General features: G+C 75.3%; 50 protein-coding genes, 1 pseudogene and 1 riboswitch (1 of these 52 only partly in view). Of the genes and pseudogenes, 27 read left to right on the top strand and 24 right to left on the bottom strand.

Going from position 1 to position 56,628, the window contains the following annotated elements; all coding sequences use genetic code 11:
• The 5 genes in view from amaP to ACFVU3_RS24290 are tightly spaced (at most 48 nt apart) and all read right to left on the bottom strand, a layout consistent with a single transcriptional unit that may run on beyond the window.
• A protein-coding gene (gene amaP, locus ACFVU3_RS24310) for an alkaline shock response membrane anchor protein AmaP (RefSeq protein WP_390069222.1) crosses the window boundary here: on the bottom strand, positions 1-67 show its start. Its footprint begins 533 nt before the window's first position; 67 of the gene's 600 nt are visible here — the first part of the coding sequence; it begins with the start codon at positions 65-67; the stop codon falls past the left edge of the window.
• 7 nt (positions 68-74) lie between these two features.
• Positions 75-764 (bottom strand): DUF6286 domain-containing protein, encoded by a 690-nt coding sequence (locus ACFVU3_RS24305; RefSeq protein ID WP_390069220.1) that lies wholly within the window; start codon positions 762-764, stop codon positions 75-77.
• Entirely contained in the window at positions 761-1,108 is a 348-nt protein-coding gene (locus tag ACFVU3_RS24300) for an Asp23/Gls24 family envelope stress response protein (RefSeq protein ID WP_390069219.1), read from the bottom strand. Before ACFVU3_RS24300 ends, ACFVU3_RS24305 begins: the two co-directional genes overlap by 4 nt.
• An 18-nt stretch (positions 1,109-1,126) precedes the next feature.
• The gene (locus ACFVU3_RS24295) at positions 1,127-1,318 is read right to left on the bottom strand and encodes a hypothetical protein (RefSeq protein WP_383455779.1); all 192 of its coding nucleotides are present in this window, start codon (positions 1,316-1,318) and stop codon (positions 1,127-1,129) included.
• 48 nt (positions 1,319-1,366) lie between these two features.
• Positions 1,367-1,822: an Asp23/Gls24 family envelope stress response protein gene (locus ACFVU3_RS24290; RefSeq protein ID WP_390069217.1), complete on the bottom strand. Its 456-nt coding sequence runs from the start codon at positions 1,820-1,822 to the stop codon at positions 1,367-1,369.
• Between the two features lie 93 nt (positions 1,823-1,915).
• Between ACFVU3_RS24290 and ACFVU3_RS24285 the strand changes: the two genes are divergently transcribed.
• Complete coding sequence (locus ACFVU3_RS24285; protein ID WP_390069215.1) at positions 1,916-2,587, top strand: hypothetical protein; 672 nt, start codon at positions 1,916-1,918, stop codon at positions 2,585-2,587.
• A gap of 26 nt (positions 2,588-2,613) precedes the next feature.
• Here the strand turns inward: ACFVU3_RS24285 and ACFVU3_RS24280 are convergent, their stop codons facing one another.
• The 3 genes from ACFVU3_RS24280 to abc-f form a co-directional block, all read right to left on the bottom strand.
• Positions 2,614-3,414 carry an enoyl-CoA hydratase/isomerase family protein gene (locus tag ACFVU3_RS24280; RefSeq protein ID WP_390069213.1) on the bottom strand — a complete coding sequence of 267 codons (801 nt, stop codon included), beginning with the start codon at positions 3,412-3,414 and terminating at the stop codon, positions 2,614-2,616.
• Between the two features lie 132 nt (positions 3,415-3,546).
• A complete protein-coding gene (locus tag ACFVU3_RS24275) occupies positions 3,547-3,768 on the bottom strand; it encodes a helix-turn-helix domain-containing protein (protein WP_006123601.1) in 222 nt (73 codons plus the stop codon).
• 320 nt (positions 3,769-4,088) lie between these two features.
• Positions 4,089-5,687 carry a ribosomal protection-like ABC-F family protein gene (abc-f, locus tag ACFVU3_RS24270; RefSeq protein WP_390069212.1) on the bottom strand — a complete coding sequence of 533 codons (1,599 nt, stop codon included), beginning with the start codon at positions 5,685-5,687 and terminating at the stop codon, positions 4,089-4,091.
• Positions 5,688-5,966: 279 nt separating this feature from the next.
• On the opposite strand from abc-f, the gene ACFVU3_RS24265 reads away from it, so the two are divergent.
• The gene (locus ACFVU3_RS24265) at positions 5,967-6,860 is read left to right on the top strand and encodes a neutral zinc metallopeptidase (RefSeq protein WP_390069211.1); all 894 of its coding nucleotides are present in this window, start codon (positions 5,967-5,969) and stop codon (positions 6,858-6,860) included.
• A gap of 67 nt (positions 6,861-6,927) precedes the next feature.
• Entirely contained in the window at positions 6,928-7,326 is a 399-nt protein-coding gene (locus ACFVU3_RS24260) for a VOC family protein (RefSeq protein ID WP_390069209.1), read from the top strand.
• 102 nt (positions 7,327-7,428) lie between these two features.
• Here ACFVU3_RS24260 and ACFVU3_RS24255 read toward each other — a convergent pair whose 3' ends face one another.
• Together ACFVU3_RS24255 and ACFVU3_RS24250 are read right to left on the bottom strand one after the other, a co-directional pair.
• A complete protein-coding gene (locus ACFVU3_RS24255; protein ID WP_390069208.1) occupies positions 7,429-8,871 on the bottom strand; it encodes a hypothetical protein in 1,443 nt (480 codons plus the stop codon).
• 221 nt (positions 8,872-9,092) lie between these two features.
• Positions 9,093-10,202, bottom strand: a complete 1,110-nt coding sequence (locus ACFVU3_RS24250; protein WP_390069206.1) for an alpha/beta hydrolase — start codon at positions 10,200-10,202, stop codon at positions 9,093-9,095.
• A gap of 530 nt (positions 10,203-10,732) precedes the next feature.
• Here ACFVU3_RS24250 and ACFVU3_RS24245 point away from each other — a divergent pair.
• From ACFVU3_RS24245 to ACFVU3_RS24215, 7 genes are all read left to right on the top strand, one after another.
• A complete protein-coding gene (locus tag ACFVU3_RS24245; RefSeq protein WP_390069205.1) occupies positions 10,733-12,013 on the top strand; it encodes an anion permease in 1,281 nt (426 codons plus the stop codon).
• Between the two features lie 28 nt (positions 12,014-12,041).
• Positions 12,042-12,263, top strand: a complete 222-nt coding sequence (locus tag ACFVU3_RS24240) for a hypothetical protein (RefSeq protein WP_390069203.1) — start codon at positions 12,042-12,044, stop codon at positions 12,261-12,263.
• Positions 12,264-12,421: 158 nt separating this feature from the next.
• Positions 12,422-12,505, top strand: a riboswitch (cobalamin riboswitch).
• Positions 12,506-12,559: 54 nt separating this feature from the next.
• On the top strand, positions 12,560-13,534 hold the full coding sequence (locus ACFVU3_RS24235) for a cobalamin biosynthesis protein (protein ID WP_390069201.1): 975 nt from the start codon (positions 12,560-12,562) through the stop codon (positions 13,532-13,534).
• Complete coding sequence (locus ACFVU3_RS24230; protein WP_390069199.1) at positions 13,531-15,039, top strand: cobyric acid synthase; 1,509 nt, start codon at positions 13,531-13,533, stop codon at positions 15,037-15,039. Before ACFVU3_RS24235 ends, ACFVU3_RS24230 begins: the two co-directional genes overlap by 4 nt.
• A 49-nt stretch (positions 15,040-15,088) precedes the next feature.
• Positions 15,089-17,128 carry a putative cobaltochelatase gene (locus ACFVU3_RS24225; RefSeq protein WP_390069197.1) on the top strand — a complete coding sequence of 680 codons (2,040 nt, stop codon included), beginning with the start codon at positions 15,089-15,091 and terminating at the stop codon, positions 17,126-17,128.
• Positions 17,128-17,736, top strand: a complete 609-nt coding sequence (gene cobO / locus ACFVU3_RS24220; RefSeq protein WP_043219477.1) for a cob(I)yrinic acid a,c-diamide adenosyltransferase — start codon at positions 17,128-17,130, stop codon at positions 17,734-17,736. Before ACFVU3_RS24225 ends, cobO begins: the two co-directional genes overlap by 1 nt.
• Positions 17,730-19,070, top strand: coding sequence for a cobyrinate a,c-diamide synthase (locus ACFVU3_RS24215; RefSeq protein WP_390069195.1), 1,341 nt, complete (start codon positions 17,730-17,732; stop codon positions 19,068-19,070). Before cobO ends, ACFVU3_RS24215 begins: the two co-directional genes overlap by 7 nt.
• Positions 19,071-19,072: 2 nt before the next feature.
• On the opposite strand, the gene ACFVU3_RS24210 is transcribed toward ACFVU3_RS24215, so the two are convergent.
• Positions 19,073-19,801, bottom strand: coding sequence for a ZIP family metal transporter (locus tag ACFVU3_RS24210; protein WP_390069193.1), 729 nt, complete (start codon positions 19,799-19,801; stop codon positions 19,073-19,075).
• A gap of 6 nt (positions 19,802-19,807) precedes the next feature.
• On the opposite strand from ACFVU3_RS24210, the gene cobC reads away from it, so the two are divergent.
• Positions 19,808-21,388: an Rv2231c family pyridoxal phosphate-dependent protein CobC gene (gene cobC / locus ACFVU3_RS24205; protein WP_390069191.1), complete on the top strand. Its 1,581-nt coding sequence runs from the start codon at positions 19,808-19,810 to the stop codon at positions 21,386-21,388.
• 221 nt (positions 21,389-21,609) lie between these two features.
• On the opposite strand, the gene ACFVU3_RS24200 is transcribed toward cobC, so the two are convergent.
• Entirely contained in the window at positions 21,610-22,650 is a 1,041-nt protein-coding gene (locus ACFVU3_RS24200) for an SCO1860 family LAETG-anchored protein (RefSeq protein ID WP_390069189.1), read from the bottom strand.
• 320 nt (positions 22,651-22,970) lie between these two features.
• Complete coding sequence (locus ACFVU3_RS24195) at positions 22,971-23,690, bottom strand: siderophore-interacting protein (protein ID WP_390069187.1); 720 nt, start codon at positions 23,688-23,690, stop codon at positions 22,971-22,973.
• A gap of 103 nt (positions 23,691-23,793) precedes the next feature.
• On the opposite strand from ACFVU3_RS24195, the gene ACFVU3_RS24190 reads away from it, so the two are divergent.
• A complete protein-coding gene (locus ACFVU3_RS24190) occupies positions 23,794-25,875 on the top strand; it encodes a penicillin acylase family protein (protein ID WP_390069186.1) in 2,082 nt (693 codons plus the stop codon).
• Positions 25,872-26,438, top strand: coding sequence for a GNAT family N-acetyltransferase (locus ACFVU3_RS24185; RefSeq protein WP_390069184.1), 567 nt, complete (start codon positions 25,872-25,874; stop codon positions 26,436-26,438). The genes ACFVU3_RS24190 and ACFVU3_RS24185 overlap by 4 nt, the downstream gene beginning before the upstream one ends.
• Positions 26,439-26,543: 105 nt before the next feature.
• On the opposite strand, the gene ACFVU3_RS24180 is transcribed toward ACFVU3_RS24185, so the two are convergent.
• The gene (locus ACFVU3_RS24180; protein WP_390069182.1) at positions 26,544-27,629 is read right to left on the bottom strand and encodes an amidohydrolase family protein; all 1,086 of its coding nucleotides are present in this window, start codon (positions 27,627-27,629) and stop codon (positions 26,544-26,546) included.
• 118 nt (positions 27,630-27,747) lie between these two features.
• Here ACFVU3_RS24180 and ACFVU3_RS24175 point away from each other — a divergent pair, with 118 nt between their 5' ends.
• Positions 27,748-28,848: a pyridoxal-phosphate-dependent aminotransferase family protein gene (locus tag ACFVU3_RS24175; protein WP_390069304.1), complete on the top strand. Its 1,101-nt coding sequence runs from the start codon at positions 27,748-27,750 to the stop codon at positions 28,846-28,848.
• Between the two features lie 148 nt (positions 28,849-28,996).
• Here ACFVU3_RS24175 and ACFVU3_RS24170 read toward each other — a convergent pair whose 3' ends face one another.
• On the bottom strand, positions 28,997-30,064 hold the full coding sequence (locus ACFVU3_RS24170; RefSeq protein WP_390069180.1) for an alkene reductase: 1,068 nt from the start codon (positions 30,062-30,064) through the stop codon (positions 28,997-28,999).
• Between the two features lie 134 nt (positions 30,065-30,198).
• On the opposite strand from ACFVU3_RS24170, the gene ACFVU3_RS24165 reads away from it, so the two are divergent.
• Positions 30,199-30,702 carry a MarR family winged helix-turn-helix transcriptional regulator gene (locus ACFVU3_RS24165; RefSeq protein WP_390069179.1) on the top strand — a complete coding sequence of 168 codons (504 nt, stop codon included), beginning with the start codon at positions 30,199-30,201 and terminating at the stop codon, positions 30,700-30,702.
• Positions 30,703-30,879: 177 nt separating this feature from the next.
• Here the strand turns inward: ACFVU3_RS24165 and ACFVU3_RS24160 are convergent, their stop codons facing one another.
• From ACFVU3_RS24160 to ACFVU3_RS24150, 3 genes are all read right to left on the bottom strand, one after another.
• Entirely contained in the window at positions 30,880-31,938 is a 1,059-nt protein-coding gene (locus tag ACFVU3_RS24160) for an aminotransferase class V-fold PLP-dependent enzyme (protein WP_390069177.1), read from the bottom strand.
• 113 nt (positions 31,939-32,051) lie between these two features.
• On the bottom strand, positions 32,052-32,768 hold the full coding sequence (locus ACFVU3_RS24155; RefSeq protein WP_390069175.1) for a DsbA family oxidoreductase: 717 nt from the start codon (positions 32,766-32,768) through the stop codon (positions 32,052-32,054).
• 111 nt (positions 32,769-32,879) lie between these two features.
• The gene (locus tag ACFVU3_RS24150; RefSeq protein ID WP_390069302.1) at positions 32,880-33,860 is read right to left on the bottom strand and encodes a GlxA family transcriptional regulator; all 981 of its coding nucleotides are present in this window, start codon (positions 33,858-33,860) and stop codon (positions 32,880-32,882) included.
• A 274-nt stretch (positions 33,861-34,134) separates the two neighbouring features.
• Here ACFVU3_RS24150 and ACFVU3_RS24145 point away from each other — a divergent pair, with 274 nt between their 5' ends.
• Complete coding sequence (locus ACFVU3_RS24145) at positions 34,135-35,517, top strand: MFS transporter (protein ID WP_390069173.1); 1,383 nt, start codon at positions 34,135-34,137, stop codon at positions 35,515-35,517.
• A gap of 54 nt (positions 35,518-35,571) precedes the next feature.
• Here ACFVU3_RS24145 and ACFVU3_RS24140 read toward each other — a convergent pair whose 3' ends face one another.
• Positions 35,572-37,065 carry an aldehyde dehydrogenase (NADP(+)) gene (locus tag ACFVU3_RS24140; protein WP_390069171.1) on the bottom strand — a complete coding sequence of 498 codons (1,494 nt, stop codon included), beginning with the start codon at positions 37,063-37,065 and terminating at the stop codon, positions 35,572-35,574.
• A gap of 135 nt (positions 37,066-37,200) precedes the next feature.
• Between ACFVU3_RS24140 and ACFVU3_RS24135 the strand changes: the two genes are divergently transcribed.
• The 8 genes and pseudogenes from ACFVU3_RS24135 to ACFVU3_RS24100 form a co-directional block, all read left to right on the top strand.
• On the top strand, positions 37,201-37,971 hold the full coding sequence (locus ACFVU3_RS24135; RefSeq protein WP_390069170.1) for an IclR family transcriptional regulator: 771 nt from the start codon (positions 37,201-37,203) through the stop codon (positions 37,969-37,971).
• A gap of 180 nt (positions 37,972-38,151) precedes the next feature.
• Entirely contained in the window at positions 38,152-39,600 is a 1,449-nt protein-coding gene (locus ACFVU3_RS24130) for a peptidoglycan D,D-transpeptidase FtsI family protein (RefSeq protein ID WP_390069168.1), read from the top strand.
• A gap of 172 nt (positions 39,601-39,772) precedes the next feature.
• A complete protein-coding gene (locus ACFVU3_RS24125; RefSeq protein WP_390069300.1) occupies positions 39,773-40,159 on the top strand; it encodes a hypothetical protein in 387 nt (128 codons plus the stop codon).
• 48 nt (positions 40,160-40,207) lie between these two features.
• Positions 40,208-41,395: an MFS transporter gene (locus ACFVU3_RS24120; protein WP_390069167.1), complete on the top strand. Its 1,188-nt coding sequence runs from the start codon at positions 40,208-40,210 to the stop codon at positions 41,393-41,395.
• Positions 41,396-41,539: 144 nt separating this feature from the next.
• Positions 41,540-43,687 carry a SpoIIE family protein phosphatase gene (locus tag ACFVU3_RS24115; RefSeq protein ID WP_390069165.1) on the top strand — a complete coding sequence of 716 codons (2,148 nt, stop codon included), beginning with the start codon at positions 41,540-41,542 and terminating at the stop codon, positions 43,685-43,687.
• Complete coding sequence (locus tag ACFVU3_RS24110) at positions 43,684-46,464, top strand: SpoIIE family protein phosphatase (RefSeq protein WP_390069163.1); 2,781 nt, start codon at positions 43,684-43,686, stop codon at positions 46,462-46,464. Before ACFVU3_RS24115 ends, ACFVU3_RS24110 begins: the two co-directional genes overlap by 4 nt.
• 77 nt (positions 46,465-46,541) lie before the next feature.
• A complete protein-coding gene (locus tag ACFVU3_RS24105) occupies positions 46,542-47,744 on the top strand; it encodes an amidohydrolase (RefSeq protein WP_390069161.1) in 1,203 nt (400 codons plus the stop codon).
• Positions 47,745-47,771: 27 nt separating this feature from the next.
• Positions 47,772-47,897, top strand: a pseudogene (locus tag ACFVU3_RS24100) (FCD domain-containing protein); the annotation flags it as partial.
• A 103-nt stretch (positions 47,898-48,000) separates the two neighbouring features.
• Here the strand turns inward: ACFVU3_RS24100 and ACFVU3_RS24095 are convergent.
• Positions 48,001-49,170 carry a hypothetical protein gene (locus ACFVU3_RS24095; RefSeq protein ID WP_390069159.1) on the bottom strand — a complete coding sequence of 390 codons (1,170 nt, stop codon included), beginning with the start codon at positions 49,168-49,170 and terminating at the stop codon, positions 48,001-48,003.
• A 211-nt stretch (positions 49,171-49,381) separates the two neighbouring features.
• Between ACFVU3_RS24095 and ACFVU3_RS24090 the strand changes: the two genes are divergently transcribed.
• Complete coding sequence (locus ACFVU3_RS24090) at positions 49,382-50,194, top strand: NAD-dependent epimerase/dehydratase family protein (RefSeq protein WP_390069157.1); 813 nt, start codon at positions 49,382-49,384, stop codon at positions 50,192-50,194.
• A 291-nt stretch (positions 50,195-50,485) separates the two neighbouring features.
• On the opposite strand, the gene ACFVU3_RS24085 is transcribed toward ACFVU3_RS24090, so the two are convergent.
• Positions 50,486-51,451: an AraC family transcriptional regulator gene (locus ACFVU3_RS24085; protein WP_390069155.1), complete on the bottom strand. Its 966-nt coding sequence runs from the start codon at positions 51,449-51,451 to the stop codon at positions 50,486-50,488.
• Positions 51,452-51,506: 55 nt separating this feature from the next.
• Here ACFVU3_RS24085 and ACFVU3_RS24080 point away from each other — a divergent pair, with 55 nt between their 5' ends.
• Both ACFVU3_RS24080 and ACFVU3_RS24075 read left to right on the top strand, forming a co-directional pair.
• On the top strand, positions 51,507-51,746 hold the full coding sequence (locus ACFVU3_RS24080) for a hypothetical protein (protein WP_390069153.1): 240 nt from the start codon (positions 51,507-51,509) through the stop codon (positions 51,744-51,746).
• A 45-nt stretch (positions 51,747-51,791) separates the two neighbouring features.
• A complete protein-coding gene (locus tag ACFVU3_RS24075) occupies positions 51,792-53,066 on the top strand; it encodes a TerD family protein (RefSeq protein ID WP_390069298.1) in 1,275 nt (424 codons plus the stop codon).
• 81 nt (positions 53,067-53,147) lie between these two features.
• On the opposite strand, the gene ACFVU3_RS24070 is transcribed toward ACFVU3_RS24075, so the two are convergent.
• The 3 genes from ACFVU3_RS24070 to ACFVU3_RS24060 form a co-directional block, all read right to left on the bottom strand.
• Positions 53,148-54,167, bottom strand: coding sequence for a 1-aminocyclopropane-1-carboxylate deaminase (locus ACFVU3_RS24070; RefSeq protein WP_390069152.1), 1,020 nt, complete (start codon positions 54,165-54,167; stop codon positions 53,148-53,150).
• Between the two features lie 113 nt (positions 54,168-54,280).
• Positions 54,281-54,976: a GntR family transcriptional regulator gene (locus ACFVU3_RS24065; RefSeq protein WP_390069150.1), complete on the bottom strand. Its 696-nt coding sequence runs from the start codon at positions 54,974-54,976 to the stop codon at positions 54,281-54,283.
• A 130-nt stretch (positions 54,977-55,106) separates the two neighbouring features.
• Positions 55,107-56,561 carry an alkaline phosphatase PhoX gene (locus tag ACFVU3_RS24060; RefSeq protein ID WP_390069148.1) on the bottom strand — a complete coding sequence of 485 codons (1,455 nt, stop codon included), beginning with the start codon at positions 56,559-56,561 and terminating at the stop codon, positions 55,107-55,109.
• Positions 56,562-56,628: the final 67 nt, after the last annotated feature.

The following is a 56,628-nucleotide window of genomic DNA, read 5'->3' as shown; positions in this document are numbered from 1 at the left end:
GCAGCCCGGCGAGGCCGAGGAGCCCGCGGTTGACGCGCCGCAGCACGGCGGTGACGGGTGCGTTCACGGGTGCGTCACCCCTTCTTGGACGGACGGTCCACCCGGACGGTCGGGGCGGGCGGACGGGCGAGCCCGAGTTCCTCGATGCCGTGGGCGAGGACGGACTCGACGTCCGCGCGGACGTCGTCGAGCGGACGGAAGTGGGAGACGGCCCGGACGGCGACCTTGGAGCGGCCGACCCGGACCTTCACGGACTGCACGCCGGAGACCTCCATCGCGCGGTCGCGCAGGACGAGCGCGGCGGCGTCCCGGTCGAGCCCGGCCCGCAGGTCGGGGTGTTCGCGGCGCATCGGCAGCACGGAGCGCAGGCCGGGGGTGGCCGCCAGGACCAGCAGCCAGACGCCCAGCAGCACCGCGACGGCGGCGGCCACGAGGACCGTGGTGCTGTCGAGGGGCCGGGTCGCGAGGCCGTCGGCGAGCTCGCGCCGCCAGCTCATGGCGCTCCGGTCGGCCCGGACGGCGGCCACGTCGTAGAGCAGCAGTCCGGCCCCGCCGAGGACGACGGCGGCGAGCAGCGCGGCGGGGATCCGCCGGACGGCCCAGAAACGCCGGACCCGCGGGGGCTCCGTACCGCTCCCGGCGAGCACGGGAACGCCCTCGTCCGCTCCTCCGCCGGGGCCGTCGTGGCCGCCGGATCCGCCCCGGCCGCCGTCGCCGTCGCCCGCGGTCTCCCGGGGCACGGAGGGCTGTTCGGGTGTCGTCATGCCAGACGGCCCTTCCTGGCGGAGGGAGCGGTGCGCGCGGAGTGGAGGCGCTCCACGTGGACGGTGACCTCGTGGACCTCCATGCCGACGAGGTGCTCGACCTGCCGGCGGACCCGGCCGCGGACGGCTCCGCAGCGGCGGCCGATGTCCGTGGGGTAGTCGAGTTCGAGGCTGATCGAGATGCGGGCGGCGTCCCGGTGGACGACGACCGAGGCGTGCGGCCGGTGGCCTCCCTCCGGCACGCCGCCCAGGGCTTCCCGGGCGGCCTGGGCGGAGATCTTGGCGACCACCCGGTCCGCGACCGTGGTCGCGCCCCGTTCGCGCACCGGGGGCCGTTCCGTCACGTCCGTGGGCACCCGCGGTCACCGCCGCCGGTCGCCGCGGTCGCGGCCCCGGAGCAGATCACCGGGTTCGAGGTCGCCGTCGAGGAAGCGGCCGACCACGAAGCCGACCGCGCCCAAGGCCGCGACCAGAAGAAACGCCCCGAAGCCGCCGAAGTATCCGGCGAAGCCGAGACCCATGCCGGCCAGCAGGCCGACCACCGCCATGCTCATGCTGAACCCCTTTCCGGGCCCTGCGGTCCGTTGTCCGTGCCCGGTCTCCTACTGGAGCCGCGACTCGGGCTCGTCTTCCTCCTCGTCGGGCAGCTTCACGTCGCTGACCGCGATGTTGACCTCGACCACCTCCAGGCCGGTCATCCGTTCCACCGCCGCGATCACGTTCTCGCGGACGGCTCCGGCGACATCGGCGATGGAGACGCCGTAGTCCACGACGATCTCCAGGTCGAGGGCGGTCTGCACCTCGCCGACCTCGGCCTTCACTCCGCGGGTGACGCCCGCCTTGGCGCCGCCCCCGCCGGGGACGCGGTCGCGGACGGCGCCGAGGGTGCGGGAGAGCCCGCTGCCCATGGCGTGGACGCCGACGACATCGCGCGCGGCCATGCCGGCGATCTTCTCGACCACTCCGTCGGCGATCGTGGTGCGGCCCCGGGAGGCCGCGGCGCCACCACCCTTCTTGGTGATCTGGGCGCTCTCGCCGGTGCGTTCGCTGTCCGTCATCACATTCAGCCCCTTCTGGGATATTTCGGGGTTCTTCGCCCACACTAAGGGCGGTTACCCGATGCCGCTCCGGGGATACGGCAGGCTGGGGCAATGACCACGAGTGACGGTTGGACGGCGGCGGTGCGCGACCGCCTGGCGCCGGGCAGGCTGCTGCCGCTCGGCACGGCGGCGGGAGCGTGGCTCGCGGAGCGCGCGGCCCGTGAGGTGCTGGTCCGCGCGGCGGCGCGGGTGCGGGGCGCGGTGCCGGGCCGGCTGCGGATCGGCACGGCGGAGGGGGCGGACCTCCCGGATCCGCCCTTCCCGGTGCCGCCGGGCGGGCTTCGGCCGGGGCCCCTGCGGATCGACGCCGAGTTCGCCGCGGTGGCCGCCGGGCGGCCGCTGCCGGAGACGGCGGAGGAGGTACGGGCGGTGCTCCTCGCCGCGGCGGCGGAGCTGGGCCTGGCGGTGACGGAGGCCGATCTGCGGGTGACGGAGCTGCTGGAGGAGGCGCCCGAGGCCGGGCCGGAGCCCCCGCCGCCGGTCCACGTCGCCCCGGCGACGGACGATCCGGTGGCGCTCGCGGTGCTGAGGGTGCCGGGCGTGGCGGCGGTGACGGACGCGCTGGGCCCGCCGGTGCTCCGCGCGGACGGGGCCGTCCGGGTGGAGTTCGCCGTGGCGGCGGACCACCCTCCGGCCGAGGTGGCCCGGGCCGCGCGCGCGGCGGCGTCCGCGGAGGCCCCCGCGGACGCCGTGGTCACCGTGCTGATCACGGAGGTGCGCTGACGGGCCCCGGGGCCCCGGGGCAGGCGTCAGTCGCCGAGGCCGGCGAGGTCGCGGAGCCGGCGCGCCTGGGCGGCGCGCTCGGCGGTGCGCTGCTCCTCGTAGGAGCGGCCGGCGACACCCTGGAGCAGCGCCTTGGTCTCGACGACCGCGTCGCGCGGCGCGGCGAGCAGGGCGGCGCCGAGGTCCCGTACCGCGGCATCGAGTTCGGCGGCGGGCACGGCGATGTTGGCCAGGCCGATGCGCTCGGCCTCGTCCGCGTGGACGAAGCGGCCGGTGGCGCAGATCTCCAGCGCGCGGGCGTAGCCCACGAGGGAGACGAGGGGGTGCGTCCCGGTGAGGTCCGGGACGAGGCCCAGGCTGGTCTCGCGCATCGCGAACTGCACGTCCTCGGCGACGACCCGAAGGTCGCAGGCGAGGGCGAGCTGGAAGCCCGCACCGATGGCGTGCCCCTGGACGGCCGCGATCGACACGAGGTCGCTGCGGCGCCACCAGGTGAACGCCTCCTGGTACTCGGCGATGACCGCGTCGAGGTCCGCGTCGGAACCCCGTGCGAGGTCGAGGAAGGACGGCTCTCCGTCGAAGCCCTCGGGCGTGAAGGCCTGCCGGTCGAGTCCGGCGGAGAAGGACTGGCCCTCACCGCGCAGGACGACGATCCGCACGCTGCCCGGAAGAGACCGGCCGGCTTCCGTCAACGCCCGCCACAGAGCGGGAGACTGGGCGTTGCGCTTCGCCGGGTTGGTCAGGGTCACCGTGGCAACGGCGTCCTCGACGGTGAGCCGTACACCGTCCTTGTCGAAGACGAGCTGGGAGTCGTCGGGCGTGGTCATGGGGCGCCTCCGGTTCCGGTGCAGCACTGCATCCGATGCTAAGTGACTGCACAGTAACCACCGGGTCGGTCGCAGGACCGACCGGGTGCCCACCGGGAGGGTCCCGGTGGACCGGTCGAGCCGCCCCCGGCGTCAGGCCGAGGCTGCCTTCTTGCCTCGGGTCGCTCCGCCGCGACCACGCAGCGTGACTCCGGATTCGCTGAGCATCCGGTGGACGAATCCGTAGGAGCGGCCCGTTTCCTCGGCCAGCGCCCGGATGCTCGCACCGGAGTCGTACTTCTTCTTCAGGTCTGCCGCGAGCTTGTCGCGCGCGGCGCCGGTCACCCGGCTGCCCTTCTTCAGAGTCTCGGCCACCCGTGCCTCCTCATGGGAAGTGCGCTCTGGACTTCTCATGATCACCCCTCCCCGTCTTCCTGGCCACCCATTCGACAAGGTCCGTCCTGCCGGGTTTGCGGACGAGTACGGCGTCCTCACGATCGGAACCAGTCATTCCGCACGGCCGGAACCCGACCCCCGAAGGAGTGGATCAAGGGATCGGCAGGTCAGCGCCGCCAGGGGAACACACGTACGGCGCGGACTCTGCCGGAAGGATTCGGCAGAGGTCCGCGCCGGGGGTACGAGACCGTCTCACTCAGATGATGGATCACCGATGAGCCGAATGATCCAGTCCGGGCTCAGGCGAGGGCGACCAGGTCCGCGTAGTCCGGACCCCACAGGTCCTCGACGCCGTCCGGGAGCAGGATGATCCGCTCCGGGTCGAGCGCCTCCACGGCGCCCTCGTCGTGGGTGACCAGGACGACCGCGCCCTTGTACGTGCGCAGCGCGCCGAGGATCTCCTCGCGGCTGGCGGGGTCGAGGTTGTTGGTGGGCTCGTCGAGCAGGAGCACGTTGGCCGAGGAGACGACCAGGGTCGCGAGCGCCAGACGGGTCTTCTCGCCGCCGGAGAGGACCCCGGCCGGCTTGTCGACGTCGTCGCCGGAGAAGAGGAAGGTGCCGAGCGTCTTGCGGACCTCGACCAGATCGAGGTCGGGGGCGGCGGAGCGCATGTTCTCCAGGACCGTGCGCTCCGGGTCCAGGGTCTCGTGCTCCTGGGCGTAGTAGCCGAGCTTGAGGCCGTGGCCGGGGGTGACCTCGCCGGTGTCGGGCTTCTCGACCCCGCCGAGGAGGCGGAGCAGGGTCGTCTTGCCGGCGCCGTTGAGGCCGAGGATGACGACGCGGGAGCCCTTGTCGATGGCCAGGTCGACGTCGGTGAAGATCTCCAGGGAGCCGTACGACTTCGAGAGGCCCTCCGCCGTGAGCGGCGTCTTGCCGCAGGGCGCGGGCTCCGGGAAGCGCAGCTTGGCGACCTTGTCGGAGACGCGGACCGCCTCCAGGCCGGAGAGCAGGCGCTCGGCGCGCTTGGCCATGTTCTGCGCGGCCACCGTCTTGGTGGCCTTGGCGCGCATCTTGTCGGCCTGCGAGTTGAGCGCCGCGGCCTTCTTCTCGGCGTTCTGGCGCTCGCGCTTGCGGCGCTTCTCGTCGGCCTCGCGCTGCTGCTGGTAGAGCTTCCAGCCCATGTTGTAGACGTCGATGGTGGAGCGGTTGGCGTCCAGGTAGAAGACCTTGTTGACGACCGTCTCGACCAGGTCGACGTCGTGGGAGATCACGATGAAGCCGCCGCGGTAGGACTTCAGGTAGTCGCGCAGCCAGACGATCGAGTCGGCGTCGAGGTGGTTCGTCGGCTCGTCGAGGAGCAGGGTGTCCGCGTCCGAGAAGAGGATCCGGGCCAGCTCGATCCGGCGGCGCTGACCGCCGGAGAGGGTGTGCAGCGGCTGGCCGAGGACCCGGTCGGGCAGACCGAGGGCGGCGGCGATGGTGGCCGCCTCGGCCTCGGCGGCGTACCCGCCCTTGGTGAGGAACTCGGTCTCCTGGCGCTCGTACTGCTTGAGGGCCTTCTCGCGGGTGCCGCCGGAGCCGGTCGCGATCCGCTCCTCGTTCTGCCGCATCTTGCGGATCAGGACGTCGAGGCCGCGGGCCGAGAGGACACGGTCGCGGGCGAGGATGTCGAGGTCGCCGGTGCGCGGGTCCTGCGGGAGGTAGCCGACCTCGCCGGAGCGGGCGATGGCGCCGGCGGCGGGCTGGCCCTCGCCGGCCAGGCACTTCGTGAGGGTGGTCTTCCCCGCTCCGTTGCGGCCGACGAGGCCGATGCGGTCGCCCTTGGCGACACGGAAGGAAGCGTTCTCGATGAGGATGCGGGCGCCGGCGCGCAGCTCGATGCCGGAAGCGGTGATCACGGACAGACTCCAGGGCGGTGGGGGTACGGCGGATGACGACAGGTGACGGGCTGCGACGCCGCTAATGCACCCAGGGGAGGATGTCCCAGGGGAGAATGTCCATGCGGCCAGTCTATCGGGCGCCTGCAACTCGTTTTCGGCCACACGGGCGACGAACCCAGGGTCGGGACTTTTCTCTCATCTGTCACCAGAGGGAACAAAAGGGGCAGAGCGCAGAAGATCGGCTGATACTCGGCGGAGGGCGGCGGTCGGACCGCCGCGGCGACGCGGAGGTGGACCGTGCAGTTCGACGACGACGCCCGTCTCGACACCTCCGAGGTGAAGGACGTCCGAGGCAGCCGGATCCCCGGCGGGAAGGCGACCGTCGGCGGCGGCGTCATCGCCTTCGTCGCCCTCGTCCTCGGCATCCTCTTCGGGGTCGGCCCCGACCAGCTGGGGCTCTCCTCCGGCGGCGAGGACGAACCCGCCGCCAGCGCCTCCTCCGCGGCCCAGGTGAACCAGTCCTGCCGGACCGGCGCGGACGCCAACAGCCGCCAGGACTGCCGGACCGTGGCCGTCGTCAACAGCCTCCAGGACTACTGGCGCGCCGAGTACGCGCGCCGCGGCGGCACCTACGCCGACGCCTCCACCGTCCTGTTCAGCCAGCGGGTGAACACCGCCTGCGGAGCGGCGAGCTCGGCGGTCGGCCCGTTCTACTGCCCCGGCGACCGGAAGGTCTACCTGGACCTCGGCTTCTTCGACGAGCTGCGGACCACGTTCGGCTCCAGCGGCGGCCCCTTCGCCCAGGCGTACGTGGTGGCCCACGAGTACGGGCACCACGTGCAGAACCTGATGGGGACGCTCAGCCGGGCCCAGGACGGACGGACCGGCGCGGACTCCAACGCCGTCCGCGTCGAGCTCCAGGCCGACTGCTACGCGGGCGTGTGGGCCCGGCACGCCACGAGCACCCCGGACGAGTCCACCGGCCGGCCGCTGATCTCCCGGCTCGACGACGCCGACATCCGGGACGGCCTGGACGCGGCGGCCGCCGTCGGCGACGACCGGATCCAGGAACGCTTCCAGGGCCGGGTGACCCCGGAGAGCTGGACGCACGGCTCGGCCGAGCAGCGGCAGCAGTGGTTCTACACGGGGTACCGCACCGGCGACATGGCCCGGTGCAACACCTTCCGCTGATTGCCGGCGCCGGCTGCGAGACTGTGCCCCAGGTCACATCCGGCCGAACCGAGAGGGAGTGAGCGGGATGTCCGAGGCACCCGACATCTGTCCGGCACTGAAGTACCGGGACGCCAAGGCGGCGATCACGCTGCTCACGGAGGCGTTCGGGTTCACCGCCACGGCGGTGTACGAGGGCGAGGACGGCCTCGTCGCGCACGCCGAGCTGAGCTACGGGAACGGGACGGTGATGCTCGGCAGCACCGGCACCGACAGCGTCTTCGACAAGGCGATGGGGGCGGGCGGCCCGGTGGGCGTCTACGTCCACGTCCAGGACGTGGACGAGCACCACGGCCGGGCCGTCGCGCACGGCGTGGAGATCGTGATGCCGCCCACCGACCAGGAGTACGGCTCCCGGGACTACATGGCGAAGGACGCCGAGGGCAACGTGTGGAGCTTCGGCACGTACACCCCCGGCAGCGACTGACCCCGGCGCGGATCCCCGCCGGGCTCCCGGCTCGCGGTCCCGCGCCGGTCCCCCGGCCTCCCGGCAGGCCCCCGGCCCTTCGGCCGGCGCCCCGGCCCGGCGTCAGGCGCCCCCGGTGTGGACCTGGAACGCGGCCCGGCGGACCGCCTTCGCCAGGGCCGGGTCCGGGTGGGCGGCGGCCAGCGCCACCAGCACCTGCACGGTCCGCGGATGACCGACGGCCCTGATCTCGTCGAGCAGCGCGGGCACCGTGCCCTGCACGGCCGAGTCCAGGTGCCGCACCAGCAGCTCGCTCTCGCCGTGGTCGGCGACGGCGGCCGCCGTGTCCACCCAGAGCCAGGTCGCCTCCTCGCGGGTCAGGACCTCGGGGGCGTCGTCGGGGTCGGTGCCGTCGTACTCGGCGAGCCACAGCAGCGCGTAGGGGCGCAGCGACGGCTCGGCGACCGCGGCGCGGACCTCCGCCTCCGCGGGAGCGCCGACGACCCGCAGGGCCTCGAAGGCGAGCCCGCGCAGCAGCGCGTCCTCGCCGCGGGCCACCGCGAGCAGCTCGGCGACCGCGCCGGCCAGCGTGCGGGCCGCGAGCCAGGCGCGGTACTCGTCGCGGGCCGGTCCCGGGGTGAGCCGGGCACAGCCGCGGAGCATGTCGGCGGCGGACTGCTCGATGTTGCCGGCGGGGCTCTGGGCGGCCACGCAGATCTGCTCCAGCTTGACCCAGACCGCCCAGTTGCCGAGCGGGGTCAGGGTCGCGTGACGTCCCTCCGGCCCGGCCGCCGGGTCCAGGGTGAGCGCGCCGACCTCCGCCAGACCCTCCAGGGCCCAGTCGAGGAGAGCGGGCAGCCGCTCGGCGGGGGCCGGAGGCGCGGCCGGCGCGGGCACGCCGTCGCCCGGGACCTCGCAGCGCTCCTCGCGGAGTTCGTCCACGCGCTGGCCCAGCAGATCGAGCAGGGCGGGGACGAGGACGGGGCCCTGCGAGAGCTGGAGCAGCGACAGGACCTGCGGCACCGCCTCCACCACCTCCGCGACCGCGCCCGGCGCCACGCCCTCCGGGGCGGGGTGCACCAGCGACCAGGCGTCGAGGAGCGCGACCCAGCCGCGGAGCACCGCGGAGTCGTCCCGGTCCCACGCCTGGAGGCGCCAGCCGGGGCGGACGGTCGCGCCGTGCAGCTCGACGAGACCGGCCAGCCGGGCCCGGTCCCAGCCGGCGCGGACCCGAGCCGGTGTCAGGTCGAGGTCGGCGGCGGCCCGTTCGGCTGCGGCCGGGCCGTCGAGCGGAGCGGAAGCGGAGGCGTCGGCGGCGGCCGCCCGGGGACCCCCCTGCGGGCCGCGCGGCGCGGCGGCCCAGCGGGCGATCCGTACGGCGTCGGCGAGGACCAGCCGGGCCTGGCGGGCCAGCTCCGCGCGGGGCGGGGTGCCCTCGGGCGGCCTCGGGGCAGGCCGGGTGCGCCGCGTCGTCGCGGCCCGTCGGGCGGTGGCCAGCGACCGCGGACGGACGAGTCGGAGTCTGGAGTTGCGCGCGAATGGTTCATCGGGCTTTCGAGACGTCACGGGGGCAGTCTTCCCGCTGACGGCCCGAAAGCCCAATCGGAATCCGCCACGCCGTGACGGGGCGCCACCTCCACCCCCTCCCCCGGCCCTCCGCGCCGCGGCCCCCTCGCGTGGCCCTTCGCCCCGCCGCGCCTCGCCCGCCCCTCGGCCCGGCCGCGCGCCGGGCGGGACGGGGCGGCTCCGCTCTCAGCGCCTCCGCGCGGGATCGGGGGCGATGGGGGTCACATCAGGGGGGTGAGGTAGCGGCGGAGGGCTTCCTCGTAGCGGAGGGGGTCGGCGTTCCACATGGCCGTGTGGGGCGCCTGGCGGACCGGGAGGAGGGTCACCAGGTCGGGGCGGCGGGCGGCCAGTTCGACGGACGGCTCCCAGGGGGCGATCGTGTCGTCGGGGCCGTGGGCCAGCAGGACCGGGACCCGGAGGCCGGCCGTGTGGTCGGGGTGCGGGCCGGTACGGCCGAGGGCGGCGCGGACGGCGAGCGGCACCAGCGGGCCCGGCACGCCCCGCGCGGCGGCGAGGTTGCGGACGGTGGCCTCCCAGTCGAGGACCGGGGAGTCGAGGACGAGTCCGGCGATCCGGTCCCGTACCCCCGACTCGGCGGCGGCGCGCAGCGCCATGGAGGCGCCGGTGCCCCAGCCGTGCAGGACGATCTTGGTCGCGCCGCGCCGGACCGCGTACCGCAGGACCGCGTCGACGTCGCGCCACTCGGTGTCGCCGAGCTGGGCGAGGCCGTCCGCCGGCGAGGGGGCGCCCGCGTCGCCCCGGTACGCGGGGACGAGGACCGGCACGCGGCGGCGGGCGTAGAAGGGGACGAGGTTCAGCGTGTGCTCGCGGCCGGCGGTGAGCCCGTGCAGGGCGACGACCCAGGTGGAGCGGGGGCCGGTGACGAGCCAGGCGGGGAGCGGGCCGAGCTCCCCGGGGATCTCGATGTCCTCGTGGGGCAGGCCGAGGGCGGTCTCCGGAGTGCCGGTGTGCAGCTGCGGGGTGAGGCGGACGCGGCTGCCGGGCCCGAGCGCGCCGCGCTCGACGCGTTCGAGGCGGCGGACGACGGTGTCGGCGGTGTGCGGCACGCGGTCGAGGACGGGGCCGGTGACCGCGTGCAGGCCGGGTGCCGTCATCCCGTACGTGCCGGGGCGCAGCGAGACGAGGCTGCGGGTGAGGGTGACCCGCTCGGGCCCCGTGGCGTGCACGGTGAGCTTGGGGTCGCCGGGGAGGGGCCGTCCGGACGTCGCCTTGAGGGCGACGCCGCTCGCGTGGCGGCCGGCCGCCACGACGGCCGCACCGACACCGATCAGGGTGGTGACGGCCGCTGCCGTCGCTGTAGCCGGGCGCACGCTCTCAGTCTCGGCACGGGGCGGGAAGGCCGCCACCGGACGGGGGCCGGACGGGGGCCGAGCCTCTGCCGGGCCGGGGCGCTGCCGGGCCGGGGCGCTGCCGCCGGGGCGCCTCGCGAGACTCCCGGCTCCCGTGACCCCCGACCGATCCCGACCGATCCCGCCCGATCCCCTGGCCGTCCCCGCCCGATCCCCGCGCGGCTCCCGCCCCGTCCCCCGCCCGTCCCTCCGCGTCCCCCGCGAGGGTGACAAGGGTCTCCCCAGGGGGTGACTCGTGGGGATGACGGCGTCCAGGGGGTGGAACGGGGGGATCGGGGGTGTAGGCGGCTTGGGTCCGGTGTGTCCCGTGCGGTCCGGGATTACCCGTGGTTGCGGGGTGACCGGATGGTGGACACGGAGGCGCCCCGGAGGCGAAGCGGAATCTCACGGCACCGGTTCGGGACACCGTGATGCCCCACCCAGTTCACCTTCCGTTCACTCAGGTTGCCTACGTTCGACCAGCCACTGACGTCAAACGATTGCCTGGGTAAATGGAACACATCACGCTGCTGCTCGCCATTGTGGTCGTGACAGCTCTCGTGTTCGATTTCACGAACGGTTTCCACGACACCGCCAACGCGATGGCCACGACCATCTCGACCGGTGCTCTCAAGCCCAAGACGGCGGTGGCCATGTCCGCCGTGCTGAACCTGGTCGGCGCGTTCCTGTCCGTCGAGGTCGCCAAGACGATCTCCGGCGGGATCATCAACGAAGAGGGCATCCGCACAGAAGTGATCTTCGCGGCCCTCGTCGGCGCCATCCTGTGGAATCTGCTGACCTGGCTCCTGGGCCTGCCGTCCAGCTCCTCCCACGCCCTCTTCGGCGGCCTCATCGGCGCCGCGGTCATGTCGGCCGGCTGGTCGGCCGTGAACGGCTCCACCATCGTCACCAAGGTCCTCATCCCGGCCGTGGCGGCGCCCCTCGTCGCCGGTCTCGCCGCGATGGCCGCGACCAAGCTGACGTACAAGATCAAGGCGAACCCGGAGGCCAAGGCGACCGCCAAGGGCTACCGGGCCGGCCAGATCGCCTCCGCCGGTCTCGTCTCCCTCGCCCACGGCACCAACGACGCCCAGAAGACGATGGGCATCATCACCCTCGCCCTGGTCACGCAGGGCGTCGTCGCCCCCGGCTCGAACCCGCCCCTGTGGGTCATCGTCTCCGCCGGTGTCGCCATCGCGCTCGGCACCTACCTCGGTGGCTGGCGCATCATCCGCACCATGGGCAAGGGCCTCACCGACCTCCAGCCGCAGCAGGGCTTCGCCGCCCAGACCAGCGCCGCGACGGTCATCCTGGCCTCCTCGCACCTCGGCTTCTCCCTCTCCACCACCCAGTCCTGCTCGGGTGCCGTGATGGGCGCCGGCCTCGGCCGCAAGGGCGGTGTCGTCCGCTGGTCGACCGCCACCCGGATGTTCGTCGCCTGGGGCCTGACCCTCCCGGCCGCCGGTCTCGTCGGCGCCGGCGCCGAGTTCCTCACCAAGCAGGGCCCCTGGGGCATCGCCGCCACCGCGGTCGTCCTGGTCGGCGGCTCGGCCGTGATCTGGGCGCTCTCCCGCCGCCAGCCGGTCGACCACACCAACGTCACCGCCGACGACCTGGACGGCGACGACACCGGCTCCGGCACCCCCGGCGTCGTGACCACGGCCATCGCCGCCGTCACCCCGCCGCCGGCCGGCTCCGTCGCCGCCGTCGCGGACGACGGCCTCAAGACCACCATCCACGCGCCGGGTCCGAACGACCCCGCCGCTCCCCCGGCCCCCGCCGCCGCGGTCTGAGCCCCCTAAGGAAACGGGAACCCAAGCCATGAAGATCGACTGGGCAGCTCTCGGCTCCGTCTTCGGAGTCAGCCTCGTGGCGACCGTCGCCCTCGTGGGCCTCTTCAGCCTCGGGATCGTCGGCCTCACCAAGCAGGAGGAGGCCGCGGCCACGGGAGGCTCCGCGACCCTCGCCCGCACCGGCGCCTACGCCTGCTTCGCGCTCTGCGCGGCGGCCGTCGCCTACGGGATCTACCTCATCGTCGTCTGATCCACGACGCTCCGGGGCCGGGCCCGCACCTCATGACGAGGGCGGGCCCGGCCCTCGTGTCTGTGGCGCTCCGCACAGTGACCCGTCGCAGGTCAAGGGTGAGTTGACGGCCCTTCGCGGGGCGTGGTGGACTGCCGGGGCCAATACGGCGGCAATGGAGAGGAAGCCCGGTGCGATTCCGGCGCGGTCCCGCCACTGTGACCGGGCCCGGCGGAGAGCCGGGACCCGGGAGTCAGGAACTCTCGCCGCCGGTCACGTCGACCCAGGGCGCGGACCCTGAGTGAGGACACGCCGCCATGCCCGGCCGCATCCCCGTGGCTTCCCGAGCCACCGCAGTCTTCGCGTACGGAGCGGCCGCCGGCCTCGCCGTCGACCTGGTCCTCGGCGATCCCCGCCGCGGCCATCCCGTCGCCGCCTTCGGGCGGGCGGCCGCCGCCGTCGAGAAGCGCCTCTGGCGCGACCACCGCGGCCGGGGCACGCTGCACACCGCCGTCTGCGCGGGGGGTGCCGCCGCCGCCGGAGCGCTGGCCGCCCGCACGGTCCGGGGCAGCCGCACCGCCTCCGCCGCGCTGACCGCCGCCTCCGTGTGGGCCGTCGTCGGCGGGACGACCCTGGGCCGGGAGGCCCGGGCCATCGGCGGGGCGCTCGCCGCCGGCGACCTGGAGGTCGCCCGGGAACGGATGCCGCACCTCGTCGGACGGGACCCGCAGGCCCTGGACGGCCCCGCGATGGCCCGCGCGGTCGTCGAGTCCGTCGCCGAGAACACCTCCGACGCCGTCGTCGGCGCCCTCGTCTGGGGCGCGGTCGCCGGCGTACCGGGCCTGCTCGGCTTCCGCGCCGTCAACACCCTGGACGCCATGGTCGGCCACCGGTCGCCCCGGTACCGGCGCTACGGCTGGGCCTCCGCCCGTCTCGACGACCTGGCCGGCTGGCCCGGCGCCCGGCTCACCGCCGCCCTCGCGACCGCCGCCGGCGGGGACCCGCGCGGGGCCGTACGGGCCTGGCGGTCCGACGCCGGGAAGCACCCCAGCCCCAACGCCGGACCGGTCGAGGCCGCGTTCGCGGGCGCCCTCGGGGTACGGCTCGGAGGGACACTCTCGTACGGCGGGCGGGTCGAGCACCGGCCCGTCCTCAACGGCGGCGGGCGGCCCGTCGAGGTCGCCGACATCGACCGGGCCGTCCGGCTCTCCCGCCGGGTGACCTGGCTGACCCTGGCCGCCTGCGTGGGCGGCCGGATCCTGACCGACACGGTGAAGCGGAGGACGAAGTGAGGGGTGGGGGGCTGCTCGTCGCCGGGACGACCTCCGACGCGGGCAAGAGCGTCGTCACGGCCGGCATCTGCCGCTGGCTGGTCCGGCAGGGCGTCAAGGTGGCGCCGTTCAAGGGACAGAACATGTCCCTCAACTCCTTCGTGACGCGGGAGGGCGCCGAGATAGGCCGCGCCCAGGCCATGCAGGCGCAGGCCGCCCGCGTCGAGCCGACCGCGCTGATGAACCCGGTGCTGCTCAAGCCGGGCGGCGACCGGTCCAGCCAGGTCGTCCTCATGGGCAAGCCGGTCGGCGAGATGAGCGCCCGCGGCTACCACGGCGGCCGGCAGCAGACCCTCTTCGAGCCGGTCCTCGCCTGCCTGGAGGAGCTGCGGGCCACACACGACGCGGTGATCTGCGAGGGCGCGGGCAGCCCCGCCGAGATCAACCTGCGCCGCACCGACATCGTCAACATGGGCATCGCGCGGGCCGCACGGCTCCCCGTGGTCGTGGTCGGCGACATCGACCGGGGCGGGGTCTTCGCCCAGTTCTTCGGCACGACGGCGCTGCTCGCCCCCGAGGACCAGGAACTGATCGCCGGATATCTGGTGAACAAGTTCCGGGGCGACGTGACGCTGCTGGAGCCCGGGCTCGACATGCTGCACGGCCTGACCGGGCGCCGGACCCTCGGTGTGCTGCCGTACGCCCACGGCCTCGGCATCGACGAGGAGGACGGGCTGCGGGTCTCGCTGCGGGGCACCGTCCGCGAGTCCGTCGTGGCGCCGCCGCTCGGCGCCGACGTGCTGCGGGTCGCCGTCTGCGCCGTCCCCCTGATGTCGAACTTCACCGACGTCGACGCGCTGGCCGCCGAGCCGGGCGTGATCGTGCGGTTCGTCGACCGGCCGGAGGAGCTGGCCGACGCGGACCTGGTCGTCGTGCCGGGCACCCGCGGCACGGTCAAGGCGCTGGCCTGGCTGCGCGAGCGGGGCCTCGCCGGCGCGCTGGCCCGGCGGGCCGCCGAGGGGCGCCCGGTGCTGGGGATCTGCGGCGGCTTCCAGGCGCTCGGCGAGCACATCGAGGACGAGGTCGAGTCGAGGGCGGGCGCCGTCGACGGCCTCGGCCTGCTGCCCGTACGGGTCCGGTTCGCGCGCGAGAAGACCCTCGCCCGGCCGGTCGGCGAGGCGCTCGGCGAACCGGTCGAGGGGTACGAGATCCACCACGGCGTCGCGGACGTGCGCGGCGGGGAGCCGTTCCTCGACGGCTGCCGCGTCGGCGCCGTCTGGGGCACCCACTGGCACGGCTCCCTGGAGAGCGACGGCTTCCGCCGCGCCTTCCTCCGCGAGGTCGCCGCGGCGGCTGGACGGGCCTTCGTCCCGGCCCCGGACACGTCCTTCGGGGCGCTGCGCGAGGAGCAGCTGGACCGGCTCGGCGACCTGATCGAGGAGCACGCCGACACGGACGCGCTGCTGCGGCTCATCGAGAAGGGCGCGCCCGAGGGGCTGCCGTTCGTGCCACCGGGGGCGCCGTGAGCGTCCGCCCGGCCCCCGCATCCGTACGCACCGAAGGAGTGACCGCCCGATGAGCACCCGCTATCCGTTCACCGCCGTCGTCGGCATGGACGACCTGCGGCTCGCGCTGCTGCTGAACGCCGTCAGCCCGAGCGTGGGCGGCGTGCTCGTGCGGGGCGAGAAGGGCACCGCCAAGTCCACCGCCGTGCGCGCGCTCGCCGAGCTGCTGCCCGAGGTGGCCGTCGTCGCCGGGTGCCGGTTCAGCTGCGACCCCGCCTCGCCCGACCCCGGATGCCCGGACGGGCCGCACGGGGACGGCGGCGCCGACGCGCGGCCCGCCCGGATGGTCGAGCTGCCCGTCGGGGCCTCGGAGGACCGGCTCGTCGGGTCGCTCGACATCGAGAAGGCGCTCGCCGACGGGGTGAAGGCGTTCGAGCCGGGCCTGCTCGCCGCGGCCCACCGGGGAATCCTCTACGTCGACGAGGTCAACCTCCTCTCGGACCACCTGATCGACCACCTCCTCGACGCCGCCGCCATGGGCGCCTCCCACGTCGAGCGCGAGGGCGTCTCGGTGCGGCACGCCGCCCGGTTCCTGCTCGTCGGGACGATGAACCCCGAGGAGGGCGAGCTGCGGCCGCAGCTCCTCGACCGCTTCGGGCTCACCGTGGAGGTCGCCGCCTCCCGGGTGCCCGAGGAGCGGGTCGAGGTGGTGCGGCGCAGGCTGGCGTTCGAGGACGACCCGGCCGGCTTCGCCGCCCGCTGGGCCGGCGAGGAGGCCGCGCTGCGCGCGCGGATCGTCGCCGCGCGCGAGCTCCTGCCCTCGGTGGCCCTCGGTGACGCCGTGCTGCTCCAGATCGCCGCCACCTGCGCCGCGTTCGAGGTCGACGGCATGCGCGCCGACATCGTGATGGCCCGGACCGCGACCGCGCTCGCCGCGTGGGCGGGCCGGGAGGAGGTCACGAGCGAGGACGTGCGGCAGGCCGCGCTGCTCGCGCTCCCCCACCGTCGCCGGCGCAATCCCTTCGACGCGCCGGGCATCGACCAGGACAAGCTCGACGAGACCCTGGAGCGGTTCAAGGGCGAGGAGCCCGAGGACGATCCGGATCCGGACCGGGGTCCCGACGGGCCGGGGGACGGCGGTCCCGGTGGCGGCGGGGTGCCGCCGCGGGGCGGCGAGGGGCCCGCGCCCGAGACCGGCGGCGTACCGGAAGAGGCGCCGGCGCCGGAGCCCGGCGGGGCGCCCGCTCCCCGGGGGGCCGGTGAGCGGGCCGCGGTGAAGGCCGCCGAGCCGTTCCGCACGAAGATGCTCAGCGTGCCCGGACTGGGCGACGGGGCCGCCGGGCGGCGCTCCCGGGCCCGGACCGAGCACGGCAGGACCACCGGGTCCACCCGGCCCCGGGGCGCGCTGACCAAGCTGCACCTCGCCGCGACCGTCCGGGCCGCCGCCCCGCACCAGCGGGCGCGGGGCCGGTCGGGGGCGGGGCTCGTGGTGCGCCGGGACGACCTCCGGCAGGCGGTGCGGGAGGGGCGCGAGGGGAACCTCGTGCTGTTCGTCGTGGACGCCTCCGGGTCGATGGCGGCCCGCAAGCGGATGGGCGCGGTGAAGGGCGCGGTGCTGTCGCTGCTGCTCGACGCGTACCAGCGGCGCGACAAGGTGGGCCTGGTGACCTTCCGGGGGCGCGGGGCCGAACTGGCGCTGCCCCCGACGTCCTCCGTGGACGCGGCCGCCGCCCGTCTGGAGGAGCTGCCGACCGGAGGCCGTACGCCGCTCTCCGCCGGGCTGCTGAAGGCGCACGACGTGCTGCGGGTGGAGCGGCTGAGGGATCCCTCGCGCCGGCCGCTGCTGGTGGTCGTGACCGACGGGCGGGCGACCGGCGGCGGGCCGGACCCGGTGGGGCTGGCCGCTCGGGCCGCGCGGCTGCACGCCGCCGACGGCACCGCGAGCGTGGTCGTGGACTGCGAGGCGGGCCCCGTGCGGCTCGGTCTCGCCGGGAGCCTCGCCCGTGATCTGGGCGGCACCGCCGTCACCCTGGACGAACTGCGCGCCGACGCGATCGCCGGGCTCGTACGAGAAGCACAAGTCAACCACTCTGCCAGGAGGGCCGCTTAATGCCGCAGGGACAGCCGACCGTCGTGCCCGACGACGGTCTCACGACCCGTCAGCGCCGCAACCGGGCGCTGGTGATGGTGCACACGGGCGTCGGCAAGGGGAAGTCGACGGCCGCCTTCGGGATGGCGCTGCGCGCCTGGAACCAGGGCTGGCCGATCGGGGTGTTCCAGTTCGTGAAGTCCGCCAAGTGGAAGGTCGGCGAGGAGAACGCCCTCAAGGCGCTCGGCGAGACCGGCAAGGGCGGGACGGTCACCTGGAACAAGATGGGCGAGGGCTGGTCCTGGATCCAGCGCGAGGTCGCCGAGGGCGAGCAGTCGCACGAGGACAAGGCGCGCGAGGGCTGGGAGCAGGTCAAGCGGGACCTGGCCGAGGAGCGGTACAAGTTCTACGTCCTCGACGAGTTCGCGTACCTGCTCCACTGGGGCTGGATCGACGTGAAGGAGGTCGTCGAGGTGCTGCGGGACCGTCCGGGCCATCAGCACGTGGTGATCACCGGCCGCAACGCGCCGCAGGAGCTGGTCGACTTCGCCGATCTCGTCACCGACATGTCCAAGGTCAAGCACCCGATGGACGCCGGTCAGAAGGGCCAGCGGGGCATCGAGTGGTAGCACGTCTCGTCATCGCGGCCCCGTCGTCGGGGGCGGGGAAGACCACGGTGGCGACCGGCCTGATGGCCGCGTTCGCCTCCCGCGGCCTGTCCGTCTCCCCGCACAAGGTGGGGCCCGACTACATCGACCCGGGCTACCACGCGCTCGCCACCGGCCGCCCGGGCCGCAACCTCGACGCGTACATGTGCGGGACGGGGCTGGTCGCGCCGCTCTTCGCGCACGGGTCGCGCGGCTGCGACCTGGCCGTGGTCGAGGGGGTCATGGGCCTGTACGACGGGGCCGCGGACCAGGGTGAACTGGCGTCCACCGCGCAGGTGGCGAAGCTGCTGAAGGCGCCCGTGGTGCTGGTCGTGGACGCCTCCTCGCAGTCGCGGTCGGTGGCGGCGCTGGTGCACGGCTTCGCGTCCTGGGACCCGGAGGTGCGGATCGGCGGGGTGATCCTCAACAAGGTCGCGACCGACCGGCACGAGCACCTGCTGCGGGAGGCGCTCGGGGAGTCGGGCGTGCCCGTCCTCGGGGTGCTGCGGCGGGCGCCCGCCGTGGCGACGCCGTCGCGGCACCTCGGGCTGATCCCGGTCGCCGAGCGGCAGGCGCAGGCCGTGGAGGCGGTGGCGGCACAGGCGGAGCAGGTGCGCCGGGGGTGCGACCTGGACGCGCTGCTGGCGCTCGCGCGGTCGGCCCCGCGGCTGGACACGGAGGCGTGGAGCCCGGCCGTCGTGGCGCCTCCGGCGGGCCGCCGGCCGGTCGTCGCGGTCGCCGGCGGGGCGGCGTTCACGTTCTCGTACGCCGAGCACACCGAGCTGCTGCGGGCCGCCGGGGCCGAGGTGGTCGCCTTCGACCCGCTGCGGGACGAGGCGCTCCCCGAGGGGACGGGCGGGCTCGTCATAGGCGGCGGGTTCCCGGAGATGTACGCGGCGGAGCTGGCCGCCAACGAGCCGCTGCGGAAGGCCGTGGCGGAGCTGGCGGCGGGCGGGGCACCGGTCGCCGCCGAGTGCGCCGGGCTGCTGTACCTGGCGCGGTCGCTGGACGGCACGCCGATGTGCGGGGTGCTCGACGCGGACGCGCGGATGTCGGAGCGGCTCACGCTCGGGTACCGGGACGCGGTGGCCGTGAGCGACAGCGTGCTGGCGCCGGCCGGGGCGCGGCTGCGCGGGCACGAGTTCCACCGGACGGTGATCGAGCCGGGCGCCGGGGAGTCCGCGGCCTGGGGGCTGCGGCAGCCGGAGCGGCGTATGGAGGGCTTCGTGCAGGGCGGGGTGCACGCGAGTTACGTGCACACCCACTGGGCGGGGTCGCCGGAGGTGGCCGCGCGGTTCGTGGGGCGCTGCGCGTGAGGTCAGCCGCCGGAGAGCCCCACCACGAGCCAGATGAAGCCGACGCCCGCGACCGTGCAGAGCAGGGTGGAGCGGGCGGGGTGTTCGTGGTGGGCCTCCGGCAGGATCTCTGCGGCGGCGAGGTAGAGCAGGGCGCCGCCGAAGAAGCCGAGATAGCTGCCGAGAAGTTCCTCCGGAAGAGTGAGGAACGTGGCGAGGGCGGCGCCCGCGATCGGGGCGAGCGCGTCGGCGAAGAGCATGGCGAGGGCCTTCCGGCGCTCGTTCCCGTACAGGCTGGTGAGCGTGTACGTGTTGAAGCCGTCCGCGAAGTCGTGGGTGACGACGGCGAGCGCGACGGTGGCCCCCATGCCGCCGCCGACCTGGAAGGCGGCGCCGAGCGCGATGCCGTCCATGAGGCTGTGCAGCACCATGGCGCCGGCCGCCACGAGCCCGACCTGCGGGGTGCGCTCCCCCGGCTCGGCGCCGTGCGCGGCACGGCGGGTGGCGAGGAGCCGCTCCACCACGTGGGCGAAGAGGAAGCCGCCGACGAAGAGGAGCAGGGCCTCGGGGACGCCGAAGACCTCGGCCCCCGCGGCCTCCAGGGCCTCGGGGAGCAGGTCGAGCCCGACGACGCCGAGCATGAGGCCGCCGGCGAGTCCGAGGACGAGGTGCCGGCGGTCGGTGACGCGTTGCGCGACCCAGCCGCCGAAGAGCGTCATGAGGAACGCGCCGAGCGCGACGACCACAGCCATGGCCCTTTGGTATCGGATGGGACGCCCGGTCTGCACATCGGCGTCGGGGCCCGGTCGGGGGCGTCGGAGGACGAGATCCTGGCGCTGGTCCGGGCGGCGCTCGCGGAGGCGGGAGGGGCGGGGCACGCGCGCGTGCGGGGGCTCGCGACACTGGACGGGCGCGTGGCGGAGCCGGGGATCGTGGCGGCGGCGGCGCGCCTCGGGGTGCCGGTGACGGGGTTCCCGGCGGAGGAGCTGGCCGGGGTGGCGGTGCCGCATCCGTCGGAGGTGCCGCTGGCGGCGACGGGGACGGCGTCGGTGGCGGAGGCGGCGGCGCTGCGGGCGGCGGGTCCGGGGGCGGTGCTGCTGGTGCCGAAGCGGAAGTCGCGCCGCGTGACGTGCGCGATCGCAGGTTTCGTCCGGTTTCGTCAGGACGAAGTGACGTCCGTCGCACGGTTGTCGCCCTTGACGTGCGGGTACATCGCTGGCGAGCCTGGCACACCCCACATCCCCACCCCCCACACGACGGCGGACATGGACACCCACACGGAAGGCCCCCACACGGGCAGCCAAGCCCACGACCTGCGTCATCACGGTGACGCCGAGGTCCGGGACGAGAAACTCATCGACCTCGCGGTCAACGTCCGGACGGCGACCCCGCCGGACTGGCTGCGGGAACGGATCGCCCACTCGCTGACGAGCCTGGCCGCCTATCCGGACGGGCGTTCGGCCCGCGCGGCGGTGGCCGAGCGGCACGACCTGCCCACCGGGCGGGTGCTGCTGACCTCGGGCGCGGCCGAGGCGTTCGTGCTGCTGGCGCGGGCGCTGCCGGTGCGCCGCCCGGTGGTGGTGCATCCGCAGTTCACCGAGCCGGAGGCGGCCCTGCGGGACGCCGGGCACGAGGTGGGCCGGGTCCTGCTGCGCGAGGAGGACGGCTTCCGGCTGGATCCGGCGGCGGTGCCGGAGGACGCGGACCTGGTGGTGATCGGCAATCCCACCAACCCGACCTCGGTGCTGCATCCGGCGGAGACGATCGCGTCGCTTGCGCGGCCGGGGCGGTACCTGGTCGTGGACGAGGCGTTCATGGACGCGGTGCCGGGCGAGCGGGAGGCGCTGGCCGGGCGGACGGACGTGCCGGGTCTGGTGGTGCTGCGGAGCCTGACGAAGACCTGGGGTCTCGCGGGGCTGCGGATCGGGTACGTGCTCGCGGAGCCGGAGACGGTGGCGCTGCTGGAGCGGGCGCAGCCGCTGTGGCCGGTGTCGACGCCGGCGCTGGTGGCGGCGGAGGCGTGCATGGCGCGGGCGGCGCTGGCGGAGGCGGAGCACGCGGCGCACCGGATCGGGACGGAGCGGGCCCATCTGCTGGCGGGGCTCGCGGAGTTCGACGAGGTGCGGACGGTGGCGGCGGCCGAGGGGCCGTTCGTGCTGATCCGGATCGAGGGCGCGGACGCGATCCGGGAGCGGCTGCGGCTGCTGGGGTTCGCGGCCCGGCGCGGGGACACGTTCCCGGGCCTCGACCGGCACTGGCTGCGGCTCGCGGTCCGGGACCGGGCGACGACGAATCGTTTCCTCCAGGCGCTGGACCAGGCACTGCTGCTGGGCGGCTGACCCTTCGGCTTGCCCGCGGCCCCTGAGGGCCGGGCAGGGGCTCGGCGGCCGGCCGAACATCCTCGGGCCACGGGCGGGCCGGAGGCGCGCTTCCGCGTCACGGCCGGGCTTCCGCGTCACGGCTGGGCCGGAGGCGTACCCCCGGATCTCGGACGGGCCGGGCGGGCGGTGTCGTCGCACCGCCCGTCCGGCCCGGTTCCCCCTGCCTCCCCCTCGGACCGTCAGCCGCGGGCGCGGGCGCGGGAGCGGGTCAGGGCCACGGCGCCGCCGCCGGCGAGCAGGAGCACGAGGGCGCCGCCCGCGAGGTACGGGGTGGCGGAGCTGCCGCCGGTCTCGGCGAGGTTCTGGGTCGGGGTGGAGCCGCCGTTGTTGGTGGTGATGCCGCCGTCGTCCTCGGGCTCGGCGGGCCGCGGCGAGGGCTGCTCGGCGGGCTTCTCCGTCGGCTTGCCGGTCGGCTGCTCGGTGGGCTCCTGGGTCGGCTGCTCCGTGGGCTTCTCGGTCGGCTTCTCGGTGGGCTTCTCGGTCGGGGCCGGGCCGTCGGGCGTCTCGCAGGTGGCCTCGGCGAGGGTGACGGTGCCCTTGACCTTGGCGACGCCGAGTTCGAGCGGGTCGACCTCGACGTCGAGCTCCAGGGCGGTGGCGGCCGCGGTGCGGGTGGTGGTGCTGGTGCGGGAGAGGTCCAGCGTGATCCGGCCGACGGCGGGCACGTCGAGCTCGGTGCGGCCGCCCGCGGTGAGGGTGATCTTCTTGCCGAGGGCCTGGACGTGGCCGAGGACGTTGGACTCGGCGACCGGCTTCTTCCCGGTCTCGCAGACCGCCTTGGAGGTGACCTTCTCGACCTCGACGATGGCGAGGGAGGGGAGGCCGGGGACGTGGACGCGGGCCTTGGCGAGGTTGACGTACCCCTCGGCCTTGCGCTCGTCGACGGTGGCGGTCGAGGTGGCGACGTCGGCGGCGAGGATGTCGATCGGCTTGCCGCCCTCCGCGCCCCGCACCTTCACGCTGAGCGCGGTCTTGTTCTCGCTCTCGGGCGCCTGGACCTCGTTGAGCGTGGCGCGGACCGGGATCTTCACGGTCTCGCCGAGCAGGGAGACGTCGAGTCCGGTGCGGAGCACGACGGCGCCGGCCTTGCCCTCGCGGCGCTCTCCGTCCGTCGCCTGGGCGGCCGGGGCCGCGAGGAGGACGGGACCGACGGCCAGGGCGACGACGGTCGCGGCGGCGGCGGTGCGGCGGGCGGGCACGCGGAAGGTGTTGCTGTTCAAGATGGTGGAACCCCCACAGAAGGACATGGCGTCGCCGGCCGCTCACCACGGGGACGGTGGGTCTGCGCGGCGGCGGCGACTTGAGACACCGGAATCTTTACGCACGGAGAGTGAACCGACAGTTGCCTGGCGTGAGTTCACTCCAAAGGGGGGTTTCCGTGTTCATTTTCGATTCTTTACGACACAACCGTTCCCGGTCGCCCCGCGTGTTTCGTACGGGGAGGTGCGTCCGAGCGCGCGGGGCCTCCGCGCGGGCAAAGGAAACGATCCGCGCCCCGGCGGGGTCACGGATCGTCAACATCACGCTCGGGCGGAGTGGTTCAGCTCGCCCGCCAGTAACCCAGCGCGTGGACCCGGTCCTTCGGCAGCGCCAGCTCCTTGCGGGCGTACGAGGCCAGCGCGCGGGTCGTCGCGGTGTCGCAGGCGATCCACACGTACGCCTCCGGCCCCGCGAGCGCGGACAGCTCGGCCCTGACCCGCTCCACGAGGGCGGCGCCGGCCCGCTGCCGGGGCACCCGGCGCAGCTCGTGGCGGTCCGGGTCGGTGCGGAACGGCAGCTCCTCGTCGGAGGCGTGCTGGGTCTCGAACCAGATGGTGGCCGGGATGTCCGGGTGCGCGTCGAGCAGCGAGTTGACGGCCGGCAGCGAGGCCGGGTCGCCGACGACGAGCAGCCGCTCGGGCCGGGGCTCGGGCGTCTCGAAGCCGGTGCCCTGGAGGGTGGCCTCGACGGTGTCGCCGGGGGCGCAGCCGCGGGCCCAGTGGCTTGCGGGGCCGTCGTGGAGCGCGAACTCCAGGCTGAAGGTGCCGGCCTCCTGGTCGGGGTCGACCAGGGTGTAGCCGCGCTGGTGCGGCCTGCCCGCGTTCGCGAACCAGATCCGGACCCACATCGTCGGGTGGACCCCGGCGGCGGCGAGCAGCCCGCCGTCCGTGAAGTGGACCCTCCGGTAGTCGTCGGTGACCTGCTCGGCCCCCGTGACGGTGAACGTGAAGTCCTTGGCGCCCATCAGCTTCAGGACGGCGCCCTGCCACCCGTGCCCCACCGCGTGCTCCTCCCCCGGACCCATGGGTTACTTTGGGTCAGCGATTAATTTAGGTCAGCCTAACCTAACGACATCTGGAAGCACACGGACGGGATCGGATCGGGTGAGCATCGAGGTCTACCGGGACGCGTACGGCGTCCCCCATCTGCGTGCCGCGGACCCGGAGGAACTGGCCTTCGCGCAGGGCCGGGTCACCGCGCGCGACCGCGCCTGGCAGCTGGAGGTCGAGCGCCACCGGGCCCAGGGCACCACCGCCGCCTTCCTCGGCGCGGCCGAGACCGGCTGGGACGTCTTCGTCCGGCGGGCCCGGCTCGCCGACACCGCGCGCCGCTGCCTGGCGCGCCTGGAGGAGACCGACCCGGAGACCGCGGACTGGGTCCGGGCCTACGCCGACGGCGTCAACGACGGCCTGGCCGAAGGGGCCCCCCGGGCCCCCGAGTTCGCCGCGACCGGGCTCTCCGCCGGACGCTGGGAGGCGTGGACGCCGCTGGCCGTCTGGCTCTCCACCCACATCCTCTTCGCCGGATTCCCGACCAAGCTGTGGCGCGAGCAGGTGGCGACCGGGCTCGGCGAGGAGTGGACCGAGCTGTTCGCCGCCGACGGGCCGGCCACGGCCGGCTCCAACGGCTGGCTGGTGGCCGGCGAGCGGACCGCGAGCGGGGCGGCCCTGGTGGCCGGCGACCCGCACCGGTTCATCGAGGCGCCGGGCGTCTACCAGCAGATCCGGCTCGCCTGCCCGGAGTACGACGTCGTCGGCCTCGCCGTGCCGGGCGTGCCCGGCCTCGCCCACTTCGGGCACACCGGGCCGGTCGCCTGGGCCATCACCAACGCGATGGCCGACTACCAGGACCTCTACCGGGAGCGGCTGCGGCGCACCGCCGACGGCGGCGTCGAGGCGTACGGCCCGGACGGCTGGCGCCCGGCCACCGCGCACACCGAGACGGTCGAGGTCTCCGGCGGCGACCCGGTCCTGGTCGAGCTGGTCGAGACCGGCCGCGGCCCGGTGATCACCGATGACGGGCCGGACGCGCCCGGCGCCGAGTGGGAGGGGCTGAGCCTGCGGTACGTGCCCCGGGTCACCGGCCGGCTGGGCTTCGAGGTCCTGCCGCGCCTGCTCGCCGCCCGTACCGTCGCCGAGGTCGACACGGCCCTGGACGCCTGGGTGGAACCGGTGAACGTGGTGCTCGCCGCCGACACCGCGGGCGGGCTGCTGCACCGGGTCGCCGGACACGTCCCGGTCCGTGACCGCGCCAACTCGCTGCGGCCCGTGCCCGCCTGGGAGCCCGGGCACGCCTGGGCGGCGGACCCCGCGCCGCTGCCCCGCGCCGAGGTGCGCGGCCACGCGGTGATGGCCAACGCCCGGGGGATCGCCGCCCCGCTCGGCGTCGAGTTCGCGCCCGCGCACCGGGCCGACCGGATCGCCGAGCTGCTCGACGCGTCCGACGCCTGGACCGCCGAGGCCACCGCCGCCGTCCACCGCGACACCGACAACCGCGCGGCGGCCCGGCTGCTCGCCGCCGTGGAGGCCGCGGGGGAGCTCTCCCCGGCCGCCGCGGACGTCCGGAAGCGGCTGCTCGCCTGGGACCGGCGGATGGCCGCCGACAGCACCGACGCCGGGCTCTACGCGGCCGTGCGGGGCGCGGTGGTGCGCCGGCTCGCCGCGCACGAGGTCTTCGCGGGGCTGCGCGAACCGGCGCCGTACCCCGAGGTGTTCCGGCCCTGGCTGTACCTCGGCCCCCGGGTCGGCCTCGCCCTGGAGACGCTGCTGGTGTCCGGACCCGTCCCGGCCGGCGACGTCGCCCGGGTCGTCCGCGAGGCGCTGGAGGAGACCGGCGCGGGCGAGCCGCCCGCCGCCTGGGGCGTCACCCACCGGCTCGCGCCCTGGCAGGCGCTGCCGGATCCCGCCGACGGGAGCGACGCGCGGTGGCCCGGGCTCGCCGGCGACCACGACTGCGTCCTCTCCACCTCCAGCGCGCCCGGCTACACCGACCGCAGCGCCCGGGCGTCCGCCGCCCGTTACGTGTGGGACCTCGCCGACCGCGGACGCAGCGGCTGGATCGTGCCGTTCGGCGCGTCCGGGGTGGCGGGCGACCCGCACCACGAAGACCAACTCCCCCTGTGGCTGCGGGGCGACCTCGCCCCCGTCACCACCGACTGGAACCGCCTCACCAAGGAGCAGGGATGACCACCCCCGTCTACGTCCAGGCCGTCGAGGGCCTCGGCACCGTCGCCGTCAGACCGATCGTCCCGGACGCGGACGCCCCGCTCCTCCACGCGTGGGTCAACGAGGAGCGGGCCCGCTTCTGGGGCATGAACGGCACCACCGTCGAGCAGGTCAGGGACATCTACGCACACCTGGACTCGCTCACCACCCACCACGGCTTCATGGTGGAGCTCGACGGGGAGCCGGCGGCGATCTTCCAGACGTACGAGCCCGGGGCGGACCGGGTCAGCGAGTGCTACGAGGTGGAGGAGGGCGACATCGGCTGCCACTTCTTCATCGCCCCGAGCACCACCCCGTCGCACGGCTTCTCGACCGGTCTGATCACGGCGCTCACCGCCTTCTGCCTCCGTGACCACACCCGGATCGTGGTCGAGCCCGACGCGTCGAACGAGAAGGCCGTCACGCGCATGGCGCTGGCCGGTTTCGAGCTGGGGCCCGAGGTCGTCCTCCCCGAGGTCGACCTGCCGGAGGTGTTCATCCCGGAGAAGAAGGCCCGGCTGGCCTTCCTCCGCCGGACCGTCTGACCGACGACTCCGGGCGGGGGTCCGGCCGTCCGCCGGGGGTCCGGCCGTCCGCCGGGGGTCCGGCCGTCCCGCCGGGCGGGGACCCGGCCCGGCCGGCCGGCGCCGTCAGGCGATGATCCGGCCGTTGACGACGACCCGGCGCGGGGCCGCGAGGACGCGGACGTCCGCGCGCGGGTCCTGGTCGTAGACGACCAGGTCGGCGGGGGCGCCCTCCTCCAGGGCGGGGCGGCCGAGCCAGGCCCTGGCCCCCCAGGTGGTGGCCGAGAGGGCGTCGAGGGCCGGGATGCCGGCCTTCGTCAGCTCCTCGACCTCCTCGGCGACCAGGCCGTGGGCGAGGGAGCCGCCCGCGTCGGTGCCGACGAAGACGGGCACGCCCGCGTCGTACGCGGCGCGGACGGTGTCGTACCGGCGCGCGTGCAGCCGCCGCATGTGGGCGGACCAGCGGGGGAACTTGGCCTCGCCGCCGTCCGCGAGGTGCGGGAAGGTCGCGATGTTCACCAGCGTGGGGACGATCGCGACGCCCCGCTCCGCGAAGAGCGGGATCGTCTCCTCGGTCAGGCCGGTGGCGTGCTCGACGCAGTCGATGCCGGCCTCGACCAGATCGCGCAGCGAGTCCTCGGCGAAGCAGTGGGCGGTGACCCGGGCGCCGAGCCGGTGCGCCTCGGCGATCGCCGCCTCCACCTCGGGGCGCGGCCAGGACGGCGTGAGGTCGCCGACCTCGCGGTCGATCCAGTCGCCGACCAGCTTGACCCAGCCGTCGCCGCGCCGGGCCTCCCGGCCGACGTAGGCCACGAGGTCGGCGGGCTCGATCTCGTGGGCGTAGTTGCGGATGTAGCGGCGGGTGCGGGCGATGTGCCGGCCGGCCCGGATGATCTTCGGCAGGTCCTCGCGCGCGTCGATCCAGCGGGTGTCGGAGGGCGAGCCGGCGTCCCGGATCAGCAGGGTGCCGGCGTCCCGGTCGGTGAGGGCCTGCTTCTCCGCCGTGGCCTCGTCGACGGGGCCGTGCCGGTCCAGGCCGACGTGGCAGTGGGCGTCGACCAGACCGGGCAGGGCCCAGCCCTCGACGGCCACGGCCTCCCCCGCCGGCCGCTCGAAGGTGATCCGCCCGTCCACGCACCAGAGTTCGTCCCGCACGTCGTCCGGGCCGACGAGCACCCGCCCCTTCACGTGCACCACCTCGTGATCGCTCATGCCAGCACTGTACGAGGGCCCGCGGGGGCGGTGGGCGTACGCTGGCCGACGGGTGTCCGGCACGATCGGCGGGACGCCTCCGGCCGTACCACCGACCCGAGAAGGCACCACCGTGACCGTGACACATCCGCTGCTCGACCTGGCCCCGATGACCGCCGCGCACTTCGCGTCCATCGAGCGGCGGGTCGCCGCGCTGCTCTCCACCGAGCAGGACGTGGTGATCACCCAGGGCGAGGCGCTGCTGCCCCTGGAGGGGTGCATCCGCAGCGGGGCGCGGGCCGGCTCGACCGCGCTGAACGTGGTGACCGGTCCGTACGGGCAGACCTTCGGCAACTGGCTGCGCGACTGCGGGGCGACCGTGGTCGACCTGGCCGTGCCCTTCCACACCGCGGTCACCGCCGGGCAGGTGGAGCGGGCGCTCGCCGAGCACCCGGAGATCGACTTCGTGTCGCTGGTGCACGCGGAGGCCGCCACCGGCAACACCAACCCGGTCGCGGAGATCGGCGAGGTCGTGCGCGCCCACGGCGCCCTGTTCTACCTGGACGCGGTGGCCTCCATCGGCGCCGAGCCGGTGCTGCCGGACGCCTGGGGCGTCGACATGTGCATCATCGGCGCGCAGAAGGCGATGGGCGGCCCGGCCGGGGTCTCCGCGGTGTCGGTGAGCGAGCGGGCCTGGGAGCGCTTCGCCGCCAACCCGGCCGCCCCGCGCCGCTCGTACCTCTCCCTCCTGGACTGGAAGGAGCGCTGGATCGACGGCGGCCGCAGGACGCTGCTGCACGCTCCGGCGCAGCTGGAGATGCTGGCCCTGGAGGCGTGCGTGGAGCGGATCGAGGCGGAGGGCCTGGACCGGCTGATGGCCCGGCACGCCTCGGCCGCGGCGGCGACCCGGGCGGGCGCGCGGGCGCTGGGCGGCGGCCTGGAGCCGTACGTGTACGAGGCGCGGGACGCCGCCCCGGTGGCGACGACGCTGCGGGTCCCGGCGGACCTGGACGCCTCCGAGCTGGTGGCGAAGGCGCTGGCGGCGGACCCGTCGCTGCCGCTGATCGCGGGCGGCGGGGCGCTGGCGAAGGAGATGGTCCGGGTGAACCACTACGGAGCCGACGCGACCCCGAACGCCGTGCAGTCGTCGCTGGCCGCCCTGGGCGCGGTGCTCGGCGAGGCCGGCCGGAAGGTGGACCTGGAGGGCGCGCGCCGGGCGGTCACGGAGACCTGGGCGTAGTCCGCGGCACGGGCGCCGGCCGGCGGGGGCACGCCCTGCGCGGGCGGGGACGTCCGTACGTGCCCGAAGGGCGGGGACGTCCGTACATACCCGAAGGGCGGGGTCCGGCGCCGGACCCCGCCCTTTCGTGTGCCTTCGGCGGCCCTGACTACAGCGCGGGGTAGTCGGTGTAGCCGCGGTGGTCGCCGCCGAAGAAGGTGGCGGGCTCGGGGGTGTTGAAGGGGCCGCCGGTGCGCAGGCGCGCGGGCAGGTCGGGGTTGGCGAGGAAGAGGGCGCCGTAGGCGACGAGGTCGGCGGTGCCGTCCTCGATGAGGGCCAGGGCGTCGGGGCCGGTGGGGCCCTCGGTGGCCGGGTTGAGGATGAGCGTGCCGGAGTAGCGCTTGCGCAGGGCGAGCGTGAGGTCGCGGATCTCGGGCGCGGGCTCCGTGATGTGCAGGTAGGCGATGCCGAGCGGCTCCACGGCGTCGACGAGCGCCGGGTAGATCTCGTCGGTGTCGGTCTCGGCGATGTCGTTGTAGGTGTTGGCCGGGGAGATCCGCAGGCCGGTGCGGTCGGGGCCGATGGCGTCGGCCACGGCCTTGACGACCTCGACGGCGAAGCGGATGCGGTTCTCGACCGTGCCGCCCCACGCGTCGGTGCGGTGGTTGGAGCCGGTGGCGAGGAACTGCTGGATCAGGTAGCCGTTGGCGCCGTGGATCTCGACGCCGTCGAAGCCGGCCTCGACGGCGTTGCGGGCGGCCTGGGCGAAGCCCTCGACGGTCTCGTGGATCTCCTCTTCGGTGAGCTCGCGCGGGGCGACGAAGTCGATCAGGCCGGTGCCGGCGAAGAGCTGTCCGGCCGGGGTGACCGGGGAGGGGCCGACGGGGTGGAGGCCCTCGCCGAGGACCTGGGGGTGACTGATCCGGCCGGCGTGCATCAGCTGGGCGAAGATCCGGCCGCCGCGCTCGTGGACGGCGTCGGTGACCTCGCGCCAGGCGGCAATCTGTTCGGCGGAGTGCAGGCCCGGGGTGTTGGGGTAGCCCTGGCCGATGGCGGTGGGCTGCACGCCCTCGGTGATGATCAGGCCGGCGGAGGCGCGCTGGGCGTAGTACTCCGCGATCAGGGTGGTGGGGAGGCGGCCGTCGCCCTCGGCGCGGCTGCGGGTCATGGGGGCCATGGCGATGCGGTTGGCGAGGCGGGCGCCGGCGAGGTCGACGGGGTCGAAGGCGGTGGTCATGACGGTCTCCCGGGCAAATATGTGGTCGGCCAAGTATGTGGCGTGCCGCCACTGTAACCCATTCATTGGCCAGCCAAGCAAAAATCCTGGTCGCGGTAACCTGGGGGGCGAGGAACCGCCCCCGAGGAGCCCCGATGACCACAGTCGAGCCCGTCTGTACCGAGCAGCTGCCGTCCGCCGCACGCGGCGGCCCGGTCGGCATGACCCTGGCCCGGGTCTCCCGGACGCACCGGATCGCGATGGGGCGGCGCCTGCGCGAGCTCGGCCTCTACCCGGGCCAGGAGCTGATGATGATGCGGCTGTGGGACTGCGGGGCGGTCCGCCAGTCGGAGCTGATCCAGTCGCTCGGCCTGGACCCGTCGACCGTGACGAAGATGCTCCAGCGCCTGGAGCAGTGCGGATACGTGCGCCGCTCCCCCGATCCCGCCGACCGGCGGGCCGTGCTCGTCGAGGCGACGGAGTCGGGGCAGGCCCTGAAGGCAGGGGTCGAGGGCGCCTGGTCCGACCTGGAGGAGAGCTCGCTGGCCGGGCTCGGCCCGGCGGAACGGGCGGAGCTGGCCCGCCTCCTCGGCGTCCTGGCGGAGAACCTGCGCGCGGAGGCGGGCGAGGCGGGCGAGTGCCCGCCGCTGAACTGCTGAACCGCCGGCCGGCCGATGGCGGGACGACTGACCGCTGACGGCTGACGACCGACGGCGGGACGACTGACGGCTGACGGCTGACGGCTGACGGCTGACGGCTGAACCGTCGGACCGCCGGACGGTCCGACGGGGTCGGACGGGGTCCGACGTGGTCGGACCGCCGGAGCTCCGGGCCGGTCAGCCCGCGAGGACGTCCAGGGCCCGGTCGACGTCCGCCGCCGTGTTGTAGAGGTGGAACGAGGCCCGCAGATTGCCGGCCCGGGCCGACAGCAGGACGTCGGCGGCGCGGAGCGCGTCCGCGCGGTGGCCGAGGCCCGGCACGGCGACGACCGTGGAGTCGTCCATGACCGGCTCGTGCCCGGCGGAGAGCAGTCCGGCGCGGAAGCGGGCGGCGAGCCCCTTGTCGTGCGCCTCGATCCGCTCGATGCCGATCTCCTCCAGGAGCGCGAGGGAGCGGGCCGCGCCGTGGTACGCGAGGAAGGCGGCGGGCTCGTCGAACCGGCGGGCGGAGCGGGCGAGTTCGCGCACCGGGCCGTAGCTGTTGACCCACCGCTCCTCGCCGGTGACCCAGCCCGCGTGGATCGGCAGCAGGCTGTCCTGGGCCTCCTCCGTGACGGTGAGGAAGGAGGTGCCGCGCGGGCAGAGCAGGTACTTGTAGGCGCCGGCGACCGTGTAGTCCCACTCCCCCGCGGCCAGCGGCAGCCAGCCCGCGGACTGGGTGGCGTCGAGCAGGGTGCGGGCCCCGTGGGCCGCGGCGGCGGCCCGGACGGCGGCGAGGTCGGCGGTGCGGCCGTCCGCCGACTGCACGGCGGAGAGGGCGACCAGCGCGGTCTCCGGGCGGACGGACTCGGCGAGCCGCTCCAGCGGCACGAAGCGGGTCTTCAGGTCGCCGCGGACGGTGAACGGCGTGATGAGGGAGGAGAAGTCGCCCTCGGGGAAGAGGATCTCGGCGCCGGAGGGCATCGACTGGGCGATCATCCCGCAGTGCACGGCGACCGCGCTGCCCACCGCCACCCGCCCGGCCGCGACGCCGGCGATCCGGGCATAGGCGGCGCGGGCCTCGTCGACGACATCGAAGCTGCCGGCGCCGTCGGGGCGGCCGTCCGCGGTCTCCTCGGCGAGGAGGGTGACCGCCTCGACGGTACGGCGCGGCAGCAGACCGCAGGCGGAGGTGTTCAGGTAGGTCCGCTTGGGGGCGAACTCGGCGCCGCCGAGCGGCTGGTCGAGGGAGTCCATGGCCCCAGCCTGGGCTCCCCACGACCGCCCGTCAATGCCCGTCGATCATGGGGAGCCCCCAAGCGCCGCTTATCTCCGCAGGTCAGAGCGGTGAGTGGGGTGCCGGCGCGTCGTCAGGCGCGCGGCGGGACCTCGCAGCCGTCCGGGCCGCACGCCTCGGCGTCGGTGGCGGCGCCGCCGACCGGCTGGAGGGCGCGGCCCTGCCACGCCTGCTCCAGGGCCTGGGTGAAGACCTCGGCGGGCTGCCCGCCGGAGACGCCGTAGCGGCGGTCGAGGACGAAGAACGGCACGCCGTTGGCGCCGAGTTCGGCGGCCTCCCGCTCGTCGTCCCGCACCGCGTCGGCGTAGGCGGACGGGTCGGCGAGGACGCCCCGCGCCTCGGTCTCGTCGAGTCCGGCCTCCACGGCGAGGGCGACCAGGGTCTCGTCGTCGAAGACCGAGCGCTCCTCGGCGAAGTTCGCCCGGTAGGCGAGGTCCAGCAGCTCGTTCTGCCGGCCGCGCTCCCTGGCGAGGTGCAGCAGCCGGTGGATGTCGAAGGTGTTGCCGTGGTCGCGGCCGTCGGCCAGGTACTCCAGGCCCTCGGCGTGCGCGTTGGACGCGACGTGCGCCTCCATGGCCCGCGCCTCGTCGAGCGTCCGCCCGTACTTCTTCGCCAGCATCTCCAGGACGGGCCCGGTGTCCCCCTTGGCCCGGTGCGGGTCGAGCTCGAAGGACCGGTGCACGACCTCGACGTCGTCGCGGTGGGCGAAGGCGGCGAGGCCCTTCTCGAAACGGGCCTTGCCGATGTAGCACCAGGGGCAGGCGATGTCCGACCAGATCTCTACGCGCATGGGTTTCCTTCTCCGGGGGTGGTCTGTCCTCCCGGAAACGCGGGGCGGACCGGATTTCATTCCGTTTGCCCGCCCGGTGTGAGCCGGAGCACGGCACGCACCGGGCGCGGATCAGGCCGGGGAGCCCGCGGCAGCGCTCCGGGCCAGCCGGCTGAAGGAGCTCCGGTACGCGCTCGGGGTCAGTCCCGTACGGCTCTGCACGTGCTGCCGCAGCGAGTCCGCGGAGCCCAGCCCGCTCGCCCGGGCGACCGCGTCCATGCCGAGCGAGGTCGTCTCCAGGAGCTCCTTGGCCCGCTCGACCCGCTGGTGCAGCAGCCACTGGAGCGGGCTCACCCCGGTCTCGGCCCGGAAGCGGCGGGAGAGGGTGCGGACCGACACCCCGGCGTGCCGGGCGAGGTCGGTGAGGGTGAGCGGCGCGTCGAGGTGTTCCATGGCCCACGCGCGCGTGACGGCGAAGGAGACCCCGCGCTCGGGCGGCAGCGGGGTGTCCGTGAACTGGGCCTGGCCGCCGGGGCGGACCGGCGCGACGAGGGCGAGCCGGGCCACCGTGTTGGCGACGGCGGCCCCGTGGTCGGTGCGGATGACGTGCAGGCAGAGGTCGATGCCGGCCGCGTAGCCGGAGGAGGTGAGCACCGGCCCGTCCTGGACGTAGAGCACGTCTCCGCGCAGGTCGACGGCGGGGTGGCGGTCGGCGAGGAGCTGCCGGTAGGCCCAGTAGGTGGTGGCGGCCCGGCCGTCGAGGAGCCCGGCCTCGGCGAGCGCGAAGGCGCCCGTGCAGATGGAGGCGATCCGGGCGCCGCGGGCGGCGGCGCGGCGCAGGGCGTCGAGGATGCGGGGATCGGGATCGGTGTACGAGCCGCTGCCCGAGAGGACCACGGTGTCGGCCGCGTCGACGGCGTCGAGCCCGCGCGGCACGACCAGGTCGAGCCCGCCGGTGGTGGCGACCGGCCCGGGGTCGGGGGCGCAGATGACGGTCTCGTAGCCGGGCGCGCCGTCGACCTCGACCTTGTCGAAGAGCATCTCCGGGATGGCGAGGTTGAACATCGAGACGGGTGGCGCGGCGATGACGGCGACCCGGCGGACGGCGGGCACGGGGCGCGCGGCCGGGGCGGGGGCCGGCCCGGACGGCCACCGGGCCGCCGGCGCGGCGGAGGCGGGGACCGGCGCGGCGGAGGCCGGGGCCGGCGCGGCGCAGGCCGGCGCCGGGACCGGAGCGGCCGGCCGCCGGGAGGCCGGTGCGGGCTGCCGGGGCGGGACCGGCGCGGGTGCCCGGGGCGGGGGCTGCTGGGGCGGCATGGCCAGAACCTCCGGTCATCTGGCATTCGGGCCACTACTGTACGGCGCCGCCGGTCACGAGGGTGGGGCCATGACCTCGACGCGTACCGATCCCGCTTCCGCCGGCCCCGCCCCCGCCCCCGCCAGGCCGCGGACCCCGCCGTCCTCGCCCGGTCCGGCGCTCGGCGCCGCGGTGCTCGGCTTCGCCCTCATCACCCTGGACACCTCCGTCGTCAACGTGGCGCTGCCGGCCGTCGGGGCCGACCTGGGCACGGGGATGACGGGGCTCCAGTGGGTGGTGGACTCCTACACGCTCGTCTTCGCGGCGCTGCTGCTCTCCACCGGTGCCCTGGCCGACCGGGTGGGGGCGAGCCGGGCCTTCGGCGCGGGGGTCCTCGTCTTCACGCTCGCCTCGGCCGTCTGCGGGCTGGCGCCCGGGCTGCCGGAGCTGCTCGCGGCCCGGGCGGTGCAGGGGGTCGCGGCGGCGGTGATGCTGCCGGCCTCGCTCGCCCTGGTGCGCGAGGCGTACGCGGATCCGGGGCGGCGGGCGAAGGCGGTGGCGCTGTGGGCGGCGGGCGGCACGGTCGCGGTGGCGCTCGGGCCGGTGGCGGGCGGGGCGCTGACGACGGCGTGGAGCTGGCGGGGCGTCTTCTTCGTCAACCTGCCGCTGGGGCTGCTGGCGCTGGTGCTGCTCGCCCGGGTGCCGGCCTCGGCGCGGCGGCCCGCGCCGCTGGACGTGCCCGGCCAGCTGACGGCGGTGGCGGCGCTGGGCGCGCTGACCTTCGCGGCCATCGAGGGCGGGGCGGAGGGCCGCTGGGCGCTCGGTCTCGCCGCGCTGTCCTTCGCGGCCTTCCTGCTGGTCGAGACGCGGCGGAGGCATCCGGTGGTGCCGCTGGGCCTGCTCCGGAACACGACGGTGGCGGTCGCGGTGGCGGTGGGCGCGGCGAACAGCGTGGCCTTCTACGGCATGGTCTTCGTCTTCGGTCTCTTCTTCCAGCAGGCGCTCGGCCTCTCGCCCCTGGGGGCGGGGCTGATGTTCCTGCCGATGACGGTGCTGCTCGCGGGGGTGAACCTCCTCTCGGCGAGGGTGGCGGCGAGGTACGGGGCGCGGGTGCCGGCCCTGCTCGGCCAGGCGGTCGCCGTCGCCGGTCTCCTGGCGCTGCTCGTGGTCGACGAGGACACCGCGCCGGCCGCGCAGGCGCTGCTGCTGGTGCCGATGTCGCTGGGGGTGGGCTTCTCGCTGCCGCCGCTGATCGCCGCGATGATGGAGGCGGTGCCGGCGGAGCGGGCCGGGACGGCGGCGGGCCTGCTCAACGCGGTCCGGCAGACGGCGGGCGCGCTCGCGATCGCGGTCTTCGGCTCGCTGGCGGCCCGGGGCTTCGGCACGGCGCTGCCCGCGAGCCTCCTGATCAGCGCGGCCCTGCTCACCCTGACGGGTCTGGCCTCGCTGCGCCTTCCGCGCGTCCGCCGCTGACGCCCCGGCCCGTGCGGGGGCCCCGCGGGATCCGTGGGGCCCGGTCGCGGGGGCTCAGTGGCGCGGGACGCCCAGCGGGTTGCCGTCGCGCAGCTCCGGCGGGAGGAGGTGCTGCGGGGTCGACTGGTAGGTGACCGGGCGGAGCCAGCGCTCGATGGCGGTGGCTCCGACCGAGGTGGAGGTGGAGGTGGTCGCCGGGTAGGGGCCGCCGTGGTGCTGGGCCGGGGCGACGGCGACCCCGGTGGGCCAGCCGCCGACGAGGATCCGGCCTGCGAGCGGGGTGAGGGCGGCGAGCAGGCCGGGCGCGGCCGGGTCCTCGTCGGCGCAGTGCAGGGTGGCCGTGAGGTTGCCGGGCAGCCGGCCGAGGACGGCGGTGATCTCGTCCTCGCCGGTGTAGCGGGCGACGACGGTGACGGGGCCGAAGCACTCCTCCAGGAGGAGGGCGTGGCCGCCGTCGGCGAGCCGGGCCGCGTCGACGGCGAGGACGCCGGCGGTGACGGTGTGCTCGTCGGCCGCGCCGGGGGCGACGGGGGTCTCGACGCCGTCGAGGGCGGCCCGGTCGGTGACGCCGTCGACGAAGGCGGCCCGCATCCGGTGGTCGAGCAGGACGGCGGGGCCGGCCTGGCCGACGCCCTCGGCGAGGGCGGCGAGGAAGCGGTCGCCGTCGGTTCCGGCCGGGGCGAGGACGAAGCCGGGCTTGGTGCAGAACTGGCCCGCGCCCAGGGTCATGGAGCCGGCCAGGCCGGTGCCGAGCTCCTCGGCGCGCTCGGCGGCGGCGGCGGGGGTGACGACGACCGGGTTGAGGGAGCCGAGTTCGCCGTGGAAGGGGATCGGTACGGGGCGGGCGGCGGCGGCGTCGAAGAGCGCCCGGCCGCCGCGCACCGAGCCGGTGAAGCCGGCCGCGGCGACCAGCGGGTGGCGGACCAGCTCGACGCCCGCGTCGAAGCCGTGCAGCAGGACGACGACGTCCTCGGGGAGGCCGGCCTTGGCGGCGGCCCGGCGCAGCAGTCCCGCGGCCAGTTCGGAGGTGGCCGGGTGGTCGGGGTGGGCCTTGACGACGACGGGGCAGCCGGCCGCGAGGGCGCTGGCGGTGTCGCCGCCGGGGACGGAGAAGGCGAGCGGGAAGTTGCTGGCGGCGTAGACGGCGACGACGCCGAGCGGGATCTTCCAGCGGCGCAGGTCGGGGCGGGGCGGCACGGCCGACGGGTCGGGCAGGTCGACGCGTACGTCGAGGAAGGCGCCCTCGTCGACGACGGCGGCGAAGGCCCGCAGCTGGGCGGTGGTGCGGGCGAGTTCGCCGGTGAGCCGGGGGGTGCCGAGGGCGGTCTCGGCGTCGGCGGTGGTCACGACCTCGTCGGCGGCGGCGTCGAGGAGGTCGGCGGCGGTCCGGAGGAAGGCCGCCCGGACCGTGCGGTCGCCGAGGGACTCCCGGGCGGCGTGCGCGGCGCGGACCGCGCGGTCGACGTCCGCGGCTGTGGCCTCCGTCGCGACCCGCTCGCGACGCTTCCCCGTCCGGGGGTCCACACTCCACACTGCTGCTGCCGACACCGCGACACCCCTGTCCACTCTGACTGTTCACTATGATGAACGTCGTTCTTGTGCATGAACGCTTCCGGGTGGACTCTATTGACGCCACGGGCGTTCCCACAAGGTCGTCCGGAAGTCAGGGAGAAGGGCGGGGTCATGGCGGGTGCCGACGCGAGCGGTGCGCAGGTGAAGTCCGCGGTGCGGACGGTGGAGCTGCTGGAGTTCTTCGCCGGCCGGCCCGGGATGCACACCCTGGCCGCCGTCCAGGAGGCCGTCGGCTATCCCAAGTCGAGCCTCTACATGCTGCTGCGCACCCTGGTCGAACTGGGCTGGGTGGAGACCGACGCCACCGGCACCCGGTACGGCATCGGGGTGCGGGCCCTGCTGGTGGGGACCTCGTACATCGACGGCGACGAGGTCGTGGCCGCCTCCCGGGTCACCCTGGACCGGCTCTCGGACGACACCACCGAGACCGTGCACCTCGCCCGGCTCGACGGCACGAGCGTGGTCTATCTGGCCACCCGCCAGTCCCAGCACCACCTGCGGCCCTTCACCCGGGTCGGCCGCCGGCTCCCCGCCCACTCGACCGCGCTGGGGAAGGCGCTGCTCGCCACCCACGACGACGCGCAGGTGCGGGAGCTGCTGCCGGCCGCGCTGCCGTCGGTGACCGAGCACACGATCACGGACCGGGAGCGGCTGATCGAGGAGCTGGCGGTCGTGCGCGAGCAGGGGTTCGCGGTGGACCGCGAGGAGAACACCCTGGGGCTGCGCTGCTTCGCCGTGGCGATCCCCTACCGGGACCCGGCGCGGGACGCGCTCAGCTGCTCGGTGCCGGCCGCGCGGCTGACCCCGGGCCACGAGCAGCTGATCAAGGACGCCCTGTTCGACGCGCGCGACCGCCTGACGCTGGCGACCCGGCGGCTCTGATCCCGGCGGGTCCGGGCCCGCCGGGTCTGATCCCGGCGGGTCCGGTCACGGAGGGTCCGGACCCTGGGCCTCCGCGCCCCGGGCGGGGCGCCGGGACGGATGCGTGCCGCATGAACGTTTCCTGAGAATCGGACCGCATCCGGAACGCCTCCCACCGCCCCGTTCGTCCCACCTGGTGCCATGAACAAGACGATCAGGCGCACCTCGGTCTTCGCGCTGCTCCTCGTGCTCGCCCTCCTCGGCCGGGCCACGTGGGTGCAGGCGTACGAGAGCAAGGCGCTCGCGAACGACAGCAAGAACCGGCGGAAGACCATCGCGCAGTACGCGCAGCCGCTCGGGAACATCGTCGTGGCCGGCTCGCCGGTCACCGGCTCGAAGCACACCGAGAGCGGTGATCTCGCGTACGAGCGGACCTACACGGACGGCGAGCTGTACGCCGCGGTCACCGGCTACAGCTCGCAGGCGTACGGCGCCACCCAGCTGGAGGGCATCTACTCCGGCGTCCTGGACGGCACCGACGACCGGCTGAAGAACCCCGTGGACGCGGTCACCCGCAAGCAGCAGGAGCCGGGCACGGTCGTCACCACGATCGACCCGGACGTCCAGAAGGCGGCCTACCGGGCGCTCGGCGGCAACAAGGGCGCGGCGGTCGCGATCGACCCGGCCAGCGGCCGGATCCTCGCCATGGTCTCCACGCCCTCCTACGACCCCTCCGACATCGCCGGCACGACGGACGGCGGCACCTGGAAGGAGCTGACGGAGGACCCGGACAAGCCGCTGGTCAACCGGGCGCTGCGGCAGCCGCTGCCGCCCGGCTCCACCTTCAAGCTGGTGGTCGCGGCGGCCGCCCTGGAGGACGGCCTGTACTCCTCCGTGGACGTGCGGACACAGAGCCCCGACCCGTACACCCTGCCGAACACCCGGACCGTCCTGAAGAACGAGAACGCCTCGGCGCCCTGCGAGGACGCCACGATCCGCACCGCGCTCCAGTACTCCTGCAACAACGTCTTCGCCAAGATGGCGGCCGACCTGGGGCAGGACAAGGTGAAGGCGATGGCGGAGAAGTTCGGCTTCGACGACGACGAGCTGGACGTGCCGGTCCGGGCCTACGCGAGCGTCTACCCGTCCGGCATGGACGCGGCGCAGACCGCGCTCACCGGGATCGGGCAGTTCGACGTCACCGCCACCCCGCTCCAGATGGCGATGGTCTCGGCGGTGATCGCCAACGACGGGCAGCTGGCCGCCCCGCACATGGTCTCCGAGGTGGTCGACTCCGACGGCGACGCCCTGGAGTCCCACGACGACGGCGACACCACCCGGGTCGTCTCCTCGGCCACCGCCGAGCAGCTGCGCAGCGCGATGGTGACGGTCGTGGAGAAGGGCACCGGCACCAACGCGGCGGTCCCGGGGGCCGAGGTCGGCGGCAAGACGGGCACCGCGCAGCACGGCGAGAACAACAGCAAGACGCCCTACGCCTGGTTCACCTCGTACGCCGAGGACCCGTCGACCGGGAAGCAGGTGGCGGTGGCCGTGATGATCGAGGACTCGGGCGCGGCCCGTTCCGAGGTCAGCGGCAACGGCCTGGCGGCACCGGTGGCGCAGAAGATGATGGCGGCGGCGCTGCGGTGACGCCGGGGGCGGCGGCCCCGGAGTGACGCCCGCGGGGGCCGGATTGGCCCCCGCGGGCCCTCGCGCGATATGCAGGGTCACGCTCGAACAGAACATGCGTTCCCGAACTGTCGATCTTGCTCCGCGGAGGACCGTCGTGCGTCGCCTGCCCCGTTCGCTGTCCGGCTGGACCATGGCGGTCTTCGGCCTCCTCGCCGCCGCCCTCGGGGTGGTGGGCCTGGTCGCCCCGGACGCCCTGCTCACGGTGATGGGCTTCGAACCGGTGCCCGACGGGGGCCGGGCGGACGGCGACCACACGCTGGTCTTCCTCACCGCCTCCTCGATGGCCGCGCTCAACATGGGCGTCTACTACGTGCTCGCCGCGCTCTCCGACTGGAAGGCGTTCTTCCGCTGGACGGTCCCCTTCCGGCTCCTCACCTGCGCGGTCTTCACCCTCGCCGTCGCCACCGGACGGGCCCCCTCCGGCTTCCTCGGGGTGGGGCTGTGGGAGGGGCTCGGTGCCGTGGTCACGGGGGCGGCGCTGTGGTACGAGCGGAAGCGGGCCGCCCGCCCGGAATAGGGCAGGTGCCTGATCCGCCGGGGCCACCTCAGACGCCACGCTGCGGCCATGCGCTGGTATCTGACAGGTGTGGTCGTGTCCGGGTTCGGGACGACGGCGATGTGGCTGGTCTCCGGGATCTGGGTCAAGTCGCTGACGGGTTCGGACGGGCTCGCGGCCCTCACCGCCTTCGCCCTCTGGGCCCCGGCCCTGCTCGGGCCGCTCCTCGGCACGGTCGCGGACCGGGTGCGCCGCCGTCCGCTGCTGATCGCCCTCGACCTCGCGGCGGCGGCCGTGCTGCCGGTGCTGCTCTGGGTGACCTCGGCCGACCGGGTGTGGCTGCTCTTCGCCGTCCTCGTGCTGTACGGGGCGCAGGGCGCCGTCCACGACGCGGCGGAGCAGGCGCTGCTCGCGACCGGCTTCGCCAAGGAGCGGCTCGGCTCGGTCAACGGCCTGCGGATGACGGCGAACGAGTCGATGAAGCTGATCGCCCCGCTGGCCGCGGCGGGGCTCTTCGCCCGGTACGGGGGCGGGCCGGTGGCCCTCCTCGACGCGGCGACCTTCGTCCTGGCCGCGGGCGCCTTCGCCGCGATGCGGGTCCGGGAGGAGCGGCCGGCGCCCGCCGCGCGGCACCGGGGCGCGTGGCGGCGGGAGACCGCCGAGGGCGTCCGGCTGCTGGCCGCCTCGCCGGTGCTGCGCCCGCTGGTGGCCACCGGGGCGTTCACCATGCTGCTCGCCGGGGTGAACGGGGCGGCGGTGTACGCGGTGGTGGACCAGGGGCTCGGCCGGCCGCCCGCGTACGCCGGAGTCCTCTACGCGGTGCAGGGCGCCGGTTCGGTCCTCGCCGGACTGACCGCCGGGCCGCTGCTGCGCCGGGTGCCCGAGCGGCTGCTCGCCGCCGCCGGGCTGGCGCTCTTCGCGGTGGCGGCCGGAGCCCGGGCGCTGCCGTTCGAGGCGACGGCGCTGGCGGCGAGCGCGGTGATCGGGATCGGCATGCCGTGGGTGCTGGTCGCGGCGGTGACCGCGGTCCAGCGGGAGGCCCCCGCGGAGGCGGTCGGCCGGGTCGCGGCGACCGCGAACACCGTGCTGTTCGTGCCGAACGCGCTCGCCCTGGCGCTGGGCGCGGCCCTGGTCACGGCCGTGGACGTACGGCTCCTGCTCCCGGCGCTCGCGGTGGCGGGCCTGGCCTGGGCGGCGGTCGCCGCGACGGGGGCCCCGGCCCGCGCGCGGGGCGACGCCGTCACCGCCTCCTCGTAGCCCCCGGCACGCGCGCGCCGGCGCCGGCACCGCGTCCGCATCCCCTGCTCCGCCCCTGGTCGGACGCCTCGTGGTGCGTGGGCGCGGGGGGCCGGGGAGCATGGAAGGGGCGGCGGGCTGGGGCCCAGGCGGGAGGAGGGCAGCGTGACGGCCGGTTCCTTCCCGGAGACGGGCACGGGCACGGACGAGGGGCGCGGCGGTGTGCCCGGCGGCCCGGGCGGCGGCGCGGCCGGACCTCCCGGCGGCCGGGTGCCCGGTACGTCCTTCGACGCGCGGGGGCTGCTGGACGTGCTCGGGGTCGCCGCCGTGGTGGTCGACTCGGCCGGCCGGATCGTGCTGTGGAGCCCGCAGGCCGAGGTCCTCTTCGGCTACCCGGCCGACGAGGCCCTCGGGCAGTACGTCGCCCGCCTGATCGTCGGCGAGGAGCACCGCACCGAGGCGATGCGCCTCTTCGGCGAGGTGCTGAGCCGGGGCACGACCTGGGCCGGCACCTTCCCCGTACGGCACAAGGACGGATCGACCCGCGAGGTCGAGTTCCGCAACATGCGGCTCACCGACGACCTGGGCGACCTGTACGCGCTCGGCATCGCCGCCGACCGGTCCGCCGTCGCCCGGGTGGAGACCGAGCTGGCCCTCTCCGACCGGCTGGTCGACCAGTCCCCCATCGGCCTCGCGGTCCTCGACACCGACCTGCGGTACGTCCTGGTCAACCCGGCGCTCGAACGCTTCAACGGGGTGCCGGCCGCCCGGCACCTGGGCCGGCGGCCCTCCGAGGTGCTGCCGGGCGTGGACGCGGCACCGCTGGAGGCGGCGGCCCGGCAGGTGCTGGAGACCGGATCGCCGCTCCTCGACCTCCAGGCGCTGAGCGAGACCCCGTCCGACCCGGGCGGCGGCGAGCACGCCTGGTCGGTGTCGTTCTACCGCCTGGAGGCGGCCGGGGGCCGGGTCCTCGGGGTGGCGGCCTGGGTCGTCGACGTGACCGAGCGGCACCGGGCGGACGCGGCGGCCGACCGCTCGCGGCGGCGGCTCGCGCTGATCGCGGACGCCTCGGCCCGGGTCGGCACCACCCTGGAGGTGGAGCGGACCGCGGACGAGCTGGCGACGGTGGTGGTGCCGGCCCTCGCCGACGTGGCCGCCGTCGACGTCCTCGACTCGGTGCTGACGCTGCGCCGGCCCGACACCCCCGACCAGGGCCCGGCGCTCTTCCGGGCGCTGGCCGTGAAGGCCGGGCACGAGACGGAGGCGCTGGCGGCCGCCGACCCACCCGGCTCGGTCGCGCTGTACGGCGTCGACCGGCTGGTCACCCGGTGCGTGCGCACCGGTCGGCCGGTCCTGGTGTCCCGGGTCGGGGCCGAGGACCTGCCGCGGATCGCGCGCGGCCCCGGGGCGGCACGACAGCTGGCGCGGGCCGGGGTGCACTCGTACCTGGCGGTGCCGCTGATCGCGCGCGGCGAGGTGCTGGGCGCGCTCGACCTGAAGCGGGACCGGCACAACCCGGTGCCGTTCGACGCGGACGACGTGCTGCTCGCGGTGGAGCTGGCCGCCCGGGCGGCGGTCGGCATCGACAACGCCCGCTGGTACCAGAGCGTGCGGAACTCGGCCGTGACCCTCCAGCGCAGCCTGCTGCCCGGCGACCCGCCCGACCGCCCCGGCCTGGAGGCGGCCGCCCGCTACCAGCCGGCCCAGGCGTCCAGCGAGGTCGGCGGCGACTGGTACGACGTGATCGCGCTGCCCGACGAGAAGACGGCCCTCGTGGTCGGGGACGTGATGGGCAGCGGCATCGACGCGGCGGCGACCATGGGCCGGCTGCGGACCGCCACCCGCGCCTTCGCCGACCTGGACCTCTCCCCCAGCCAGGTGCTGCGGCACCTGGACCGGATCACGGTCGGCCTGGAACACTCCATCGCCACCTGCCTGTTCGCCGTGCACGATCCGCGGCACGGCCGCTGCCGGATCTCGAACGCCGGCCATCTGCCTCCGGTCCGGCTCCCGGCGGAGGGCCCGGCCGAACTGGTCGGCCTGTCCACCGGCGTGCCGCTCGGCGTCGGCGGCGGCACCTTCCGCACCGCGCGAGTGCCCTTCCTGCCCGGCGACCGGCTGGTGCTGTACACCGACGGGCTCATCGAGACCCGCGACACCTCCATCGACGACCGGATCGCCCTGCTCGTCACCCTCGTCGACGCCACCCGGGACCTGCCCCTGGAGGACAGCTGCGACCAGCTGCTGCGCGCACTGCGCCGCCCCGGTGCCCCGGACGACGTCGCGCTGCTCATCGCCCGGAGCACGGGATGACGGCCCGCCGCGACGGGAAGCCGCGGGGGAACGGCTCCGGGCTGCGGAGCCTCGCCGGCCAGGTCCTCGCCCTGGAGGCGCTCATCGCGCTCCTGGTGATCGTCGCGGCGGTGCTGGTCACCTTCCAGCAGGCGCGGCACGACGTGCTGGCCGACGCCCGGGTGCGGTCGCTCGCGGTGGCGGAGGCGTTCGCCAAGGCGCCCGGCGTCGACGCGGCGCTGGCCTCGCCCGACCCGACGGCCGCGCTCCAGGAGCGGGCGGAGCAGACCCGGGTGGCGACCGGGGTGGACTTCGTCGCGGTGCTGGGCCCGGACGGGGTGCGGTACACGGACTCGGAGACCGGGCTGATCGGCGAGAAGGCGACCGGGGACCTGTCCCGGGCGATGGTGGACGGCGAGTCGTACACGGAGACCTTCCGGGGCGCGCCGAACGACGCGGTGCGGGCCGTGGTGCCGGTGGTGGACGACGAGGGCCGGATCGTCGGCATGGTGACGAGCGGCATCGAGGTGCAGTCGCTCAGCGACGCGGTCGAGGGCCGGCTGGTGGTGCTGCTCGCCGCGGGCGGCGGCGCGCTGGTGCTCGCGGTGGGCGGGGCCGCGCTGGTGTCGCGGCGGCTGCGGCGGCAGACCCACGGGCTGGGCCCGGCCGAGATGACCCGGATGAAGGAGCACCACGAGGCGGTGCTGCACGCGGTCCGCGAGGGAGTGCTGATCGTCGGCGGGGACGGGCGGCTGCTGCTCGCCAACGACGAGGCGCGGCGGCTCCTCGGCCTGTCGGCGGACGCCGAGCGGCGGCCGGTCGCGGAGCTCGGGCTCGATCCCAGGACGGTCGAGCTCCTGGAGTCCGGGCGGACCGCGACGGACGAGGTGCACCGGGCGGGCGACCGGCTCCTCGCGGTGAGCGTGCGGCCCACCGTGCCGTCCGACGGGCCCGGCTCGGGCAGCGTGATGACGATGCGGGACACCACCGAGCTGGCCGCGCTGAGCGGGCGGGCGGAAGTGGCGCGGGGCCGGCTCCAGCTGCTGTACGAGGCGGGGGTGCGGATCGGGACGACCCTGGAGGTGGTCCGGACGGCGGAGGAGCTGGCGGAGGTGGCGGTGCCGCGGTTCGCGGACTTCGCGACGGTGGAGCTGCTGGAGCCGGTGCTGCGGGGCGAGGAGCCGCCGCAGGACGCGACGCTGTCGGAGATGCGCAGGACGGCGCTGAGCGGGGTGCGGGCGGATCAGCCGCTCCAGCAGGTCGGCGAGGTGATCCGCTTCCATGTGCCGAGCACGCCGATGGCGACGGCGCTGGCCGAGGGGCACGCGGTGGTGCAGGCGGAGCTGGCGGCGGCGGAGGGCTGGCGGGCCCAGGACCCGGAGGGGGCGGCGCGGGCGCTGGCGTACGGGATGCACTCGCTGCTCACGGTGCCGCTGCTGGCCCGGGACGTGGTGCTGGGCATGGCGAACTTCTGGCGGGCGGACACGGCGGAGCCGTTCGGCGAGGAGGACCTGGATTTCGCGGAGGAGCTGGCGGCGCGGGCGGCGGTGGCGATCGACAACGCCCGCCGGTTCACCCGGGAGCACGCGATGGCGGTGACGCTCCAGCGGAGCCTGCTGCCCCGGGTGCTGCCCGAGCAGAACGCGGTGGAGGTGGCGTACCGCTATCTGCCGGCGAAGGCGGGGGTGGGCGGCGACTGGTTCGACGTGATCCCGCTGCCGGGGGCGCGGGTGGCGCTGGTGGTGGGCGACGTGGTGGGGCACGGGCTGCACGCGGCGGCGACGATGGGGCGGCTGCGGACGGCGGTGCACAACTTCTCGACGCTGGACGTGCCGCCGGACGAGATCCTGGGGCACCTGGACGAGCTGACCGGGCGGATCGACGAGGAGGCGGAACCCTCGGCGGCAGGCGACGGGGACCGGGGGCGGCGGGAGGAGACCATCACCGGCGCGACCTGCCTGTACGCGATCTACGATCCGGCGTCCGGGGTGTGCACGGTGGCGAGCGCCGGGCATCCGGGGCCGGCGGTGGTGGACGCGGACGGGCGGGTGGAGTTCCCGCCGCTGGCGCCTGGGCTGCCGCTCGGGCTGGGGCTCGGGGACGTGCCGTTCGAGTCGACGGAACTGCGGCTGCCGGAGGGCAGCAAGCTGGTGCTCTTCACGGACGGGCTGCTGGAGGACCACGGGCGGGACGTGGGGACCGGGCTGCGGCTGCTGCGCCGGACGCTGGAGCGCCCGGAGCGGAGCCCCGAGCAGACCTGCGCGGACGTGCTGGCGAACCTGCTGTCGCCGGCGCCCCGGGACGACATCGCGCTGCTCGTGGCCCGGACCCGGCGGCTGCCGGCGGACCGGATCGCCGAGTGGGAGGTGGCGCGGGACCCGGCGGCGGTGTCGCCGGTGCGGAACGCGGCGGCGGCCAGGCTCGGCGAGTGGGGGCTGGACGAGGCGGCGTTCGCGGTGGAGCTGATCCTGAGCGAGCTGGTCACCAACGCGGTGCGGTACGGGGCGGACCCGGTGCGGGTGCGGCTGCTGTACGACCGGACGCTGGTGTGCGAGGTGTCGGACGGCAGCAGCACCTCGCCGCACCTGCGGCACGCGGCGGAGACGGACGAGGGCGGGCGGGGGCTGTATCTGGTGGCGCGGTTCGCGGAGCGGTGGGGCACCCGGTACGGGCGGCGCGGGAAGACGATCTGGGCGGAGCTGCGGGTGGGGCCGGGGGGCGGGCCCGGCGTGGCCGGTCCCGGCTCGGCGCCGACGGCGGCGCTCGACCTGGACGCGCTGGAGAAGCTGGCCTGGTGAGGGGGCCGCGGCCGCTCCGGACCACGGCGCCCGCATGGTATACCAAAAGGGTTCCGTCAGAGTCCGAAGGAGACCCCGTGAGCCCGACGCCCCGCACCGCGACCCTCTTCCACGACGTCCGGCCCCTCGGCGGCCCGGCCGGCGACCTGATCGCCGTCGACGGGGTGCTCGTCGCGGAGCTCCCCGAGGGCGTCGCCGTCGAGCGGGTCGACGGCGGCGGCCGGCTCGCCCTGCCGACCCTGGTCGACGCGCACATCCACCCGGACAAGACCTCCTGGGGCGAGCCCTGGTACCGCCGCCGCCCCGCCGGGGGCATCGCCGACCACGTGGCCGGGGACGTGGACCTGGCCCGCTCGCTGCCCACCCCGGTGGGCGAGCGGGCGCTGCGCCTGATGTCCCACGCGGCGGCGCAGGGCACCCGCGCCCTGCGCGCCCACGCGGACGTGGCCCCGGCCTACGGCCTGGCCGGCGTCGAGGGGATCGCGGAGGCCGCCGCGAAGCTGGCCGGGATCGTCGACGTCGAGCTGGTCGCCTTCCCGCAGCACGGCGTCGTCCGCGCACCGGGCGCGGCGGAGCTCCTGGCGGAGGCGGCGGCGAGCGGTCTGGTCAGCCATGTGGGCGGCATCGACCCGACCGGCTTCGACGCCACGGGCGGCCGGGACGGCGACCAGCTGGACCTCGTCTTCGGGCTGGCCGAGAAGCACGGACTGGGCCTCGACATCCATCTGCACGACCGGGGCGAGCCTGGCCTGGCGGTGATCCGGGACATCGCCGCCCGCACCCGCGCGGCCGGGCTGCACGGCAAGGTGGCGGTGGCGCACGCCTTCGCCGTCGCGGGGCTGGCCGGCCGGGAGCTGGACGACATGGCCGACCTGCTGGCGGACTCCGGGGTCGCGCTGACCACGGTCGCCCTGGGCGAGACGACGATCCTGCCGTTCCGGCGGCTCGCCGAGCGCGGGGTGACGGTCGGCCTCGGCTCGGACGGCGTCCGCGACAGCTGGAGCCCGTACGGCGACGGCGACATGCTGCACCGCGCCTGGCTGGCCGGCTGGGCCCTGGACGCCCGGCTCGACGAGGAGCTGGAGGCGTGCTTCGGGATCGCCGCCGACGGCGGGGCGGAGCTGATGGGCCTGCCCGCCGCCGACCTGAAGCCGGGCTCCCCGGCCGACTTCATGCTGGTCCGGGGCGAGTGCCTGCCGCAGGTCGTGGTCGACCTGCCGCGCCGCGACCTGGTGGTCCGGGCGGGCCGGGTGGTGGCCCGGGACGGGCGCCTGGTCTGATCCGTACGGGCCCCGCTCGACTCCCGGCTGCGCCGCCTCTTCCGGCTCACCTCGGCCGAGGAGGACGGCGGCGACCCGATGTGCGGGGAGCACGAGCGGCTGTACGCGGCCGTCCGCGACGGCGACGGGACGGCGGCCGAGGCCCTGACCCGCGCCCACGTCGCCGGCACCCGCGCCTCGGCCCTGCGCCTGCTCCGGGAGCAGGCGGCCCCGGAGGCGGGCCCGAACCCCGTCCGGAGGTGGGCAGGCCCCGGCCCTACCGTCCGGACGGGTCCTGGCCGAGTGCGGCCAGGGCGGTGCGGACCGCGGCAAGGTCGGCGTCGGAGGCCAGGCCCGCGTGGTAGAGCCGGAGTTCGGTGGCGCCTTCGGCGAGGGCTCCGCAGGCGTCCTCGGCGAGCCGGCCGGGGGCGCCGCCCATGCCGGTGACGACGGACAGATTGGCCGCGACGGTGCCGCCGGGCGGCCGGTGGGCGGCGAAGGGGGCGAGCCGGCCCGGGCGGGCCACCACGCCGTCGGCCAGGCCGAGGACGTGCGCGGGGTCGGTGCCGGCGTCGGCGCCGCAGCGGTACGGGTCCGGGTCGGCGTGCAGCAGGATCCGGAAGCCGGGCGGCGCGGCGGCCCGGACGGCGGCGACGGCCTCCTCCTGGAAGGCGCGCGCGGTCCGGGCGCGCCAGGCGAGGACGGGCGCGGCCGCGTCGCCGAGCTCGCCGGCGGGACCGGTGCCGGCCCAGACGGGCGCGAGGGCGGCGCGGACGGCGGCGGCGAGCGCGTCCGGGTCGGCGCCCCCGTCCGCGTACCCCTGGCGGCAGTGGGGGCAGAAGCAGAGCGACAGCAGCAGCCGGTCGCGCTCGCCGAGCGGGACGCCGCCGGTCTTGTCGTGGGCGTGCAGATGGGCGTAGCCGTACCAGCCGCAGGACTCCAGCTCGGTGCCGGCCGCGCCGGGGCGGACGGCCGCCTCGGCGGCGAGGTCCACGAGGAGCGCGCGGACCTCGGGGTGCGCGATGCAGGGGGCCCACGGGTAGCGGTCGCCGTGGGCGCTGACGACGGAGGTGTCCGGATGCTCGGCGCCGAGACGGGAGTTGTGGGCGAGGACGACCCAGCTGTGCACGGCGAGGCCGGTGCCGTCGAGGGCGGCGGCGGCCCGCGCCCAGGCGTCGCCGGGGGCCCAGTCGCCCGCCGGGTACGGGGCGAGCCGGCGGCCGGCCCAGCGGCCCGGGTCCGGCGGGTAGAGCACGGCGGCGTGCTCGGCGGTGACGACCCGCCGGTCCGGGTGGCGGGGGCTGAGGGCCCGGGTGGAGTGGTAGGCGGCGGCGAGGGTCACCTGCCGGACGCCGAGCCCGGCGAGGAGCGCGGGGGCGGCGGGGTCGCCGTCGACGTCCCAGGGGTAGAGGAAGGCTCCCGTGCGGGGGCGGGCGGGGGTGGTCACGGGCGCTCCCGGGAGTACGCGTCACACAGGTCCGAGATCGTTCACATCCATGAACGACGCTCGCACGCTAACCGCTGCGACCGCCCCGGTCAAGACCAAGACACCTGGCGGGACAGCGCCTTGACGGCCTCTCTGACCCCTCCCTAGCGTGTCCACGTCCGTGAATGGCTCATCGAGCCGGCCCCGCACCCCACCCGAGGAGAACCACCCGATGCCCGCACCCCGCACGCTCCTCCTCACCGGTGCCGCCGGCGGCGTCGGCACCCTCATGCGGGACCTGCTCCCCGCCCACGGGTACGAGCTCCGCCTCCTCGACGCCGTCCCGGTCCCCGGCGCCCCGGACGCGATCGTCGCCGACCTCTCCGACCGCGCGGCCCTGCGCGAGGCGGTGCGCGGGGTGGACGCGATCGTGCACCTGGCCGGCATATCCCTGGAGGCGGACTTCGACGCGATCGTCGCCGCCAACGTCACCGGCCTCCACCACCTCTACGAGGCGGCCCGCGAGGAGGGCGTCGGCCGGGTCGTCTTCGCCTCCAGCAACCACGCCGTCGGCTTCACCCGCCGGCCGCGGGACGGCGAACCGCCGGTGCCGGTCGCCACCCCGCACCGGCCCGACACCTTCTACGGCCTCTCCAAGTGCTTCGGCGAGGACCTCGCGCAGCTGTACTGGGACCGGCACGGCGTCGAGACCGTCTCCGTCCGCATCGGCTCCTGCTTCCCCGAGCCGACCTCGGTCCGGATGCTCTCCCTCTGGCTCAGCCCCGCCGACTGCGCCCGGCTGCTGCACGCCGCGCTCACCGCGCCGGACGTCGGCCACACCGTGGTCCACGGATCCTCCGCCAACACCCGGGAGTGGTGGGACCTGTCGAGCGCCCGCGCGCTCGGCTACGTGCCGCGGGACGACTCGGAGGTGTACGCGCCGAAGCTCCTCGCCGCACTGGGCGTCCCCGCCGAGGGCACCCCCGACGACCTCTACCTGGGCGGCACCTTCACCACCGCCCCTCCCCGCTGGCCCACCCCCTGACCTGGTGGGCGCCGCACGGCGGGACGGGCGCGCGCACGGAGGGGCGGCGGGGGGCGTCGTCCCGGTGAAGGGCGGGGCCGGCGCCGCCAGGGGCGGCGGCGGGGACGGAGCGGGCGTCCGCGGGCCCGGCCGGTGATACGGGGGAGCCGGCCGGGCCCGGTTCGACGGCGCGCGCTGGCAGCGCCGGACCCGCACCACGGTAGGCGGCCCTCAAGATCACCGCGAGCCGCGTAACGCGGCCTCTGTCCGGAATGCGCGGTCGGCAGGAGCACGCGAGCGCACGGCCCGCCCTCAGCGCGCCGTCCGCAGCGTCCGGGACGGCGACTCGCCGAACTTCTCCCGGTAGTGCGCCGCGAAGCGGCCCTGGTGCGCGAAGCCCCACCGCCAGGCGACCTCGCTCACGCTCACCTCGTCCGGTTCCGCCGCGCGCAGCTCCTCCCGCACCCGTTCGAGCCGGACCTCCCGCACGTAGGCCATGGGCGACATCCCGACGTACTCCCGGAAGGACTCCTGGAGCCTGCGGACGCTCACGCGCGCGTGGGCGGCGAGTTCGGCGGTGGTGAAGGGGTGCTCGGGGCGCTCCCGGACCGCGTCCATGGCCCGTTTGACCGGCGCGGGACGGCGCGGCCCGCCGGGATGGGCCAGCTCGTCCCGCCAGGGGTGCTCGGCGGCCAGCAGCAGCCCGTTGAGCAGCGCCTCCTGGAGCGGGCGGGCGACCAGTTCGTGGTGGGCGAGGCCCTCCCCGGCGAGCGCCTCGGCGGCGACCCGGCGGGCGAACCGCACCCAGCTGAGCCCGGGGCCGCGCGAGATGTCGAGGCGGGGCCGGAAGGCGAGGCCGCCGTGCGGCGGGCGGCCGAGGAGGCTCTCCAGCCGGTCGCGCAGTTCGGCGGCGCCGACCTTGACGGAGAGGATCTGTCCGTCGCCGCTCCAGCGGTCGAGGAAGGTGTCCCCGGCGGGGTCGAGGAGCAGTGCCTCGCGGGCGGAGGCGTACACGGCGGGTCCGCGGCCCTGGCGCATCTCCATGGTGCCGCTGAGCGGTGCGTTGACGTGGTAGGCGCCGAGCTCGCCGAAGCTCATCCGGACGTCGGCCCCGCAGCTCAGGTCGCCGATGACGAGCGGCCCGAACTCGACGATGTCGAAGCGGGCCGCGAAGGACCGGTGCGCGTCGACGACGTCCATCCGGCTCGCGTAGTAGCGCGCGTCGAGTTCCTGACGTGCCTCGTCGACGTCCCCGGTCGTAAAAGAGCTCCCACCCACGGTGCGAAAGATAATTCATATGACGGACCTGCCCGGGACGGGCAGGATGCCCGGCATGCCACGACCACAGGGATTCGCGTACGAAGAGCGCAAGGACGGCTCCGTCGTCCTCACCCACCACGGGCGGCCCGCCGGGGTGCTGCGCGGTGACCGGGCGGCGAAGTTCCGGGCCGAGGTGGAGACCGGCGACGCCCAGCTGACGATGGCCCGCTGGACCGGGGCGTACCGTTTCGGCAACGAGCGCCAGGCACGGAACCATCCCCGTAACCAAGGTGGCGGAACCCGTCGTGGGTAAGGGAACGGCAAAGGGACCCGGATCGTTGAGCCTGGCATGACCGCAATGACCCCCGGCTCGAATCTCCCGCTCACCGGCCCCCGTGTGGCGGTGGACGTCGCCGCCCCCGTGCGGCTCGACGTCTCGGGCCTGCTGCTCGGCGCCAACGGCAAGGTGCGCTCGGACGACGACTTCATCTTCTACAACCAGCCCGCCGGCCCCGGTGTCACCTACCGCTCCGGCGGCGGCACCGCGCCGGACGCGATCCTGGTGGACACCGGTGCCCTGCCCGCCGGCATCGAGAGGATCGTGGTCACGGCCAGTCCGGACGCCGCCGGCCAGACCTTCCAGGGCATCGAGCCCACCGCGACCGTCCGTGACGCCGACAGCGGCGCGGTCGTCGCCACCTTCACCCCGCCCCAGCTGGCCACCGAGACGGCCCTGGTGGTCGTCGAGATCTACCAGCGCAACGGCGCCTGGAAGGTGCGCGCCGTCGGCCAGGGGTACGCGAACGGCCTGGCCGGCATCGCGACCGACTTCGGTGTCTCGGTGGACGAGGAGCCCGCCGCCCCCGCGGCCCCGGCGCCCGCCGCCCCGGCGGCGCACACCCCTCCCCCGGCGCACACCCCGCCGCCGGGCCACACGCCTCCGCCGGTGCACTCCGCGCAGACCCTGCCGTCCTTCACTCCCCCGCCGATGCCGCCGGCTCCCCCGGTGGACCCGCGGCTCGCCGCCGCGGCCCCGGCCGCCCCGGCCCCCACCGGCAAGATCAACCTCGACAAGGGCCGGGTCAGCCTCCAGAAGAACCAGACGGTGTCGCTGGTCAAGGGCGGCCGCCCGCTGCTCTCCCAGGTGAAGATGGGCCTCGGCTGGGAGCCCGCGTACCGGGGCAAGGACATCGACCTGGACGCCTCGGTCATCGCGTACGGCCCCCAGCGCAACCACCTGGACAGCTGCTACTTCGGCAAGCTGACCATCCTGGGCGGGGCCGTCCGGCACTCCGGCGACAACCTGACGGGCGAGGGCGCGGGCGACGACGAGGTCATCACCGTCGACCTCGGCCGGCTGCCGGCCAACGCGACCGGCCTGGTCTTCACGGTGAACTCGTTCTCCGGGCAGAAGTTCACCGAGGTCGCCAAGGCGTACTGCCGGCTGATGGACGCGGCGACCGGCGAGGAGCTGGTCCGCTTCGACCTGACCTCCGCCGAGCCGCAGACCGGCGTGATGATGGCCAAGCTCATCAAGCAGTTCACCGGCGAGTGGGAGATGACGGCGATGGGCGAGTTCGTGAAGTCCCGGACGGTCCGGGGCATGGTGAAGCCGGCCGCCCAGGCACTCTGAGCACCCGGACCCCGCGCCCGGGTCCCCTCCCCCTCCGGGCCGGCCCGGAGGGGGAGGAGGAGAGGGCCCTCCGGGCGGGTCCTAGGAGAACAGCGCGCTGTAGGCGTTGAGGGCGGGCTGGCCGCCGAGGTGGGCGTAGAGGACGGTCGCGTCGTGGCCGATCTCGCCCCGGTCCACCAGGTCGATCAGCCCGGCCATCGACTTCCCCTCGTAGACGGGGTCGGTGATCATGCCCTCGGTGCGGGCGGCGAGCCGCATCGCGTCGAGGGTGGCCTCGTCGGGGACGCCGTACACACCGGCGTGATAGCGCTCGTCCAGCTCCACGTCGGCGGCGCCGAGTTCGCGCTCGACACCGATGAGGGCGGCGGTGTTCCGGGCGATCCGGGTGATCTGTTCATGGGTCTCGGCGGGCTTCGCGGAGGCGTCGACGCCGATGATCCGGCGCGGACGCTCGCCCTCCTCCGCGAGGGCGGCGAAGCCGGCGACCATGCCGGCCTGGGTGGAGCCGGTCACCGAGCAGACCACCACCGTGTCGAAGAAGACGCCGAGCTCCCGCTCCTGTTCGGCCACCTCGTAGGCCCAGTTCGCGAAGCCCAGCCCGCCGAGCGGATGGTCGGAGGCGCCGGCCGGGATCGCGTACGGCTTCCCGCCGCGCTCCTCGACCTCCCGCAGCGCCTGCTCCCAGCTCTCCTTGAAGCCGATCCCGAAGCCGGCCCGCACCAGCCGCACGTCGGCTCCGGCGAGCCGGCTGACGAGGATGTTGCCGACCTTGTCGTAGACGGAGTCGGGCCACTCGACCCAGCTCTCCTGGACCAGCACGCACCGCAGCCCGGCGCGGGCGGCGACGGCGGCGACCTGGCGGGTGTGGTTGGACTGCACCCCGCCGATGGAGACGAGGGTGTCGCAGCCCTGCGCGAGGGCGTCCGCGACCAGGTACTCCAGCTTGCGGGTCTTGTTCCCGCCGTAGGCGACACCGGAGTTGCAGTCCTCGCGCTTGGCCCAGAGGGTCGCGCCGCCGAGGTGGTGTCCGAGCCGTTCGAGGGGGTGGACCGGGGAGGGTCCGAAGAGGAGCGGGTAACGGGCGAAGTCGGTGATCGGCACGGGCGGCTCTCCCTGGGGTGGCGTACGGGGGGCGGGGGCCGGACCGGCGGGAACGGCCCGACGGGGCTGGGCCGTCTCCTTCGGATCCTGCCGGGCTCGCCGGAAGGAACGGCCTACGGCCGCGAGGGCGCGGGGATGCCCGTGACCTCGGCGACCTCGGTGGCGTCGTCGGCCAGCTGCTCCAGCGCGGCCCAGATCTCGCTGGTGATCCGGACTGCCTCGTCCGCGTCCCCGGCGGCGCAGGCGTCGATGAGGCGGGCGTGGAGCTCGGCGGAGGCGCAGCTGCCGGCGTCGCCGAAGAGCCGGCGCTCGATCCGGCGGATCAGCGGGGTGTAGCGGTCGATGGTGGCGGCGGCCGCGTGGTTGCCGCTGGCGCCGACGAGTACCTGGTGCAGTTCGTCGTCGGCGTCGAGGGCGGCCTCGACGTCGGAGGAGCGGACGGCGGCGGCGAAGCGCTCGTTGGCCTCGCGCATGGCGCGGATCGCCCCGGGGCCGAGCAGCGGCACGGCGGTGCGGACCGCGAGTTCGTGCATCACCCGGACGACGGAGGCGGCGTCCCTGACGATCCGGCTGACCGGCCGGGTGACCCGGGTGTAGCTCTGCGGCTTGGTCTCGACGAGGCCCTCGACGGTGAGCCGGGCGAGGGCGTCGCGGACGGGCGCGCGGGAGAGTCCGAGCCGGTCGGCGAGGTCGGCGTCCTTGAGGAGGGCGCCGGGGGCCAGGTCGCCGCGCACGATCGCCTCGCGCAGCGACTCGTAGGCCCGGTCGCGCAACAGGGTCCGGCCCACCGGCATCAGAACGTCGTCCATGGACTGACAGGTTAGATGTCAGTCCATGGAGCCGACAGAGGATCTTGGAACCTGGCGGGAACCCGTCGGGAACCCGACGTGAATCCTCACAGGTCCCCCCGGACTCGCGGCGCCGGGGGCCGGCGGGGCGTCAGCGGCGGGGCTGGCGGCGCCAGGGGCCGGTGATGGCGACCATGATGCCCGGGGTCTGGATGCTGGCGTACAGGGTGTCGCCGTCGGGCGAGAAGACGACGCCGGTGAACTCGCTGTCGTTGAGGTCGTTGCGCGCGATCGGGTAGGTGCGGCCCGAGTCGGTGGCGCCGAAGAGGTGCGAGACGCCCTCGCCGTCCTCGGCGAGGACGAGTCCGCCGTACGGGGAGACGGTGATGTTGTCCGGGCCGTCGTAGGCGCCGTCCTGCTCCGGCGCCGCGTTGACGCCGAGCAGCACCTTCAGGGTGAGGGTGCGGCGCTTGGGGTCGTAGAACCAGACCTGGCCGTCGTGGGCCGCGCCGGGGCTCTCCTGGCGGGCGTACGAGGAGACGACGTAGGCGCCGCCGTCGGCCCACCACATGCCCTCCAGCTTCCGGGCGCGGGTGACCTGGCCGTCGGTGAACTGCTTGCGCACGGGCGTGGTGCGGGCGTCGCGGTCGGGGACGTCCGCCCAGTCGACGCCGTAGACGGTGCCGATGCGGGTGGCGCGGGAGAGGTCGTCGACGAACCGGCCGGCGGAGTCGATGCACCGGGCGGCCTGGAGGACGCCGGCGTCGTCGGCGAGCGGGCGGTAGCGGCCGCGGCCGTGCTCGAAGCCCCGCGGCGGGACCCAGCGGAAGAGGAGGCCGTTGGGGTTGGAGGCGTCCTCGGTGAGGTAGGCGTGCCCCCGTCTGGGGTCGACGACGACGGCCTCGTGGTCGTAGCGGCCGAAGAACTTGAGGGGCTTGGGGGCGAGGTTGGCGCGGTGGTCGCGGGGGTCCACCTCGAAGACGTACCCGTGGTCCTTGGTCATGCCGTTCTTGCCGGCGAGGTCGGAGTTCTCCTCGCAGGTCAGCCACGTGCCCCAGGCGGTGCGGCCGCCGGCGCAGTTGGTCGAGGTGCCGGCGATGCCGACCCACTCCGCGACGGTGCCGTCGCGCCGCACCTCGACGACGGTGCAGCCGCCGGCCGCGGCCGGGTCGTAGACGAGGCCCTCGGTGAGCGGGACCGGGTGCTCCCATGAGGAGCGGGGGCCCTTGAGCTCGTGGTTGTACACGACGTACGTGGTACCGCGCGGGCCGGCGAAGGTGGCGGCGCCGTCGTGGTGGGAGGGGGTGAACTCGCCGCTCTCCAGGCGGGTGACGCCGGTGCGGGTGATGACGCGGTAGGAGAAGCCCTCGGGCAGGGCGAGGACGCCGTCGGGGTCGGCGACGAGCGGGCCGTAGCCGAGGCGGTCGTGGCCGTGCCCGTGGCCGCCGTGGTCGTGGCCGTGGTCGTCGTCGCGGCCGGGGCCGCCGTGGGCGCGCTCGTCGCTCGCGAGGGCCTCGGGGGCGGTGGCGAGCACTCCGACGGCGCCGGTGAGGGCGAAGCCGGCGACGGCGGACTTCTGGGTGAACTCTCTGCGGTTGAGCGCCATGGTGTGCGGTCTCTCCCCTGGCTGAGGGCCTGATGTCGCGCACACCCTCGCGCGCCCGCGGGAACGG

The sequence above is a fragment of the Streptomyces sp. NPDC058052 genome, from assembly GCF_042885515.1.
GTDB lineage: Bacteria > Actinomycetota > Actinomycetes > Streptomycetales > Streptomycetaceae > Streptomyces.
This window is presented reverse-complemented; position numbering and strand designations above follow the sequence as displayed.

Coding starts and splice junctions, on each gene's coding strand:
- ACFVU3_RS24080 (WP_390069153.1), top strand. CDS start 51,507: ATGCCACGACCACAGGGATTCGCGTACGAAGAGCGCAAGGACGGCTCC.
- ACFVU3_RS24210 (WP_390069193.1), bottom strand. CDS start 19,801: ATGGCTGTGGTCGTCGCGCTCGGCGCGTTCCTCATGACGCTCTTCGGC.
- ACFVU3_RS24260 (WP_390069209.1), top strand. CDS start 6,928: ATGTCCGAGGCACCCGACATCTGTCCGGCACTGAAGTACCGGGACGCC.
- ACFVU3_RS24285 (WP_390069215.1), top strand. CDS start 1,916: ATGACCACGAGTGACGGTTGGACGGCGGCGGTGCGCGACCGCCTGGCG.
- ACFVU3_RS24145 (WP_390069173.1), top strand. CDS start 34,135: ATGACCTCGACGCGTACCGATCCCGCTTCCGCCGGCCCCGCCCCCGCC.
- ACFVU3_RS24155 (WP_390069175.1), bottom strand. CDS start 32,768: ATGCGCGTAGAGATCTGGTCGGACATCGCCTGCCCCTGGTGCTACATC.
- ACFVU3_RS24120 (WP_390069167.1), top strand. CDS start 40,208: ATGCGCTGGTATCTGACAGGTGTGGTCGTGTCCGGGTTCGGGACGACG.
- ACFVU3_RS24295 (WP_383455779.1), bottom strand. CDS start 1,318: ATGAGCATGGCGGTGGTCGGCCTGCTGGCCGGCATGGGTCTCGGCTTC.
- ACFVU3_RS24060 (WP_390069148.1), bottom strand. CDS start 56,561: ATGGCGCTCAACCGCAGAGAGTTCACCCAGAAGTCCGCCGTCGCCGGC.
- ACFVU3_RS24225 (WP_390069197.1), top strand. CDS start 15,089: ATGAGCACCCGCTATCCGTTCACCGCCGTCGTCGGCATGGACGACCTG.
- ACFVU3_RS24130 (WP_390069168.1), top strand. CDS start 38,152: ATGAACAAGACGATCAGGCGCACCTCGGTCTTCGCGCTGCTCCTCGTG.
- cobO (WP_043219477.1), top strand. CDS start 17,128: ATGCCGCAGGGACAGCCGACCGTCGTGCCCGACGACGGTCTCACGACC.
- ACFVU3_RS24165 (WP_390069179.1), top strand. CDS start 30,199: ATGACCACAGTCGAGCCCGTCTGTACCGAGCAGCTGCCGTCCGCCGCA.
- ACFVU3_RS24170 (WP_390069180.1), bottom strand. CDS start 30,064: ATGACCACCGCCTTCGACCCCGTCGACCTCGCCGGCGCCCGCCTCGCC.
- ACFVU3_RS24160 (WP_390069177.1), bottom strand. CDS start 31,938: ATGGACTCCCTCGACCAGCCGCTCGGCGGCGCCGAGTTCGCCCCCAAG.
- ACFVU3_RS24065 (WP_390069150.1), bottom strand. CDS start 54,976: ATGGACGACGTTCTGATGCCGGTGGGCCGGACCCTGTTGCGCGACCGG.
- ACFVU3_RS24280 (WP_390069213.1), bottom strand. CDS start 3,414: ATGACCACGCCCGACGACTCCCAGCTCGTCTTCGACAAGGACGGTGTA.
- ACFVU3_RS24180 (WP_390069182.1), bottom strand. CDS start 27,629: ATGAGCGATCACGAGGTGGTGCACGTGAAGGGGCGGGTGCTCGTCGGC.
- ACFVU3_RS24245 (WP_390069205.1), top strand. CDS start 10,733: ATGGAACACATCACGCTGCTGCTCGCCATTGTGGTCGTGACAGCTCTC.
- ACFVU3_RS24135 (WP_390069170.1), top strand. CDS start 37,201: ATGGCGGGTGCCGACGCGAGCGGTGCGCAGGTGAAGTCCGCGGTGCGG.
- ACFVU3_RS24075 (WP_390069298.1), top strand. CDS start 51,792: ATGACCCCCGGCTCGAATCTCCCGCTCACCGGCCCCCGTGTGGCGGTG.
- ACFVU3_RS24290 (WP_390069217.1), bottom strand. CDS start 1,822: ATGACGGACAGCGAACGCACCGGCGAGAGCGCCCAGATCACCAAGAAG.
- ACFVU3_RS24110 (WP_390069163.1), top strand. CDS start 43,684: ATGACGGCCCGCCGCGACGGGAAGCCGCGGGGGAACGGCTCCGGGCTG.
- ACFVU3_RS24185 (WP_390069184.1), top strand. CDS start 25,872: ATGACCACCCCCGTCTACGTCCAGGCCGTCGAGGGCCTCGGCACCGTC.
- ACFVU3_RS24090 (WP_390069157.1), top strand. CDS start 49,382: ATGCCCGCACCCCGCACGCTCCTCCTCACCGGTGCCGCCGGCGGCGTC.
- ACFVU3_RS24235 (WP_390069201.1), top strand. CDS start 12,560: ATGCCCGGCCGCATCCCCGTGGCTTCCCGAGCCACCGCAGTCTTCGCG.
- ACFVU3_RS24305 (WP_390069220.1), bottom strand. CDS start 764: ATGACGACACCCGAACAGCCCTCCGTGCCCCGGGAGACCGCGGGCGAC.
- ACFVU3_RS24240 (WP_390069203.1), top strand. CDS start 12,042: ATGAAGATCGACTGGGCAGCTCTCGGCTCCGTCTTCGGAGTCAGCCTC.
- ACFVU3_RS24125 (WP_390069300.1), top strand. CDS start 39,773: ATGGCGGTCTTCGGCCTCCTCGCCGCCGCCCTCGGGGTGGTGGGCCTG.